The organism is Rhodophyticola sp. CCM32 (genome assembly GCF_004751985.1).
Classification (GTDB): domain Bacteria; phylum Pseudomonadota; class Alphaproteobacteria; order Rhodobacterales; family Rhodobacteraceae; genus Rhodophyticola.
The window spans coordinates 1,084,238-1,141,789 of record NZ_CP038492.1 but is presented as its reverse complement, the minus strand read 5'-3'; the positions used below and the strand labels follow the sequence as shown (position 1 = coordinate 1,141,789).

51 protein-coding genes and 3 pseudogenes (2 of these 54 only partly in view) are annotated in these 57,552 nt (G+C 59.8%); 25 read left to right on the top strand and 29 right to left on the bottom strand.

All coding sequences use genetic code 11. From position 1 onward, the window contains the following. Positions 1-787: the 5' portion of a tRNA dihydrouridine synthase DusB gene (gene dusB, locus E2K80_RS05585; RefSeq protein ID WP_135373530.1), read on the bottom strand. It extends 242 nt beyond the left edge of the window; the window shows 787 of its 1,029 coding nt (coding positions 1-787); its start codon is at positions 785-787; the stop codon falls past the left edge of the window. A gap of 185 nt (positions 788-972) precedes the next feature. On the opposite strand from dusB, the gene E2K80_RS05580 reads away from it, so the two are divergent. Genes E2K80_RS05580 through E2K80_RS05570 form a run of 3 tightly spaced genes read left to right on the top strand, consistent with a single transcriptional unit; the run spans position 973 to position 3,097 of the window. Beyond that, positions 973-2,151 (top strand): bifunctional 2-C-methyl-D-erythritol 4-phosphate cytidylyltransferase/2-C-methyl-D-erythritol 2,4-cyclodiphosphate synthase, encoded by a 1,179-nt coding sequence (locus E2K80_RS05580; RefSeq protein WP_135373528.1) that lies wholly within the window; start codon positions 973-975, stop codon positions 2,149-2,151. Beyond that, positions 2,148-2,636: a phosphatidylglycerophosphatase A family protein gene (locus E2K80_RS05575; protein ID WP_135373526.1), complete on the top strand. Its 489-nt coding sequence runs from the start codon at positions 2,148-2,150 to the stop codon at positions 2,634-2,636. The genes E2K80_RS05580 and E2K80_RS05575 overlap by 4 nt, the downstream gene beginning before the upstream one ends. Then, a complete protein-coding gene (locus E2K80_RS05570) occupies positions 2,633-3,097 on the top strand; it encodes a CinA family protein (protein ID WP_135373524.1) in 465 nt (154 codons plus the stop codon). The genes E2K80_RS05575 and E2K80_RS05570 overlap by 4 nt, the downstream gene beginning before the upstream one ends. Before the next feature lie 44 nt (positions 3,098-3,141). On the opposite strand, the gene E2K80_RS05565 is transcribed toward E2K80_RS05570, so the two are convergent. Continuing rightward, entirely contained in the window at positions 3,142-3,603 is a 462-nt protein-coding gene (locus E2K80_RS05565; RefSeq protein WP_135373522.1) for a type II toxin-antitoxin system RatA family toxin, read from the bottom strand. Between the two features lie 80 nt (positions 3,604-3,683). On the opposite strand from E2K80_RS05565, the gene hpt reads away from it, so the two are divergent. The 3 genes from hpt to E2K80_RS05550 all read left to right on the top strand — a co-directional run bounded on the left by hpt (position 3,684) and on the right by E2K80_RS05550 (position 5,900). Beyond that, a complete protein-coding gene (hpt, locus tag E2K80_RS05560; protein WP_135373520.1) occupies positions 3,684-4,220 on the top strand; it encodes a hypoxanthine phosphoribosyltransferase in 537 nt (178 codons plus the stop codon). Between the two features lie 290 nt (positions 4,221-4,510). Beyond that, positions 4,511-4,948: a c-type cytochrome gene (locus E2K80_RS05555; RefSeq protein WP_135373518.1), complete on the top strand. Its 438-nt coding sequence runs from the start codon at positions 4,511-4,513 to the stop codon at positions 4,946-4,948. Between the two features lie 61 nt (positions 4,949-5,009). After that, the gene (locus E2K80_RS05550) at positions 5,010-5,900 is read left to right on the top strand and encodes a cytochrome c (protein ID WP_135373516.1); all 891 of its coding nucleotides are present in this window, start codon (positions 5,010-5,012) and stop codon (positions 5,898-5,900) included. Between the two features lie 30 nt (positions 5,901-5,930). Here E2K80_RS05550 and lipA read toward each other — a convergent pair whose 3' ends face one another. After that, entirely contained in the window at positions 5,931-6,884 is a 954-nt protein-coding gene (gene lipA / locus E2K80_RS05545; RefSeq protein WP_135373514.1) for a lipoyl synthase, read from the bottom strand. A gap of 261 nt (positions 6,885-7,145) precedes the next feature. Next, entirely contained in the window at positions 7,146-8,279 is a 1,134-nt protein-coding gene (locus tag E2K80_RS05540) for a DUF6456 domain-containing protein (RefSeq protein ID WP_443216548.1), read from the bottom strand. A gap of 210 nt (positions 8,280-8,489) precedes the next feature. Between E2K80_RS05540 and E2K80_RS05535 the strand changes: the two genes are divergently transcribed. Further along, entirely contained in the window at positions 8,490-8,762 is a 273-nt protein-coding gene (locus E2K80_RS05535; protein ID WP_135373510.1) for a DUF6477 family protein, read from the top strand. 314 nt (positions 8,763-9,076) lie between these two features. On the opposite strand, the pseudogene E2K80_RS05530 reads toward E2K80_RS05535, so the two are convergent. Then, positions 9,077-10,614, bottom strand: a pseudogene (locus tag E2K80_RS05530) (trimethylamine methyltransferase family protein). Between the two features lie 174 nt (positions 10,615-10,788). On the opposite strand from E2K80_RS05530, the gene guaA reads away from it, so the two are divergent. Next, positions 10,789-12,363 (top strand): glutamine-hydrolyzing GMP synthase, encoded by a 1,575-nt coding sequence (gene guaA / locus E2K80_RS05525; RefSeq protein WP_135373508.1) that lies wholly within the window; start codon positions 10,789-10,791, stop codon positions 12,361-12,363. A gap of 439 nt (positions 12,364-12,802) precedes the next feature. Here the strand turns inward: guaA and E2K80_RS05520 are convergent, their stop codons facing one another. Together E2K80_RS05520 and E2K80_RS05515 are read right to left on the bottom strand one after the other, a co-directional pair. Then, positions 12,803-14,140, bottom strand: coding sequence for an outer membrane protein assembly factor BamB family protein (locus E2K80_RS05520; RefSeq protein WP_238475667.1), 1,338 nt, complete (start codon positions 14,138-14,140; stop codon positions 12,803-12,805). Positions 14,141-14,190: 50 nt separating this feature from the next. Then, on the bottom strand, positions 14,191-14,952 hold the full coding sequence (locus E2K80_RS05515) for a tetratricopeptide repeat protein (RefSeq protein WP_135373506.1): 762 nt from the start codon (positions 14,950-14,952) through the stop codon (positions 14,191-14,193). A 284-nt stretch (positions 14,953-15,236) separates the two neighbouring features. Here E2K80_RS05515 and E2K80_RS05510 point away from each other — a divergent pair, with 284 nt between their 5' ends. Further along, positions 15,237-16,496, top strand: a complete 1,260-nt coding sequence (locus tag E2K80_RS05510; protein ID WP_135373504.1) for an efflux RND transporter periplasmic adaptor subunit — start codon at positions 15,237-15,239, stop codon at positions 16,494-16,496. After that, the gene (locus E2K80_RS05505; RefSeq protein WP_135373502.1) at positions 16,493-20,356 is read left to right on the top strand and encodes an efflux RND transporter permease subunit; all 3,864 of its coding nucleotides are present in this window, start codon (positions 16,493-16,495) and stop codon (positions 20,354-20,356) included. Before E2K80_RS05510 ends, E2K80_RS05505 begins: the two co-directional genes overlap by 4 nt. A gap of 243 nt (positions 20,357-20,599) precedes the next feature. On the opposite strand, the gene E2K80_RS05500 is transcribed toward E2K80_RS05505, so the two are convergent. Beyond that, complete coding sequence (locus E2K80_RS05500; protein WP_135373500.1) at positions 20,600-22,432, bottom strand: ABCB family ABC transporter ATP-binding protein/permease; 1,833 nt, start codon at positions 22,430-22,432, stop codon at positions 20,600-20,602. Positions 22,433-22,801: 369 nt separating this feature from the next. Next, entirely contained in the window at positions 22,802-24,064 is a 1,263-nt protein-coding gene (locus tag E2K80_RS05495; protein WP_168193110.1) for a LysM peptidoglycan-binding domain-containing protein, read from the bottom strand. Between the two features lie 129 nt (positions 24,065-24,193). Here E2K80_RS05495 and E2K80_RS05490 point away from each other — a divergent pair, with 129 nt between their 5' ends. Beyond that, complete coding sequence (locus E2K80_RS05490) at positions 24,194-24,742, top strand: TIGR00730 family Rossman fold protein (RefSeq protein WP_168193109.1); 549 nt, start codon at positions 24,194-24,196, stop codon at positions 24,740-24,742. Here the strand turns inward: E2K80_RS05490 and rarD are convergent. The 9 genes and pseudogenes from rarD to E2K80_RS05445 all read right to left on the bottom strand — a co-directional run bounded on the left by rarD (position 24,711) and on the right by E2K80_RS05445 (position 33,225). Continuing rightward, entirely contained in the window at positions 24,711-25,592 is an 882-nt protein-coding gene (gene rarD, locus E2K80_RS05485; RefSeq protein WP_135373496.1) for an EamA family transporter RarD, read from the bottom strand. The two genes, E2K80_RS05490 and rarD, sit on opposite strands and share 32 nt — an antisense overlap. Before the next feature lie 27 nt (positions 25,593-25,619). Further along, complete coding sequence (locus tag E2K80_RS05480; protein WP_135373494.1) at positions 25,620-26,090, bottom strand: GNAT family N-acetyltransferase; 471 nt, start codon at positions 26,088-26,090, stop codon at positions 25,620-25,622. A gap of 90 nt (positions 26,091-26,180) precedes the next feature. Continuing rightward, positions 26,181-26,789 (bottom strand): superoxide dismutase, encoded by a 609-nt coding sequence (locus E2K80_RS05475; protein ID WP_135373492.1) that lies wholly within the window; start codon positions 26,787-26,789, stop codon positions 26,181-26,183. A gap of 373 nt (positions 26,790-27,162) precedes the next feature. Beyond that, complete coding sequence (locus E2K80_RS05470; protein ID WP_135373490.1) at positions 27,163-27,729, bottom strand: sarcosine oxidase subunit gamma; 567 nt, start codon at positions 27,727-27,729, stop codon at positions 27,163-27,165. Continuing rightward, positions 27,722-30,666: pseudogene (locus E2K80_RS05465) on the bottom strand (sarcosine oxidase subunit alpha family protein). The gene E2K80_RS05470 and the pseudogene E2K80_RS05465 overlap by 8 nt, the downstream one beginning before the upstream one ends. Further along, entirely contained in the window at positions 30,663-30,983 is a 321-nt protein-coding gene (locus E2K80_RS05460) for a sarcosine oxidase subunit delta (protein WP_135373488.1), read from the bottom strand. Before E2K80_RS05460 ends, E2K80_RS05465 begins: the two are co-directional and overlap by 4 nt. A gap of 112 nt (positions 30,984-31,095) precedes the next feature. After that, positions 31,096-31,437, bottom strand: coding sequence for a TfoX/Sxy family protein (locus tag E2K80_RS05455; protein WP_135373486.1), 342 nt, complete (start codon positions 31,435-31,437; stop codon positions 31,096-31,098). Between the two features lie 107 nt (positions 31,438-31,544). Further along, complete coding sequence (locus E2K80_RS05450) at positions 31,545-31,784, bottom strand: hypothetical protein (protein ID WP_135373484.1); 240 nt, start codon at positions 31,782-31,784, stop codon at positions 31,545-31,547. 196 nt (positions 31,785-31,980) lie between these two features. Next, a complete protein-coding gene (locus tag E2K80_RS05445) occupies positions 31,981-33,225 on the bottom strand; it encodes a sarcosine oxidase subunit beta family protein (protein ID WP_135373482.1) in 1,245 nt (414 codons plus the stop codon). Between the two features lie 196 nt (positions 33,226-33,421). Between E2K80_RS05445 and ccmI the strand changes: the two genes are divergently transcribed. Genes ccmI through E2K80_RS05430 form a run of 4 tightly spaced genes read left to right on the top strand, consistent with a single transcriptional unit; the run spans position 33,422 to position 35,365 of the window. After that, positions 33,422-34,201, top strand: coding sequence for a c-type cytochrome biogenesis protein CcmI (ccmI, locus tag E2K80_RS19755; RefSeq protein WP_274379251.1), 780 nt, complete (start codon positions 33,422-33,424; stop codon positions 34,199-34,201). Beyond that, positions 34,159-34,656 (top strand): hypothetical protein, encoded by a 498-nt coding sequence (locus E2K80_RS19470; RefSeq protein ID WP_238475767.1) that lies wholly within the window; start codon positions 34,159-34,161, stop codon positions 34,654-34,656. Before ccmI ends, E2K80_RS19470 begins: the two co-directional genes overlap by 43 nt. Further along, entirely contained in the window at positions 34,653-35,138 is a 486-nt protein-coding gene (gene ruvX, locus E2K80_RS05435) for a Holliday junction resolvase RuvX (protein WP_135373480.1), read from the top strand. The genes E2K80_RS19470 and ruvX overlap by 4 nt, the downstream gene beginning before the upstream one ends. Beyond that, the gene (locus tag E2K80_RS05430; RefSeq protein ID WP_135373478.1) at positions 35,135-35,365 is read left to right on the top strand and encodes a DUF1289 domain-containing protein; all 231 of its coding nucleotides are present in this window, start codon (positions 35,135-35,137) and stop codon (positions 35,363-35,365) included. Before ruvX ends, E2K80_RS05430 begins: the two co-directional genes overlap by 4 nt. 102 nt (positions 35,366-35,467) lie before the next feature. On the opposite strand, the gene E2K80_RS05425 is transcribed toward E2K80_RS05430, so the two are convergent. From E2K80_RS05425 to E2K80_RS05410, 4 genes are all read right to left on the bottom strand, one after another. Continuing rightward, positions 35,468-36,292, bottom strand: coding sequence for a sulfite exporter TauE/SafE family protein (locus E2K80_RS05425; RefSeq protein WP_135373476.1), 825 nt, complete (start codon positions 36,290-36,292; stop codon positions 35,468-35,470). Positions 36,293-36,369: 77 nt separating this feature from the next. After that, positions 36,370-37,368, bottom strand: coding sequence for a tRNA dihydrouridine(20/20a) synthase DusA (dusA, locus tag E2K80_RS05420; RefSeq protein WP_135373475.1), 999 nt, complete (start codon positions 37,366-37,368; stop codon positions 36,370-36,372). Positions 37,369-37,669: 301 nt separating this feature from the next. Continuing rightward, positions 37,670-38,068 carry a hypothetical protein gene (locus tag E2K80_RS05415; protein WP_135373473.1) on the bottom strand — a complete coding sequence of 133 codons (399 nt, stop codon included), beginning with the start codon at positions 38,066-38,068 and terminating at the stop codon, positions 37,670-37,672. 9 nt (positions 38,069-38,077) lie between these two features. Continuing rightward, a complete protein-coding gene (locus E2K80_RS05410; protein WP_135373471.1) occupies positions 38,078-38,440 on the bottom strand; it encodes a DM13 domain-containing protein in 363 nt (120 codons plus the stop codon). 185 nt (positions 38,441-38,625) lie between these two features. Here E2K80_RS05410 and E2K80_RS05405 point away from each other — a divergent pair. After that, positions 38,626-39,636 (top strand): annotated as a pseudogene (locus tag E2K80_RS05405) (IS5 family transposase). A 325-nt stretch (positions 39,637-39,961) separates the two neighbouring features. Further along, positions 39,962-40,504 carry a hypothetical protein gene (locus E2K80_RS05400; protein ID WP_135373469.1) on the top strand — a complete coding sequence of 181 codons (543 nt, stop codon included), beginning with the start codon at positions 39,962-39,964 and terminating at the stop codon, positions 40,502-40,504. Positions 40,505-40,658: 154 nt separating this feature from the next. Here the strand turns inward: E2K80_RS05400 and E2K80_RS05395 are convergent, their stop codons facing one another. After that, complete coding sequence (locus E2K80_RS05395; RefSeq protein ID WP_135373467.1) at positions 40,659-42,716, bottom strand: bromoperoxidase; 2,058 nt, start codon at positions 42,714-42,716, stop codon at positions 40,659-40,661. A 557-nt stretch (positions 42,717-43,273) separates the two neighbouring features. Between E2K80_RS05395 and E2K80_RS05390 the strand changes: the two genes are divergently transcribed. The 8 genes from E2K80_RS05390 to E2K80_RS05355 all read left to right on the top strand — a co-directional run bounded on the left by E2K80_RS05390 (position 43,274) and on the right by E2K80_RS05355 (position 51,850). After that, on the top strand, positions 43,274-44,833 hold the full coding sequence (locus E2K80_RS05390) for a hypothetical protein (RefSeq protein WP_135373465.1): 1,560 nt from the start codon (positions 43,274-43,276) through the stop codon (positions 44,831-44,833). 25 nt (positions 44,834-44,858) lie between these two features. Continuing rightward, the gene (locus E2K80_RS05385; protein ID WP_135373463.1) at positions 44,859-45,998 is read left to right on the top strand and encodes a phosphatase PAP2 family protein; all 1,140 of its coding nucleotides are present in this window, start codon (positions 44,859-44,861) and stop codon (positions 45,996-45,998) included. Positions 45,999-46,009: 11 nt separating this feature from the next. After that, positions 46,010-47,557, top strand: coding sequence for a S8 family serine peptidase (locus tag E2K80_RS05380; RefSeq protein WP_168193108.1), 1,548 nt, complete (start codon positions 46,010-46,012; stop codon positions 47,555-47,557). A 114-nt stretch (positions 47,558-47,671) separates the two neighbouring features. Then, positions 47,672-48,535 carry a hypothetical protein gene (locus E2K80_RS05375; protein ID WP_135373459.1) on the top strand — a complete coding sequence of 288 codons (864 nt, stop codon included), beginning with the start codon at positions 47,672-47,674 and terminating at the stop codon, positions 48,533-48,535. Beyond that, entirely contained in the window at positions 48,532-48,849 is a 318-nt protein-coding gene (locus E2K80_RS05370; protein WP_135373457.1) for a hypothetical protein, read from the top strand. The genes E2K80_RS05375 and E2K80_RS05370 overlap by 4 nt, the downstream gene beginning before the upstream one ends. A 56-nt stretch (positions 48,850-48,905) precedes the next feature. Next, on the top strand, positions 48,906-49,886 hold the full coding sequence (locus E2K80_RS05365; protein WP_135373455.1) for a hypothetical protein: 981 nt from the start codon (positions 48,906-48,908) through the stop codon (positions 49,884-49,886). Between the two features lie 11 nt (positions 49,887-49,897). After that, positions 49,898-50,659, top strand: a complete 762-nt coding sequence (locus E2K80_RS05360; RefSeq protein ID WP_135373453.1) for a hypothetical protein — start codon at positions 49,898-49,900, stop codon at positions 50,657-50,659. Between the two features lie 651 nt (positions 50,660-51,310). Next, a complete protein-coding gene (locus E2K80_RS05355; protein WP_210405428.1) occupies positions 51,311-51,850 on the top strand; it encodes a hypothetical protein in 540 nt (179 codons plus the stop codon). Here E2K80_RS05355 and E2K80_RS05350 read toward each other — a convergent pair. From E2K80_RS05350 to E2K80_RS05320, 6 genes are all read right to left on the bottom strand, one after another. Beyond that, positions 51,813-52,582 (bottom strand): IS5 family transposase gene (locus tag E2K80_RS05350; protein WP_168193246.1). Its coding sequence is split into 2 segments (ribosomal slippage): positions 51,813-52,261 and positions 52,261-52,582, totalling 771 coding nucleotides; the frame shifts between segments, so codons are not numbered across the junction. The two genes, E2K80_RS05355 and E2K80_RS05350, sit on opposite strands and share 38 nt — an antisense overlap. 92 nt (positions 52,583-52,674) lie before the next feature. Next, on the bottom strand, positions 52,675-53,769 hold the full coding sequence (locus tag E2K80_RS05345; RefSeq protein ID WP_135372316.1) for an IS630 family transposase: 1,095 nt from the start codon (positions 53,767-53,769) through the stop codon (positions 52,675-52,677). Between the two features lie 336 nt (positions 53,770-54,105). Beyond that, positions 54,106-55,128 (bottom strand): IS110 family transposase, encoded by a 1,023-nt coding sequence (locus E2K80_RS05335; protein ID WP_135372313.1) that lies wholly within the window; start codon positions 55,126-55,128, stop codon positions 54,106-54,108. Between the two features lie 37 nt (positions 55,129-55,165). Beyond that, positions 55,166-55,516, bottom strand: coding sequence for an SDR family NAD(P)-dependent oxidoreductase (locus E2K80_RS05330; RefSeq protein ID WP_238475759.1), 351 nt, complete (start codon positions 55,514-55,516; stop codon positions 55,166-55,168). 2 nt (positions 55,517-55,518) lie between these two features. After that, positions 55,519-56,436: a LysR substrate-binding domain-containing protein gene (locus E2K80_RS05325; protein WP_135373450.1), complete on the bottom strand. Its 918-nt coding sequence runs from the start codon at positions 56,434-56,436 to the stop codon at positions 55,519-55,521. A 9-nt stretch (positions 56,437-56,445) separates the two neighbouring features. After that, positions 56,446-57,552, bottom strand: partial view of an NAD(P)/FAD-dependent oxidoreductase gene (locus E2K80_RS05320; RefSeq protein ID WP_135373448.1) — the 3' portion only. It continues 96 nt past the right edge of the window; the window shows 1,107 of its 1,203 coding nt (coding positions 97-1,203); its start codon lies beyond the right edge, outside the window; it ends in the stop codon at positions 56,446-56,448.

Genomic DNA, 57,552 nt, shown 5'->3' with positions numbered 1-57,552 from the left:
CGGCCACCATACGGGCCAGCGCCGCGCCCTGCGGGATCACCGGGGCGGGGGTTCCGAACAGGTCATGCGCGATGCGGGCAAGCTGCCAGGGCCGGCCCTGCGCCCCACGCCCGACCATCACGCCGCTGGCACCCGAGGCCGTCAAAGCCGCCCGCGCGGTGCCTGTGTCGGTAATATCCCCATTGGCGATCACCGGGATCGTCACCGCCGCGCGCACCGCGCGGATTGCGGCCCAATCGGCGCGGCCCTTGTAGAACTGGCACCGGGTGCGCCCATGAATGGTGATCATCCGGATGCCCGCAGCCTCGGCGCGCAGGGCCAGATCGGCGGCATTCAGGCAGGTATCATCCCAGCCAAGCCGGGTTTTCAACGTCACCGGCAGCGAGACCGCGCCCACCACCGCCTCGATCAGGCCAAGCGCGTGATCCAGATCGCGCATCAGGGCCGAGCCGGAGGCACCGTTCACCACCTTCTTGGCGGGACAGCCCATATTGATGTCGATGACCCGCGCGCCCTGCCCTTCGGCGCATTTCGCCGCCTCGGCCATCCAGTATGCCTCACAGCCCGCAATCTGCACGGCGGTGTTTTCCTGATCATATCCCAGTTCGGCCCGCGCCCGGACACTGGGCTTTGCCTGCACCATCTCCTGGCTGGCAACCATTTCCGAGACAACCAGACCCGCCCCGAACCCCGCGACCAGCTGGCGAAAGGGCAGATCGGTGATGCCGGCCAAAGGGGCCAGAAGAACCGGAGGCGTCAGCGCCCGCCCTGCCAGAGAAACTGTCAATTGCTCAAACCTTGTGCAGATGCTGTTTGAGGTAATGCCTGCCACCGGGAAGGGCAAAGGAAACCCTGTGTTATTAACAAGGCCCAAAATCAATTGCACAATAAATAGGCAATGCGGCGCGAAATTGACCAAAACCCTGACCTCTGATTGTGCAGCGCGGGCAGAGGCCCTATCACAGCCGGATGATGACACACCCGAAGATACCGCCGGATGCGACCACCGCCGCCCTCATCGTTGCCGCCGGGCGCGGGATCCGGGCGGGCGGGGGAATTCCAAAGCAATACAGGGCATTGGCGGGCGACGCTGTTCTGGCCCGGACGATCCGCGCCTTTGCCGCACATCCGGCGATCGGCCAGATCCTGGTGGTGCGGCATGCCGATGATTCCACGCTGTTTCAGGCCGCCTGCCCAAAGGATGTGCGCCCGGTGACAGAGGTGATCGGCGGTGACAGCCGCGATGCTTCGGTCCGCGCCGGGCTGGCGGCGGTGACAGGCGGCATGACCCGGGTGCTGATCCATGATGCGGCGCGCCCGCTTGTCTCCCGGGCGGTGATCGACGGCGTGCTGAACGCGCTGGATCACCATGATGGTGCCGCCCCGGCCCTCGCGGTCAGTGATGCGCTCTGGCGGGGCGCACAAACCGTCACCGGCCCTGAAGACCGCGCCGGGCTGTGGCGGGCGCAAACGCCCCAGGGGTTCCGGCTGGAGGCGATCCGCGCGGCCCATGCGGCCCATGCAGCCAATGCAGGCGGCGCCGCCGATGATGTGGAGGTTGCCCGCGCCTTCGGAATAGAGGTTGCGATCACCCAAGGGGATGAGGACAATCTGAAACTCACCCTGCCACAGGATTTCGCCCGCGCCGCGCGCCTGCTGAAGGATACAGAGATGGATATTCGCACCGGCAACGGGTTTGACGTCCACCGCTTCGGGCCGGGCGACCAGGTGATGTTATGCGGGGTGCCGGTGCCCCATATGCGCGGCCTTCAGGGCCATTCCGACGCCGATGTGGGCCTGCATGCGGTGACCGACGCGATTTATGGCGCATTGGCCGCAGGCGATATCGGCACCCATTTCCCCCCGTCCGACCCGCAATGGAAAGGCGCCGAAAGCCATATTTTCCTGAACCATGCGGTGGAACTGGCCGCGGGTCAGGGCTTCCGCATCACCCATGCGGATCTGACCCTGATATGTGAACGCCCAAAGATCGGCCCCCATGCAGCGGCGATGCGGGCCGAACTGGCCCGTCTGTTGCGGATTGATCCGGGGCGGGTCTCGGTCAAGGCCACCACCTCGGAACGGCTTGGCTTCACCGGCCGCAAGGAAGGCATCGCCGCCATGGCCACAGCAACATTGGTGACATCATGACCCACGCGATCACAACCCTGTTCGGCATCGGCCATCTGCGCCCGGCCCCCGGCACATGGGGCAGTCTGGCGGCCCTGCCCCTGGCCTATCTGCTGCATCTGGCCGGTGGCTTCTGGGTCTTCTTCATCGCCACCATCCTTGTTGCCGGTCTTGGCTGGTGGGCGACAGGTGTTGAAACCCGCGACGCGGCCGATCATGACCCGTCGGAAATCGTGATCGACGAGGTTGTCGGCCAGTGGATCGCGCTTTGGCCGGTCTCTTTCGGGGCGATGTTTGCCGATATGGATATGCTGCGGCTCTGGCCCGGGCTGCTGAGCGCCTTCATCGCGTTCCGCGCCTTCGACATCCTGAAACCCGGCCCCGTGGGCTGGGCCGACGGGCTCAAAGGGCCCACCGGGGTGATGCTGGACGATATCATCGCGGGCTGGATGGCCGCCCTGGTGGTGGCGGTGCTGGCCGTGTTCGCCCATCTGGTGCTGGTGTGAGCGCGGAACAGGTGATCGCAGCCCTTGCCGCACGGGGCTGGATGCTGGCCACGGCGGAAAGCTGTACCGGCGGGCTGATCGCAGGCGCAATCACCGATATCGCCGGATCGTCAGTGGCGCTGGACCGGGGGTTTGTGACCTATTCCAACACTGCCAAGATCGAGATGCTGGGGGTGAGGGCCGAAACGCTGGAGGCATTCGGCGCGGTTTCCAACGAAGTTGCGGCAGAGATGGCCAAAGGTGCGCTGGCCCGGTCACACGCGCAGATCGCCCTGTCCGTCACCGGCATCGCCGGGCCGGGGGGATCAGAAAACAAACCCGAGGGGCGGGTCTGCTTTGGTCTTGCCACAGAGGCTGCGGTTACGACGCAGATGAAGGATTTCGGCGTGATCGGACGCAAAGGGGTGCGGGCCGCGACAGTTGCCCATGCTCTGGATTTGATCCTGAATGCAGCGGCGTAGATGGAATTCCCGGGAATTCCACCTGGAAAACGCGCGTTTTCCAGTCACCCCGGCGGGGGGCCATACAGAGCCTCCGCCCGGGTCTCGAAAGCGCGCACGATCCGCTGCATCGCCTCGTGAAAAAACATCCCCGCCGCCCCCTGCAGCAACCGGTTTTTGAACTCGAAATCCACGTCAAAATGCACCAGGCACCCGCCCTCGGCCTCCTCAAACCGCCAGGATGACATCATGTGCTTGAACGGCCCGTCGATATATTCCGTGTCGATCCGGCGGAGCCCCGGCCGCAGAACCACCCGCGACCCGAACCGTTCGCGAAACATTTTGAATCCCACCACCAGATCGGCCAGCATCACCTCGCCCGTGCCATCGGTCAGCGCAGAGACCGAGCGGACCCGCGCCGCATTCGTCCATGGAATGAACTCCGGGTAGCGCGCCACATCCGCCACAAGGGCATAGATCTGATCCGCAGTATAGCTGAGGGCACGGGTTTCGGAATGGCTGGGCATGGGGTGGTTTTGTTCTTTCGGGTATGGGGATCATGTCCTAGAGTTCGGCGGGAAAATCAAGCGGTTCGACCGGGGACAGAATGGCGCAGCCAGCGTATGAAATCGACATGATGATCTCGGCCAAGGCCATCGCGGCCCGGATCGAAAGCCTGGCCCGCGACATCGAGGCGGAATTTGCAGGCACCGACAAGCTGGTGCTGGTCGGGCTCTTGAGGGGCAGTTTTGTTTTCATCGCCGATCTGGTGCGTGAATTGACCCTGCCGGTCGAGATTGATTTTCTGGAAGCCTCCTCTTACGGCGACGGCACCGAAAGCTCCCGCGAGGTGCGGATATTGAAGGATCTGAGAGGCAAGATCGGCGGGCGCGATGTGCTTCTGGTCGAGGATATCGTTGATACCGGTCACACGCTAAGCCATGTGATCCGGCTGTTGAAAACCCGCGCACCCGGCAAGTTGAGAACCATTGCCTTGCTGGATAAACCAAGCCGGCGCGAGGTGGATGTGCGCGCCGACTGGACCGGCTTTGAAATCCCCGATGAATTTGTCGTGGGCTATGGCATTGATTACGCGCAGCGCAATCGCAACCTGCCCTATATCGGCAAGGTCCGGTTTGTCTGAAACGGTTTGTGTCTGATCTGCATCGAAAATCCTTCACTTTGGCGGATATTTGCTGGATGCGCTGACAACCCGGAATCAAGCCGAAGGCGCCGGGCGAGCGCCTGTCCCGGATCAGGCCGCATCAAGTCAAAACCGCGCACGCCCTGTGCACATATGCACATCAGCCCTGTGATCCCGCACAGTGAAGCCTGGCCGGACCAGAGCGCGCCTGTGTTAAGGTTTTGGGATACATATACATCGTCTCAGCCAGGAGAAGTCTTATGACACCAGCGCGACGTTTCACTTTGCCAATGGCTTGTCTGTCTCTCGCCATCGGCGCCACCGCCTTTGCACAACAGGATTTTTCAAGCGTCATCGGCGCCCGCCAGGGCGAGATGCGGGTTTTATCCCTGAACCTCGGGATCCTCGGCAATATGGCACGGGGCAATATCGACTATGACGCCGGTATGGCGCAGATCGCCGCCGATAATCTGGTGGCCATATCCATGCTCCATCAGGAGCCGTTCTGGCCCGCAGGCTCCGATAACGGTGCTGCCGAAAACACCCGGGCCCTGCCCGCGATCTGGGAGGATCAGGCCGGGTTTGCCGAAGACTGGAGTGATCTTGGCACCGCCGCGACCGGTTTGCAGGCCGTGGCCGGGGACGGTCTGGATGCTCTGCGGGGCGCGATGGGGCCCATGGGCGGGGCCTGTGGCGCCTGCCATGATGATTTCCGCCAGCCCCGTTGAGAAACGGACATGCGGGTCCTGAGAAGAATGCCCCCGTATATCCCCGGTCACAGGATGTGATGTGAAACGCCTGATCTCTGTCATATCGGTTCTGGCTGTGACCGGGGCGGCCATCGGCTGGTTTCTGACCCGGCCGGACCGCATTGATCCGGCCCTGCTTGCCGGGATGAGCGGGGATGCCGCCCGGGGCGAGGCGGTGTTCTGGGCGGGTGGCTGCGCCTCCTGCCACGCGGGTCCGGAGGCCGAAGGCGACGCAAGGCTGATCCTGTCGGGGGGGCGCCGGTTTGCCTCTGATTTCGGGACATTCCTGGCCCCCAATATCTCCTCTGACACCGAGGCCGGTATCGGCGGCTGGAGTGATCTGGATTTTCTCAATGCGTTGCAAAACGGTGTCTCGCCCGAAGGGCGGCATTATTATCCGGTCTTCCCGTATACGGCCTATCGCCTGGCCACGGTACAGGACCTGATCGACCTGCGCGCCTTCATGGCCACCCTGCCCGCCTCGCCCGCGCCGTCCCTGCCGCATGAGGTGGGGTTCCCCTTCTCGGTCCGGCGCGGGGTGGGCGTCTGGAAGCTCCTATACATGCCCGATGGGGTGATGCCTTTCGACGCCCTGTCCGAGGCCGCAACCCGCGGGCAGTATCTGGCCGAGGCGATGTCGCATTGCGGCGAATGCCACACCCCGCGCGACGCCCTTGGCGGGCTGGACAGAAGCCGCTGGCTGGCAGGCGCGCCAAACCCCAATGGCGAGGGGCAGATACCCAATATCACCCCGGGCGCGCTTGACTGGTCCGAGGCCGATATCGCCGCCTATCTGCGCGACGGCTTCACCCCCGATTTTGACAGCGCAGGCGGGCATATGGCCGATGTCATCCGCAATCTGGCGATGCTGGAAGACACCGACCGCACCGCGATTGCGGCCTATCTCAAGGCGCTACCGGAGCATCCGTAAGACCGGCTGCGGCCGTATCCAACGGCCCATTCATCCCTGCCCCAGCCTGGCCAGACGCGCCGCGCGCAATTGCGCGAAATCATCGCCCGCGTGATAACTTGAGCGGGTCAGCGGCGTGGCAGACACCATCAGAAAGCCTTTGCCATAGGCGGCTTTCTCATAGGCGGCGAATTCCTCGGGTGTGACGAACCGGTCCACCGCATGGTGTTTGGGGGTTGGTTGCAGGTACTGACCGATGGTCAGAAAATCAATATCGGCGGCGCGCATATCCTCCATCACCGCATGCACCGCCTGCCGGTCTTCGCCAAGGCCGACCATGATCCCGGATTTGGTGAACATGGCGGGGTCGATCTCCTTGACCCGTTGCAGCAGGCGCAGGCTGTGGAAATAGCGCGCGCCGGGGCGCACCTCGGGGTAGAGGCCCGGAACCGTTTCCAGATTATGGTTGAACACATCCGGTCTGGCAGCAACGACAATTTCCAGCACCGACGGATCACAGCGGATGAAATCCGGCGTCAGAATCTCGATCGTGGTGCCCGGGGACTGGCGGCGGATGGCGCGGATGGTCCGGGCGAAATGTTCGGCCCCGCCATCCTTGATATCATCCCGGTCGACCGAGGTGATCACCACATGGTTCAGCCCCAGTTTCTTCACCGCATCGGCCACCCGGCCCGGCTCGAACACATCCAGATCTTCGGGCGGCTTGCCGGTGGCGATGTTGCAGAAGGTGCAGGCGCGGGTGCAGACCTCGCCCATGATCATCATCGTGGCATGGCCCTGAGACCAGCATTCCCCCACATTGGGGCATCCGGCCTCTTCGCAGACCGTGGTCAGCTTATGCTCGCGGATGATCTGATGGGTCTGCTTATAGCCTTCCCCCACAGGGGCCTTGACCCGTATCCAATCCGGCTTTCTGGGCTGGGCATTGTCAGGGCGATGCGCCTTTTCAGGGTGGCGCTGCTCGGGCAGTTTCAGGTCACGCATCGGGGCCTCCCGGTCCTGAAGGGCAAGATTGTTTAACACTATAGCGAAATCGTTTTACTCTGCACCATCGCTTATCGAAATTCGCGTTCGAGATCAGAAGTTTGCTGATCGAGAGGCAGCAAATTTCGATTCAGATGAAACGATTTCTGCTTTAAATAACCTTGTTGGACGACAATGTAACCCGTCAATCCGGCACAGGCGGTCTGCACCGCCTGCAAAGCTTGGACATGCACAGCCCCGGCGGGGTTAACCTATACCCCGTCAATCACAACGCGCCGGGGTAAACCCATGGCACCGCTGATAATACTGAAGCAGCCGCTGAAGCCCGATCTTCAACACGATTTTACCGGATCGCGCCGACCAGCCAAGCCGCTTTTCAGCGGATTCAAGTCCCTCCAGAAAACAGCACACGCGCAGCACCACATCCGCCAGACCGGGCCCCAGATCATCCAGCGCATCACTCACCCGCTGCCGTGCCGCGCGCGGACCTTCGGCCAGACCGCTGTCAGACAGGAACCCGCCCCTGTCACTGCCGGTCAGGAACCGGTCCCAGTTCTGGGCCACACGCGGGCCCATCTGGGCGCGTTCAAAATCTTCCCGCAGCTTTTCACCGGCCTGCACCAGATCCATGGTCAGAAACGGTTTTCCATCCGCCCCCTTGCGGCGCGCCAGACCGGCAAGCGGCGATTCCGACAGATTGACCCGTATGTTCCGGGTATTGCCGCCATCGCGCACCTGCCGGTCGCCCCAGACCTGATGCTGGGCCTGAAACGGGGTTGCGGCCTCGGCCATTTCCAGACCGGCCTGACGGCGGCGCCGATCTTCATCAATCAGGCGTTTCAGGGCGGATTTGCCCATCGCGGTGATCTGATAGGTGCTGATCCGCCCGCGCCGCGCGGTCGCGATCCAGTCTTTCAGGGCGAAGGCCTGGGCGATGGAGCGATCCACCACCGCAGTGCGGGTCTGCGCGCCTTCAGGCCCCGGGCGCAGCACCACCGCCTTTTCCATATCCCGGGCCACGACCAGCACCGCCTCTTTCTCGCACAGCCGTCGCAGGATGCGCCGGGCCTCGCGGTTGATCGTCGGTTCGTCGGACACCACGGAGGGGCGGTAGGCTGCTGTCATTTGAGGACGCTCCTTGGACAAATCAATCATATGTGTATCCGGCAGCCCCAAAGCACTTAACGCGGTCAGCGCTTCATCAATCAGCGGATCGTCCCGGGTCGCCTCCACCTGGCGGACACGCCGCAGGACTGTGGATGGATGCACTTTCGAGGCCCGCGCGATCCCGCGCAGGGACTGGCCCAGAACCACGTGACGCAAATACTGTTCCGGCCCCGGAGGCAACCAGGATGGCAGGCCCGACAGGTCATGGTGATCGTTCCGAGAGGTCACCGGCGCCTCCATGATAAAGCTGTGGATAACACCGCTCCAAGCCTTGGCTGTATTGATTACTGAACGGTTAAAATCTGTGGAAAAGCTGTGAATTGTTTTCAAATTGTAAACAAATCCGGAGCACCGCGCGCAGGTCAAAAAAATCCGCAACAGGCCGGGTCAGCAGGTCAGGCTGATCGCGTCACAAAACGGTTTCAGAAGGGATTTGCGATGACCGATCTTACCGCCACACTTGCCAGCCTGCACCGCCCGAAACTGCTGGTGCGCGCCGCGAGGTTCGGGGCTGCCGCCCTGGCCCGCCGCAGCACCCACAGGCCCGATCAGCCCGCCCGGGCCCTCACCCGCCTGCTGGAGGAGGAGGAAACGCTGAACATCGCCCGGGCCACCGGCCAGGCCGGATATTCCCCGACCCGCCATGTGGAGGTGCTGACCATATTGCTCAGCGCCGCATCGCCCGCTCAGGGTGTTGCGAGGCATGCGTAGGGTCATGGGAGGAAATTCTCTGATAGACCCTACGCCACGTGCTGTCGGGCGGCGCAAATAGGGTTTCTTGCTGAGAACGGTTTTCGATGAGGATCAAACGCAAACCGCTATAAGGCGGAACGCATAGGGTTAAGCCCGATGCCGACAGGCTGAATTATCCGCAAACCCCGAGCGCCGGAATTCTCCAGAATTCCACGTGGAAAACTGGAGTTTCCACCCCTTGCCGCGCATTTGTATCCGCTTCCGCGGCTTTACAGCGCCCCGTAACCTCAGCCATGACATATCGCCAGCATTCCCGACAGCGCCAGATAGGGTCACAAGCCGCTGTCAGACAGGTCTTCCCTGCGCTTTGCGACAAAGTCTTTCAGCGCCGCATCAATATCCGGGTCGAGCATCGGCTGCTGATAGTCCGCCAGCAGCTTCTCGACCCTCTCGGCGGCCAGGGCCAGCGTATCACGCTCCCCTTCATCGACCCAGGTTTCGAACGGTTTGTAATCCAGCAGATCGCTGCGCCAGAACGCCTCTTTGAAATGGGCCTGGGTATGGGCGCAGCCCAGATAATGCCCCCCGGGCCCACTTCGCGGATCGCATCCATCGCCTGCGCCTCCTCCGACACATCCACCCCGGCGGCCAGCCTGTGCAACACGCCCAACTGATCCGCATCCATCACGAATTTCTCCGGGCTGGCGACCAGCCCGCCCTCCAGCCAGCCGCAGGCATGGAGCATGAAATTCACCCCTGACAGCAACCCGGCATTCAGCGAGTTCGCGCTTTCATAGGCCGCCTGCGCATCGGGCAGTTTCGAGCCGTTGAACGCGCCCGCAGACCGGTATGGCAGGCCAAGACGCCGGGCCAGCTGACCCGCGCCATAGGTGATCTGCGCCGCTTCCGGCGTGCCGAAGGTGGGGGCGCCGGAATTCATGTCGATCGAGGTCACGAAAGCGCCGAAAATCGCCGGGGCGCCGGGGCGGACCAACTGGCTATAGGCGACCCCGGCCATCACTTCGGCCAGAACCTGGGTCAGCGTGCCAATGACACTGACCGGCGCCATCGCACCGCCGACAATGAACGGCGAGATGATGCAGGCCTGCCCGGCGGCGGCATAGACCTCAAGCGCGCCCATCATCGTGGCATCGAAGGTGAGCGGGGAATTGATGTTGATCAGCGAGGTCAGCACCGGGGTCCGGTCAACCTGTTCCGTTCCGAACAGAATCCGGCACATCTCCACCGTATCCGCCGCGCGGGAGGGTTCCGTGACGGCCCCCATGAACGGTTTGTCTGACAAAGACATATGGGCATAGAGCATATCCAGATGCCGCGTTGTCACCGGCACATCGGTCGGTTCACAGACCGTGCCGCCGGAATGGTGCAGCCATCTGGACATATAGCCCAGTTTCACGAAGGTCTCGAAATCCGCCATCGTCGCATAGCGCCGGCCGCCGGCATTGTCGCGCACGAAGGGCGGGCCATAGACCGGGGCCAGCACCAGATTGCGGCCGCCGATATCGACATTGCGGTCTGGGTTGCGCGCGGTCTGGGTGAATTGCGCAGGTGCTGTGGCACAAAGCTTGCGGGCCAGACCTTTGGGGATGCGCACCCGTTCACCGGTTACATCCGCCCCAGCCTCGCGCCAGCGCGCCAGGGCTGCGGGGTTTTCCACAAATGCCACGCCGATCTCTTCCAGAACCGTTTCGGCATTGGCCTCGATGATCTCCAGCGCCTCGGTGCCCAGCACCTCGACATCGGGAATGTTGCGGGTGATCGTGCCCGCGGTCTCAATCTTCACGGCGCTGCGTTCCGCCCGCCGGGCCGCGCCGCCGCCACCGCGTGTTCTGCGCCTTGTCTGCCCCATGGTTCTGCCTCGCCACTCAGCCCTGATCAGCCCCAGCATATCCACAGAGCGTTTGCGGATTGGCTGAATTGCGCCTCTTCACAGGCGAATGCGACACCGGCCCTGCGAAAATCACCGGCTCCGGTCCTTCCGATCCCCTTGCGCCAGCGGCCCCTTCATCCTATGCGCAGCGTTATGAATATTGCGCCCCTCCCCCGCCATCATGAACGCCTGCTGATCATCGACTTCGGCAGCCAGGTCACGCAACTGATCGCGCGCCGCCTGCGCGAGTTGCATGTCTATTGCGAGATTCACCCCTATCAGAGCGTCACCGAGGATTTCCTTGCAGAATTCGCCCCGAAAGCGGTGATCTTTTCAGGCGGGCCGTGCAGTGTGATCGACGCAGGCTCCCCCCGGCCGCCGCAGGCCGCATTTGATCTGGGCGTGCCGATCCTTGGCATCTGCTATGGCCAGCAGGTGATGATGGAGATGTTGGGCGGCAAGGTGGAGCGGGGCCATGGCACAGCGGAGTTCGGGCGCGCCTATGTGACGCCCGGGGATGCGCGGATTGATCTGCTGAAAGGCTGGTTCCTTGACGCGAAAGAACAGGTCTGGATGAGCCATGGCGATCATGTCAGCCGCATCGCCCCGGGATTCGAGGTGTATGGCACCTCCCCCAATGCGCCCTATGCGATCACCGCTGATCTGGCGCGGAATTTCTATGCGGTGCAGTTTCACCCCGAGGTGCATCACACGCCCAATGGCAAAGCGCTCTATGAGAATTTCGTGCGGCTGGCCGGGTTTTCGGGCGACTGGACCATGGGCGCCTACCGCGAAGAGGCGATCCGCAAGATCCGGGATCAGGTGGGCGACAGGCAGGTGATCTGCGCGCTGTCCGGCGGGGTGGACAGTTCCGTCGCGGCGGTGCTGATCCATGAGGCGATCGGCGATCAGCTGACCTGCGTCTTTGTCGATCACGGATTGCTGCGCGAAAGCGAAGCCGAAGAGGTCGTGGGCATGTTCCGCGACCATTACAACCTGCCGCTGATCCACGCGGATGAAAGCGATCTGTTCCTGGGCAGGCTGGACGGGGTCAGCGACCCGGAGACCAAACGCAAGATCATCGGCGGGCTGTTCATCGACGTGTTTCAGAAATATGCCGACCGGATCGAGGGGGCGGAGTTTCTGGCCCAGGGCACGCTTTACCCCGATGTGATCGAAAGTGTCAGCTTTTCCGGCGGCCCCTCGGCCACGATCAAATCCCACCATAATGTGGGCGGATTGCCCGAAAAGATGGGTCTGAAACTGGTCGAACCCCTGCGGGAGCTGTTCAAGGATGAGGTGCGGGCGCTTGGCCATGAGCTTGGCCTGCCCGCGTCTTTCATCGGGCGCCATCCATTCCCCGGCCCCGGCCTTGCGATCCGCTGCCCCGGAGAGATCACCCGCGCCAAGCTGGATATCCTGCGCAAGGCCGATGCGGTCTATATCGACCAGATTCGCAAACACGGGCTCTATGATGACATCTGGCAGGCTTTTGTTGCCATCCTGCCGGTGCGCACCGTGGGGGTCATGGGCGACGGGCGGACCTATGATTATGCCTGTGCGCTCAGGGCGGTCACCTCGGTCGACGGGATGACAGCGGATTACTACCCGTTCACCCATGACTTTCTGGGGGAAACCGCCACGCGGATCATCAATGAAGTGCCGGGCATCAACCGGGTGACCTATGACATCACCTCGAAACCGCCGGGCACGATTGAATGGGAATGAGACCCAGGCGACCTACAGCATGCTGCCTTAAACCTGAGACATCGCGCATCACAAATACCCTGGGAACGCGAAGCGTGGCAGGGTATTTGTGAGTCAAGTTTAAGGCAGGGTGCTTTAGAGATATGATGGAGCCTTGGTTTGAGAGCTAGGGCCTGACCCTAAGGGCCCTGACGACAGAGGCCCGGCAGTCATATCCACAACAGTCAAAGACCCTCCGAAAAGGACGAACACCCTTTGCCATAAGCCGACTGGAGGCAAGCAAAGGGTGTTGCACTGGAATAACGGGCTAAAACGCCCGCTGCCATTCTCCTTACAGGAAACAATCCGCCGAAAGGTTAAGGACACCGAAAGAATACAAAAAAAACCGGGTGATCGCGATTCGGGGGTCACCGCACGGGCGTCTGGCGCGCGCCCGGGGGTAACGCCCCGCCCTCTGCCTTTAACGATAGGCGTGCAGGCGTCCATCCTGGCTGACCACGTAAAGCGTACCGCCAGCAACCGCCGGATTGGCAGCCGCGCCGCCCCGGATCGGCAGGGTTGACAGCAGCGCCCCGCTTTCCGGAGAGAAACTGCGCACCACGCCATCCCCCGAGGCGACGACCAGCCGCCCCCCGGCCAGAACCGGGCCGAAATGGGTGAAGACAGCCTTGCGACGCCGCTCACGATCCCGGACATAAAGCGGCAATTCCACGCCCCAGACCCGGTCGCCGGTTGTGACATCCACGCGCACCAGCTCGTTCCGGTCGGAGACGAAAAAGATACTGTCGCCCGCCGGCATCACCGGGGAATAGGCGCCGTCGCTTGCGGTCCATATCCGCTCACCCGAGGCCGCTTCCAGCGCCACCACACGGCCCGCCTGATTGCCCGCATAGATCACATCGCCGTCCACGACCGGATCGCCGGTGATGTCGTTGAGATCATTATAGGCCACCCCGCGCCGGGATCCGGCCACCGTGGTGCCCCAGACCCGGACCCCGGACAGGCGCAGGGAGGCCACAAGTTCCCCGGACCCGAAGGGAAAGATCACCAGCCGATCGGTGATCGCAGGCGCCGCACCGCCGGTCAGCACCGCAGCGGCGGGCGCTGCGGGCAATTGCCAGCGGATGCGGCCGTTTTCGGTGTTGATCGCCCAGGCCTGGCTGTCACGGCTGACCAGATAGACCGTGTTGTTGTCGATGGTCGGCGCGGTCAGGCCCGCCCCAAGCCGCTGCCGCCAGCGCACGGTGCCGTTTGCGACATTCAGCGCCACCAGTTCACCATAGCCGGTGGTGGCATAAAGCGTATCGCCCTCCACGGCGAGCGCCCCGCCGGAGATATTGCCGCCCCGTTCAAACCCCGGGGTCAGATCAACCGACCAGATCACCTCGCCACCGGTCGAGGTGGCCTGCAATCCGGCCACCGCATCCAGCGTGAAAATCCGGCCATCGGCCACCACGGGATCAGCGGTGATCCGGTTGCGGCGGCTGTTGCCATCGCCGATATTCACCGCCCAAAGCTCCACCGGGGTGGCGGACAGCGCCACATGATCCGGGTGGTTGCGGATATTGGCGGCACGCTGTGGCCAGTTCGCATTGGCGGTGGCAGCAGACAGGGCGATATCGCGCGGGCCTTCCTCGGGGGCGGCCTGGGCAACAATTTCACCCTCTTCATTGGGCAGACTGTCAGCCAGGGGCACGCGGGTTCCGAACCGCTGCCCTTCCAGGATCACCTCCCGGTCACATCCGGCCAGAACCAGCATAAGGCCCAGCCCAAGATATCCGATACGGAACATGCTCATATAAATCTCTGCCTTTTTGCCCGTCTTTGCCCGTCCGGCCCCCGCACCGGTCACTCGGTTGCGGTCGTTTCCGCGCCTGTGCCCGGGCTTTCGGGGGCCTCTTCCGCCTCACCCGTCGCATCGTCGCCGACCGTATCGACAGGCGCATCATCAACAGGCGCATCGACCAGTACCGCCCCGGTTTCCAGCGCCACAATCAACTGCATCGCCCGTTGTTGCAAGCCCGGCGTGGCCACAGCCTCATTCTGGACCTGACGCAAAATCTCTATCCCGGCCCCGGTCTCTCCCTGGGCAAGGCGAATATAGGCCTGCTGTTCCATTGCCAAGGCGCGATACGGGGCGCCGGGCCGGGCCAGATGGTCCATCAGCGCCAGCGCCAGTGCAGGGTCTTCAGGGGCCAGCATATGGGCGCGAAGACGTGCCAGATCGCTGTAACGCGGCGGCAGATCGGATTGATCCGCAAGACTGCGCAGACGCGCGGCAGCGGCAGCAGCCTCTTCGCCATCGGCTTCCTCCCCGGCCTGCAAAAGCGCCAGGATCAGCTGTTCCTCCGGGGTGTCCGCCGGGGCCGCGGCCAGGGCGGCCATCCGCGCTGCGGCGTCATCCGTGTCAAACGCCGCCAGCACCGCATCGCCGAAGGCTTCGGCCTGGCGGGTGGCCTGCGCGTTGCGGTATTCGTTCCAGGCCGCGCCCCCCACAAGCAGAAGGACCGCCAGCGCAGCAATCCAGCCCCATCGGCGCAGCAAGGCAAACAGCCGGTCGCGGCGGACTTCCTCGCTCACCTCATCAAGGAAACTGTCGGTATTGGCCATCTCGGTCCCTGCCCCATCTTCTGCCGTCTTTCACCGGCGCTTATTGCCCGTGATCCTCTTACCGCGAAGCGCCCGGCATTGCCAAGACCCGGGCAGACCCCTTGTTTTCCGCGCCAGGCAAGGCGAGAATGTAAGCGAAGATAACATTTCTTGCTGAACCGATCCGTTCAGTGTTGCGCGTTCCGGTTGAAAACACTAATTTGAACAGAACGGTTCAGCGTATGACACGTCACATTGTACAAAATGGATATCTGTCCGATCATAACCGGCAAGTGAGGCTTTAGATGAGAGTGTTCCCGATTGTGACCGCGGTCATTGTATGCGCGGTTCTATATCTTGTGGTTCTCGAACGCGAGACGCTGGTCGGTTTTGCCGGGCAATTCAGTGATTCCGACAGTGCGGAAACTGTGGCGGAGACATCTGCCGAGGCGGATTCCGCGCCCGCAGCGCAGCCCTCGGATACTGATACGCATATGGTTCATGTGGTCGCGCGGCGCAGCGCGGCCTCGATTGCCGGAAACTCGGTGCTTCTGCGGGGCCGGACCGAGGCATTGCGCCAGGTCGATGTACAATCTGAAACCTCCGGCCTGATCATCTCATCCCCGATCCGGGCCGGGGCTTACGTGGAAGAAGGTCAGCTGCTTTGCGAAATTGACGCCGGTACGCGCGGCGCGGCCCTGGCCGAGGCCGAGGCCCGGCTTGACGAAGCCCGCGCCCGCCTGCCCGAATCCGAGGGGCGCCTTGCAGAGGCCCGCGCCCGCCTGACTGCCGCCGAGATTGACGACAATGCCGCCACGCGCCTCAGCGAAAGCGGCTTTGCCTCGGAAACCCGCGCGGCGACAACCGCCGCAACCCTTTCCGCCGCCGAAGCCGCCATTCAATCGGCCGAAGCCGGGGTCGAGGCCGCACGCAGCGGCATCCGCTCGGCCGAGGCCGGGGTGGATCGCGCCCGGGAAGATATCGCCCAATTGCAGATCCATGCTCCGTTTGAAGGGCTGCTGGAAAGCGACACCGCCGAACTGGGCGCCCTGATGCAACCCGGCGCGCTATGCGCCACGGTGATCCAGCTTGACCCGATCAAGCTGGTCGGTTTCGTGCCCGAGGCGCAGGTGGACCGGGTTCTGGTGGGGGCTGCGGCAGGCGCACGGCTGGCCACAGGCGCCGAGGTTCAGGGTGAGGTTATTTTCCTGTCCCGTTCCGCCGATCTGCAGACCCGCACGTTCCGGGTGGAAATTTCGGTCGATAATGACGATCTGGCAATCCGTGACGGCCAGACCGCGGATATTCTGATCTCCACCGCGGGGACGCCGGCACATCTTCTGCCCTCTTCGGCACTGACGCTGAATGATGGTGGCACGCTTGGCGTACGCGTGGTCACAGATGAGAGGCTGGCGCAGTTCATGCCCGTTATCATGCTGCGCGACACGGCCCGGGGGGTGCTGGTGACCGGCCTTCCCGATCAGGTGGATGTGATCACCGTGGGTCAGGAATTCGTCACCGACGGTGTTCCCGTCGAGGTGACCTATGAGGAGTTGACCCAATGACAGGTCTTGTCGACTGGGCGGGCTCCCGCGCACGGATGGTGGTTGCCTTTGTGATCCTGTCGCTGACCGTGGGGACAGCGGCCTATATCGGCCTGCCCAAGGAGGGTGAGCCCGATATCGACATCCCCGGCCTGTTTGTGTCGGTGCCCTTCCCCGGCATTTCGGCGGAAGACAGTGAACGCCTGCTGATCCGCCCGATGGAATCGGAGTTTCAGGATCTCGATGGGCTGGTGTCGATCAACTCCACCGCCGCCGAAAACTATGGCGGTATCTTTCTGGAGTTTGAATTCGGCTGGGACAAATCCGCCACCATCGCCGATGTCCGCGATGCGATGAATGCCGCCGAAGCGAATTTCCCCGAAGGGGCGGAAAGCTTCAGCATATCAGAGATCAATTTCTCGGAATTTCCGATCATCATCGTGGCGCTTTCCGGTGAGGCACCGGAACGCACCCTGCTGCGGCTGGCCAATGAAATGCAGGACCGGCTGGAAGCCCTGTCGCCGATCCTTGAGGCCGGTCTGGCCGGGGATCGTGACGAGATGCTGGAAGTGGTCATCGACCCTCTGGCGCTTGAAGCCTATAACGTCACCGCGCGGGAGCTGATCGACGCCGTGGTCAACAACAACCAGTTGATTGCCGCCGGTGAGGTCGAAACCGCTTCAGGGGCGATCTCGGTCAAGATCCCCTCCAGTTTCGACAGCCCCGAGGATGTGTATAATCTTGCCATCTCGGTCAATGGGGACCGGGTGGTGACACTTGGCGATCTGGCCGATATCCGTCTGACATTCGAGGACCGCACCGGCACCGCCCGGTTCAACGGCGAAAACACCGTCGCGCTGCAGGTGGTCAAACGCCAGGGTTTCAACGTGATCGACACCGCCGAACTGGTCCGTGCCGAGGTTGAGGCGGTGCGCGCCTCCTGGCCGATCGAATTGCAGGATTCGGTGCGCGTGGACACCACGCTGGATCAGTCGGTGACCGTGGACGGAATGGTGCGCCAGCTGGAAGGGTCGGTTCTGACCGCCATCGCGCTGGTGATGATTGTGGTGCTGGCAGCCCTTGGCACACGCTCGGCCCTGCTGGTGGGCTTTGCAATCCCGACCTCCTTCCTGCTCTGTTTCATCCTGTTGGGGATCATGGGCATCTCGATCTCGAATATCGTGATGTTCGGGCTGATCCTGGCGGTCGGCATGCTGGTCGACGGGGCGATCGTGGTGGTGGAATATGCCGATAAACGCCTGCGGGCGGGGGCTCGCCCGATGCAGGCCTATACGGATGCGGCGAAACGGATGTTCTGGCCGATCATCAGTTCGACCGCGACAACGCTTTGCGCCTTCCTGCCGATGCTGTTCTGGCCCGGTGTGCCGGGCGAATTCATGGGCATGCTGCCGGTCACTCTGATCTTCGTGCTGTCCGCCTCGCTGATCGTGGCGCTGATCTATCTGCCGGTTCTGGGCGGGGTTGCCGCGCGCTTCACCCGGGTCGTGGAACGCGGCACCGATATGGTCAAACGCCTGATCCCGATTTACTGGCTGCGCCTGATCCTGACCCTGGCCGTGGGCTATGGCATGTTCATGGCCGCGATGATCACCATTAATCCCGGCATCCTGATCCCGCAGGGGCCGGATGCCTCACCAATCCTGGCCATGCTGCCCGGCGCGATTATGTTCATCCTGGCATCGGCACTGATGTCGGTCCTGTTGGGCTCGGTCCAGATGCAAAAGGCGCCGCGCAAATTGCAGGCCGGGTATCGCCGCACCCCCTTTGGCTGGTTCATTCATGCGATTGTCGGCAACCCGGTGATGCCGCTGGTTGTGATCGGTTTTGTCGGGGCCTTCGTGGTCAGCGTGTTCATGTATTTCGGACAGAACAGCAATGGCGTGGAATTCTTTGTTGAGACCGAACCGGAAAACGCCGTGGTCTATGTCCGCGCCCGCGGCAACCTGTCGGTCACCGAAATGGATGCTCTGGTGGCCCAGGTCGAAGAGATCGTGCTGGCCGCCGACGGGGTGCGCGATGTGTTCGCCTTTGCCGGGGATGGCGGGCTGAACAACAATACCGGTGGCGCCGCCACCCCAAGTGACACGATCGGCCAGGTGCAGATGGATCTGGAACCCTGGGGGCAGCGCGACGATGGCAATCTGATCCTCAACCGGCTTCAGGCCGAACTGGATGCGATCCCGGGGATCGAAACCGAGATCTTCGAACAGGCCCAGGGCCCGGCAGAGGGCAAACCTGTCAACCTGCGCCTGTCCGGCGACAATTGGGATGAGTTGAGGGAAGCCACACATATCGCCCGGACCCATTTCGAGGGCCTGCCCGGGCTGACACTGGTCGAAGACACCCTGCCCCTGCCCGGCATCGACTGGCAGATCAATGTGGATGTGGAGGCCGCGGGACGCTATGGCGCATCGGTGTCCACCGTGGGCGCCATGGTGCAACTGGTCACCCGTGGCATTCTGCTGGATACAATGCGGGTGCCGACCTCGGATGAAGAAATCGACATCCGCGTCCGCTTCCCCGATGAGGCCCGGGTGCTGTCGACACTGGACACGCTGAAAGTGCGCACCGCCGGCGGGCTGGTGCCATTGTCGAACTTCGTGACCTATGAACCGACACCGCAATTGGCGACGATCCAGCGGGTGGATCAAAGCCGGGTGTTCGACGTGAAGGCCGATGTGCTCCCCGATCTTGTTCGGGTGACCAGCGCGGAGGGCGCCGATCTGGGCTTTCTGCAAATGCGTCCCGAGGGTCAAAGCGGCGCAATCACCGGCCCCGATGGCATCGGCTATACGGTCTTTCAGCTGGAAGAGGCTGCGGATTCGGATCAGATCGCCGACGGGGTGGAAGACGGCACGCTGTCCCTGATCCCGGTCAATGCCAATGAACGTATCGGCGTCATCACCAGCTGGATCGAAAGCGAAAATCCGTTCCCCGCCTCGGTCGGTTGGGAATGGGGCGGCGATCAGGAAGACCAGCAGGAAAGCCAGGCCTTCCTGGGTCAGGCCTTTCTGGGCGCGCTTGGGCTGATGTTCATCATCCTGCTGGCGCAGTTCAATTCGGTCTATAACTCGGTTCTGGTGCTGCTGGCGGTGGTTCTGTCAACCACCGGCGTGCTGATCGGGATGCTGGTGATGGATCAGACCTTCTCGATCATCATGACCGGCACCGGGATCGTGGCGCTGGCCGGGATTGTGGTGAACAACAACATTGTTCTGATCGACACCTATCAGGAATACAGCCGCTATATGCCGCGGATCGAGGCGATCACCCGCACGGCAGAGGCCCGGATCCGGCCCGTGCTGCTGACCACGATCACCACCATGGCCGGTCTGGCACCGATGATGTACGGGATCAGCCTCGATTTCGGGTCGGGTGGCTATACCATCGACAGCCCCACAGCGCTCTGGTGGAAACAACTGGCCACCGCCGTGGTTTTCGGCCTCGGCCTTGCCACGGTCCTGACCCTGGTGATGACGCCGTCCCTGCTGGCGTTGCGCATATGGTCGGGCACGATTGTGACATGGATCGCGCGGGGCCTTGGCCGGCTTGGCGCCCGGGCGATGAGCCGTCGGGCCCGCGACTGGTCATTGGCGCGCGCCGCCAACCGCACCCGCAACCCGGTGATCCTCTGGGAAGAGGACCTGCCCCCGCAGCCGGTTGAAGACAGCCCCGCCGCAGAACCAGTGGCAGAACCGGTGACAGAGCCCGTCGAAGACCCGGTTACGGAAGACCCCGCCCCGGAGGCGCCCGCTGAGACCGCCCCGGCGGAAACCGCGACAGAGCCCCCCAGTCCGACCGACCCGGATGACGACCCCGAAAGAAAAACCCCGCGCCCGCCCCTGCGCGCCGCTGAATAAAGCGGTTTGCGTTTTCATTGACACAGCCTGTACCGGACTTCGCGCGGTCAGGTCCCGTATAGGGTCCTTCCCCTTCTTCTTGTCCCAAATACGCCCGCCGGAGGCGTCCCGGGCCTGCCACAGCAAAAAACCCGCATTACCACCCCATTCCGTGCCACAAACTCGCGGCAGCGCGGGGTAAGGAGGGCTCCCGGCACGGGGGCCTGACGCGGCCCGCCGCCCCTCTCACAGGCCGTCACAGGCTCAGACCGCATCCTCTTCGGCCATCTGCCGGTGCCACATGGCCGCATACCGCCCGCCAAGCGTCACCAGCACCTCATGGGTGCCCTGCTCCACAATCTCACCTTGTTCCAGCACGATGATCTGATCGGCCTCAACCACGGTCGATAACCGATGGGCGATGGTGATGACAGAACGCCCCTGCCCCATCATTTTCAACTCTTCCTGAATATCCCGCTCAGTCTCGGTATCAAGCGCCGAGGTCGCTTCATCCAGCAGCAGGATCGGCGGGTTCTTCAGCAGGGTCCGGGCGATCCCCACCCGTTGCTTTTCCCCGCCTGAAAGCTTCAGGCCCCGTTCCCCCACAGCGGTTTCATACCCATCCGGCAGGGCCTCGATAAAACCATGGATTTTCGCCGCCCGCGCCGCTGCTTCAATCTCGGCAAAACCGGCCTCGGGCCGTCCATAGGCGATGTTGTAGCGGATTGTGTCGTTGAACAACACGGTATCCTGAGGCACCACGCCGATCAGGGCATGCAGGCTGCTCTGGGTGACCTCGCGCAGATCCTGCCCGTCGATGCGGATCGCCCCGGCCTCCACATCATAAAACCGGAACAAAAGCCGCCCGATCGTGGATTTGCCTGAACCCGACGGGCCGACCAGAGCGATCGTTTCCCCCGGCCCCACGCGAAAGGACACGCCTTTCAAAATCGGGCGCGCCGCGTCATAGCCAAAGATCACATCCTCGAACACCACCTCGCCCTCGGTGCAGACCAGATCCGGCGCCCCGGGCCGGTCCTTGACCTCGGCGGGCTGTTCCAGAAGGTCGAACATCTCGCCCATATCGACCAGGCTCTGACGGATCTCGCGATAGACCGTGCCCAGAAAATTCAGCGGCATGGTGATCTGGATCATATAGGCGTTGACCATGACGAAATCGCCCACGGTCAGGCTGCCATTCTGTACCCCAAATGCGGCCATCACCATCACAATCACCAGCCCGGTGGTGATGATCAGGGATTGGCCGAAATTCAGCGCCGCCAGCGAATAGGAGGTCTTGAGCGCGGCGGTCTCATAGCCTTCCATCGCACCATCATACCGCACCGCCTCACGGTCCTCGGCCCCGAAATATTTCACGGTCTCGAAATTCAGCAGACTGTCGATGGCCTTCTGGTTGGCATCCGTATCCTGATCATTCATCTGCTTGCGGATCTTCACCCGCCATTCGGTGACCTTGAAGGTGAACCAGATATAGATGGCGATGGTGACGGCCAGCACCAGCAGATAGGCGATGTCGAACACCACCGCCAGAATGATCCCGGTCAGCAACAGCTCAAGGATCAGCGGGCCCACCGAAAACAGCAGGAACCGCAGCAGGAAATCGACGCCTTTCACACCGCGCTCAATGATCCGGCTGAGGCCCCCGGTCTTGCGGGTGATGTGATAGCGCAGGCTGAGCGCATGGATATGTTCAAAGGTCTCCAGCGCCAGTTGCCGCAACGCCCGCTGGCCCACTTTCGCAAAGGCCACGTCGCGCAATTGCTGAAACCCCACATTCGCCGCCCGCGCCATGCCATAGGCGATGGTCACACCCACCGCACCGAACATCAGCAGCCAGGCGGCAGAGCCATCGCTGTCGCCCGCCAGCCCGTCAACGGCGGCCTTGTAGAGAAAAGGCGTGAACACCGCGATCAGCTTGGCCACCACCAGCATGGCCAACGCCAGCACCACGCGCCGTTTCACCCAGGTTTGCCCCTCCGGCCAGAGATAGGGGGAAACCTTGCGGATCGTGCGCCACCCGCTCCGCCGTTCGCGGGTTTCGGCAGTGTCACCTGGTATCGGAAACTCGGTCGGCATCGGCTGGCGCATATCCTGCTGGCGGCTCTGAACGATGACCCTAAAACGTTTCGGGTAAAAGCTGAATCGAAAAAAGCCGCCTCTTTAGAAAAGCTGCCTCTCGCACATCGTCCAGTTAATCTGAAACGCAGATGGATTACGCTGAGGGCCGCGTCTGAGCCGAGGGGTGGGCGAGAAGCGCCCGCCCCGTGGGGTCGGGTCAGGCGCTGCCCGGCGGTGCCGCCGGGCGGAAGCATGGTACGGGGGTGGTGCGGAATTTCAGGGCGACGCTCTCACCTTTGGCTCGAACGCGTTTTCAACACCTTCTGCTTCAGCTTAAACCTGAAAAGCTATCGGCGGGCAGGCCGCAGATGACCAGATGCGACAGGATTATTCCGAGACGCTTTCAGGGATTGCAAAGACCTGACCGGGATAAATCAGATCGGGATTGCGGATCAGTTCCTGATTGGCCTCGTAAACCTGCACATAGAGCGTGCCCTCCCCCAACAGATCCCGGGCGATGCCCCAAAGGGTGAAGCCGGGCTGCACGGTCACCACCGAAATCGTCTCATCCGGTTCGGGGATCGCGGCCAGAACTGCGGGTTCCTCACGCAGGAACGGGGTTTCGACCCGGCTGATCACCTGCCCCTCAGCACCCAGCTGATCCACCCGCAGGGTATAGGTGCCGGGGTCAACCTGCGGCAGTTCCGCCTGCCATTCGCCCACCGCGTTGATCTCGGCCAGATGGATCGGCAGATTGTCCAGATAGACCCTGAGATCGGTTTCCGCCTGCCCGCGCCCGGCCAGCACAACCGCGCCCTCGGGGTTATAGGTGATGGTATCCAGCGCAATCTGATCCTGCACGACAGGGCCGTCATCCGCCGGTTGCACCACCCTGACGCCGCTGTCATCGGCAATCAGAACGGCGGGCGCCTGCGGCTCGGGCTCAGCAGGGGCCGGGTCTGCATCTGCCGTATTATCAGCAGCAGGCGCGCTAGTCTCCTGCGCCACCCCGGGGGCCACGCCCTCCTCGGTATCGGGTGCAACACCATCGGCCCGGGCGATCAATGCCTCTGCCGGTCTTTGTGTCGGGGCAATGATAACGCTTTCCCGGGAGGGTATGGTTTCACCTTCATCCAAAGCCATGGACAGGCTGAGCATCCGGGGCGCATCCGAGCTCGGCAGGGTCAGCATCGCAACAAATGCGCCGGTTTCATCCACACGGGTCGCTTCAATCCCGGCCCCGTCAAGGATCAGCGTCACCTCGGCACCCGGCTCTGCCCGGCCCGCAACGATCGTGGCACCACTGGTTTCCACCCGCACCAGGTCGATCTGCGGCGGCCGCGGCTCTGCCGCTGGCTCCGGCTCCGGCTCGGGGGCCGGGGCGACCGCAGCGGTTTCAGAGGCGGTTTCGGCCGTCGCACTCTCCGGTTCCGGGTCATCCGGGCTCACCTCGGTTTCAACCGCCACGGGCATCTCGGGCGAAGACGTATCCCCCTGTTCCGCAGAAGCGGGCATCGGGGCGGTCTCATCCTCCGGGGCGGAAAGAACCACCCAGCCAACCACGCCCAGCACCGCGACGGACGCCACCGCGCCGACGCTGATTGCCAGCGTCGCACCGCTCAGCCCGATGCCTGAAAATCCTGCGGCCATATCACCCATCCAAATCTACTCACCGGCCTGATCTGCGCATATCCTGAGATGCACACAGACCGGCTTGAGTGACTGTATCAACAGGTCTATCAGGGGGCAAAACACCACTTTGTGCAAGGGTTGCGGGATTTGTCATTCTCTGTCTGTGTCTATTGCGGCTCTCGCCCCGGGGCTGATCCGGAATATATGGCCGATGCCACCGCCCTGGGCGATGGCCTTGCCCGGGCGGGCATGCGGCTGGTTTACGGGGCGGGCGATGTGGGGCTTATGGGCGCCGTGGCCCGCGCCGCACAGGCCCAGAGCGGGGACACATTCGGGGTTATCCCCACCCATCTTCTGGCCCGCGAAATGGGCAAACGCGACCTCAACCGCCTTGTCATCACCGAGAATATGCATGAGCGCAAGAAAGTGATGTTCATGAATTCCGATGCCATCGTGGTTCTGCCCGGCGGCGCGGGATCACTGGACGAATTCTTTGAAGTGCTTACCTGGCGGCAATTGGGCCTGCATGACAAACCGATCTTTCTGATGAACACTGCGGGTTACTGGGACCCGCTGATCGCGATGATGGCCCATCTGGTGACCCAGGGCTTTGCCGAGGACAGCCTGCTGGACCTGTACCGCCCCGTCGACACCGTGCCCGCCCTTATGTCGGCGCTGGAGCTTGCGGCCGCCTGAGACTGGCCCAGGAATAGATCATCAGCGCAACCCAGATGATCGGGAAGGCGATGGCGTGCCACAGCGTCACCCTCTCCCCCAGGATCAGCACGGCCGAGCCGAATTGCAGCGTCGGGTTCAGATATTGCACCAGCCCGATGGTGGACATGGCCGCACGTTTGGCCGCGTAGGAAAACAGGATCAGCGGCAGCGCCGTCAGCGGGCCGGACAGGACCAGAAACAGGCTGGCCCACAGATCATTGCCAAAAGCCCCCTGCCCGGGCCCAAGCCAAAGCAGATAACCAAGCGCCAGCGGGCTGATCAGCAGCACCTCGCTTGTCACCGACACCACAGGCCCCGCCGCAACCCATCGTTTCAACAACCCGTACATGCCGAAGGTCACCCCCAGGGTCAGCGAAATCCAGGGGGCAACCCCCAGACCCAGGGTCAGGATTGTCACTGCCAGCGCCGCCAGCCCCACAGCGGCCAGTTGCGCCTTGCCCAGTTTCTCTTTCAGAACCACGGCCCCGATCAGCACGGCAACCAGCGGAAAGATGTAATATCCAAGTGCGGATTCCACCGTCCGGCCCACCTGTATCGAAAAGATGAACAGAAACCAGTTGGCCGAAATCATCATCGCGGCCACAAAGACCAGCAGCAGAACCCGCCTACCTGAGAGCGCCGGGCGCAGGTCCCGCAGCCGCCCCTGCCCGGCCAGAGCCAGCCCGAACACGATCACCGACCACAGCGTGCGATGGGCCAGAACCTCCAGCGGCGGCACATCCGACAAAAGCTTGTAGAAAATCGGCGACAGACCCCAGATCGTGCAGGCTCCGATCATCGCCAGAACGCCTTTCACAGGCTCAGTCATCTTGCTCCCCTGCCTCTCTGCCCCGGCCTATCGGACCGGGTGGCGGTCTGCAATCCTGCGCTTCTGAAAGCCGATCTTGGACCCGGAATAGCCTGCACTCCGGTAAAGGGCATGGGCCGTGCTGTTGTGATCGCCGCTGACAATCATGATCCGGTAGCAGCCTGCATCCCAGGCCCGCCGTTCAGCCTCTGACAGAAGCCGGGTGCCATGGCCCTGCCCCCGGAAATCCGCATGGGTCACGACATTTTCGATAAACGCATATGGGGCGCCGCCACGGGTCATGTTGGGCACGATGATCAGCGTCACAGTGGCAATCAGATCGCCCGCCAGATCAGCAACCAGAACCGCGCTGCCGGGATAGGCAGCCAGGGCGGTCAGACGATCCTCGGCCACGTCCGGTGATGCAGGCCTCTCTCCCGGGATCAGATGTTGATAGAGTATCTGAAGCGCGGGCAGATCAGCGGCTTTTGCCGGGCGAAGTTCGGGCATGTCGGTCATGGGATGCAGCGAAGCGCACTTGCCCGGATGAGGCAATGCAAAAGGCCCGCCCCATACGCCGGGCGAGCCCTGAAAGATCCGGCCCTGCGTTCAGGCCGCAGCCAGCCGTTCCGCCACGTTTTCCCAGTTCACCAGATTGTCGAGGAAGTTGGTCAGGTACGCGGGCCGTTTGTTGCGGAAGTCGATATAGTAGGAATGTTCCCACACATCGCAGCCCAGAAGCGCTGTCTGCCCGAAGCAAAGCGGGTTCACGCCATTTTCGGTCTTGGTAACCTTCAGGCTGCCATCGGTATCGACCACCAGCCAGGCCCAGCCAGAGCCGAACTGCCCCGCCCCTGCGGCGGAAAACTGCGATTTGAATTCATCGACCGATCCGAACGCATCGGTGATCCGCGTCTCAAGCTCTTCGGGCATGGTCGAAGCGCCGGGGCCCATCATCTCCCAGAACTGATTATGGTTCCACAACTGGCTGATATTGTTGAAGATACCATTCTGTGCCACCGCGCCCGCATCATAGGTGCCGGTGATGATCTCTTCCATCGGTTTGTCGGCCCATTCGGTGCCTGCGATCAGCTTGTTGCCATTGTCCACATAGGCCTTGTGGTGCAGGTCATGGTGATATTCCAGGGTTTCCTGCGACATGCCGTTCGCGGCCAGTGCATCATGGGCGTAGGGAAGGTCGGGAAGTTCGAATGTCATTGGTCAGACCCCTCTTGGTTCTTCTGCATGCGATTGACTGACAGATGGAGGCTCCCCGGCCCAAAGGTCAACCCCGGGGCTGTGCAGAGTGATCGGAAAACACGTGTTTTCCGCACGAAAATCCCGGGAATTCCGGTCTTTCGTCATAGCACCCTGCCTTGAACCTGCATCACCTATACCCTGCCACGCTTCGCGTTCTTTGAGCGTCGGACCAGAATTCTGCAACGCATATGCATTACGCGGAGGGCAGCGCCTGAGCCGAGGGGAGGGCGAGAAGCGCCCGCGCGCCCCGTGGGGTCGGCTCAGGCGCTGCCCGGCGGTGCCGCCGGGCGAAATGGTGGTGAGGGCTGGCTCAGATTTTCAGGACGGCGCTTTAGAAATACCCGACCCTGCCGCCGTCTTTGGCGCTCAAGGCAAGCAGATCGAACACATAGCGCGCCACCGAGCGGAAGCAGATGACGCGGAAACTGTGCTCCTCCGGCATCCAGAAGGCGGCGGCGGCCTGCGCCAGCCGGGTGCGCCGCATCTCTCCGGGCCGGAAACTGTCGGGGTGCAGATCGACCGGGGCCAGTTTCGCCAGAACCTCCCGCGCGCCGGGGCCGTCCAGCGCAAAAACCGCGCGGGCGTCCGAGACATTGACCGCCAGATGAGGCTGATCCTTCAGCGCCTCGCCCAGATCGGTCACCAGCGCATCGGCCGTGTCATGGGCACAGAGGATCAGAAGCTCATCGGGGGCCATCCAGGCGACAGACTGCATGTCAGAGCTGACAATCCCGCGTGGCTCCGGCAGCGCCAGACCTGTTGCCGCCCTGACCGCGCGGGCCACCGCAGAGGCATCCATATCCGCCTTGAGCGTCACCATCCCCTGCAGCCCGATTTCCCGCAGATGTGCGGCGCGGCTGATTGCCTCTGCCCCCGGCAGGGCGCTGTGGTCAGACATTCTGCTTCTCCCCCTCCGGGTCATAGAAGACCGGGCTGACGATGCGGGCCTCGACCATGTCACCGGTGACAGTGATGAACTCCAGCACCTCCCCCATCCGGTCCGGCCCGTTCAGAACCAGCCCCATGGCGATGCCCCGGTTCAGGGTCGGGGAATGGTAGGTGGAGGTCACGCGGCCCTGCGTGTTCCGCTGCCCGTTTGCGGTGTTGCCCGGCGCCACCGCATAGCTGCCATCGGCCAGAACCGTGCCGTTCAGCGTTTGCAGCCCCACCAGTTTCCACCTTGCGCCATCGGTCATATGGGGCCGCGCCTGCGCCCGTTTGCCCAGATAATCCGCTTTCTTCGTTGAGATCGCCCAGTCCAGCCCCAGATCCTGGGGGATCACCGTGCCATCGGTTTCATCGCCGATCATGATGAACCCCTTTTCGGCGCGCATCACATGCAACGCCTCGGTGCCATAGGCGGTGGCGTCAAATTCGGCGCCTGCCTCATGCAGCGTCTCCCAGAAATCCAGACCCTGTGAGGCGGGCACCGCCAGCTCGAAACTCAATTCACCGGAGAAGGAGATGCGGAAGACGCGGGCGTCGAAATCTCCGATCCGGCCCTCGGCCCAGCCCATGAACGGCAGGACCCCGGCGCCAAGATCCATTGTGCCGCCCAGTTTTTCCAGAACCGCGCGCGCTTTCGGGCCGACAACGGCAATCTGAGCCCAGTGTTCGGTGACATTGACGGTATAGACCTGCCAGTCCCACCATTCGCATTGCAGCCAATCCTCCATATGCCCATGGATATGATCCGCCCCGCCGGTGGTGGTGTGGACCAGAAATGTGCTGTCATCCAGACGCGCCACCACCCCGTCATCCATCAAAAACCCGTTTTCATTGCACATCAGGCCATAGCGGCAGCGCCCGGGTTTCAGGTTGCTCATCATATTGGTGTACAGCATATCCATGAACCGCCCCGCATCCGGGCCTTTCACCAGAATCTTGCCAAGTGTGGAGGCATCCAGCAGGCCCAGGCTGCTGCGGGTCGCGGTGATCTCGCGCGCCACGGCCCCGGCCCGGGTTTCCGCACCCCGGGGGAAGCAATAGGGCCGATGCCACTGGCCCACCGGTTCGAACACCGCCCCATGGGCCGCGTGCCAGTCATGAAGCACTGTGCGCCGCAGGGGCTGAAACAGATCGGCGCGCGCCTCACCTGCGATCGCACCCATGGAGATCGGTGTGTAGGGCGGGCGGAAGGTGGTGGTGCCCACCTGCGGGATCGGCGCGTTCAGCGCATCAGAAAGCACCGCCAGACCGTTGATATTGCTGAGCTTCCCCTGATCCGTCGCCATCCCCAATGTGGTGTAGCGTTTGGTGTGTTCCACGCTTTCATAGCCTTCGCGCGCGGCAAGCTGCACGTCGGAGACCTTCACATCATTCTGGAAATCCAGCCACATCTTCGCGCGTTTCCCGATATCCCCCCCTGCGGCATCATCCAGACGGGCATCAGCGGGTTTTCGGTCTCCACCTCGGCTCCGGGCACGATCTGCGACAGGTGGAAATCCCCATTCGCGGCCCCGGTGGCCGAGACAAACCCCGCCCCTTCATCGCCGGTAGGGGGGCGGTCAGGATCAGGGCGGAAACAGGCCAGCCCCTCATCCCAGATCAGCTTGCCGCCGCAATGGGACCACAGATGCACCACCGGGGACCAGCCGCCGGACATGGCCACCGCGTCGCAGGCGATCTCTTCGGTCGCTGCCCCCTCGCCCGCCTGCTGGCAGAGGGCAACACCGGTCACATATTTTCCGCCTTTGACCTGCGCGATGCCGGTGCCGGTCAGAACCCGGATCCCCAAAGCGCGGGCCCGATCCGGCAGATCGCCCTCCGCCCCGGGGCGGGCATCGACGATGCACGGCACCGAAAGGCCCGCCTGATGCAGGGCCAGCGCCGTGCGATAGGCATCGTCATTATTGGTGACAACCACCGTGCGATCGCCGGCGGAAACCGCGTGATTGACCAGATAATCCCGCATCGCCGAGGCCAGCATGACGCCGGGAATATCATTGCCCGCAAAGCTGAGCGGGCGTTCAATGGCGCCTGTGGCGGTGATCACATGGCCTGCCCGGATGCGCCAGAGCCGGTGGCGGGGGGCACCTGTTTCCGGGGTGTGATCGGCCACACGCTCATAGGCCAGAACATAGCCATGATCATACACGCCCGCCCCCATCATCCGGGTGCGAACCGTGATATTTGGCATAGTTTCAATGGATTGTAATGCGTCTCTCACCCAATCTTCCGGCGTCTTCCCTTCGATCATGCCGCCATCGACAGGGGCGCGGCCGCCCCAATCGGCAGTTTGCTCGATCAGCAGCACGCGTTTGCCTTCCGCCCCGGCGCTGCGCGCGGCTTGCAGCCCCGCAACCCCGCCACCGATGATCAGCAGATCCACAAACCCATAGAAATGTTCATAGCGATCCGCATCGCGATCTTTCGGGGCCGCACCCAGACCGGCGGACTGGCGGATGATCGGCTCGAACAGGTGTTTCCAGAACGGGCGCGGATGGATGAAGGTCTTGTAATAGAACCCCGCAGGCAGCAGGCGGGCGGCAAGCTGATTAAGCGCGCCGATATCGAAATCGAGGCTGGGCCAGTGGTTCTGGCTTTGCGCCTGCAACCCGTCAAACAGCTCGGTCGTTGTCGCCCGCTGATTGGGCTCGAACCGTCCGCCCTGCCCCAGATTGACCAGGGCATTCGGTTCCTCGGGGCCGGAGGCAAGAATGCCGCGCGGGCGGTGGTATTTGAAGCTGCGCCCCACAAGGCTTTGGCCATTGGCCAGAAGCGCGGAGGCCAGCGTATCGCCGGAAAAGCCGTGTAACCGTTTGCGGTTGAATGAGAATTCAATCTGCACCGACCGGTCGATGAGGCGGCCGCCACGGGCAAGGCGGGTGCTCATGACGGGGTCCATCCCGGCTGTCTGGCCTTGATCCTGTCAAGGATCTCAGCGGGCGGTTCCGTGCTTTGGGCGGGATAGGTGCCGAACACCTCCAATGTGGCCGTGTCGCGGGCGGCGAGGAACCATTTGCCGCAGCCATAGGCATGGCGCCAGCGTTCGAAATGCACGCTTTTGAGATTGGCGCGGTGGAACAGATAGGCCTCGAAATCCGCGTCGTCCGACCCGGGACCGACGCGTTTCAGATGCGCCTCCCCGCCCGGGGCAAGCTCTGTCTCATCGGCGCGGAGGCCGCAATAGGGGCAGGTCAGGATCAGCATGCGCGCGTCCCGGAATTGAGCCGGAACCCGGGATTGGTGGCAGGCGGAACACGGGGGCGCTGCCCCCCGGCTTGCAGCCGTCCCCCGAAATATTTGAAAGATGAAGAAGCGATCATGATCTGGGCGCCTTCGGCGGCAGGGTTGTGACAAAATCAAGCGCCATCCGGGTGAGGGCCAGACGGGTGGTCTCATCGGCGAAGGCGTCGTTTGACAGGCGGGCAAAACCGCCCATTTTGCGGCCCCCCATTTCCATCTGGGTGGTGCCGGGCAAGGTAAGCGCCCTGGCCAGCGCGCCCTTGCCCGTGCGGTAGAGCGCGCCTTTCGGCCCGACCCCGCCGATCATATTGCCATGATGCAGGTAGCACAGGCCACCGAACATCTTTTGCTCGGTCAGGCCTTCGAGATCGCCGAGATCCTGGCGCATCTGTTTGGCCATATCAGGGTTATGGGGCATGTCGAACCTCCTGATTCAAAGGGGGGATTGTCGCGGCGAGGCAGAACAGGAAAAGGGCAGACGCCGGGTGGCGCCTGCCCTTTGAGGGAGGGGTTTCGTGGGCTGTGTTATTCCACGATTGCGGGTGCCGCCGGGGCGCCTGGTGTGACATCGGGCGCGGGTGCGATTGCGGGCGCCGTGCCCGGGTCAGCCGGGGCTGTGCTGTTTCCGTCACCGCCCAAGAAGAACATGGCGACGAGAATAACACCGACAATCCCCAGAACGAACAGGAGCGCACCAAGGGTGCTGCCCGAACTGTCCTGCGGCGCGTAGTCGAACGTATTGTTTCTGTGATCAAAGTCAGACATGAGGGCTCCTCCATTGCTGCGGGGTTCAGCATGGCGAAGGTCGGGGCAGGCTCAATCGGTGCGGTGGAAAACGGGCAATCTCGGCCAAAAAGGGCCGGTTCGGTCCTAATGCACCGGCCAGAACGTGCCGGACCCCCCTGCGTCCGCATGGCGCGCGCCTGAACCGGCACAAAAGCGCGCAAATCGCAGGGGCCGGTCAATGCGCCACCCCCGCTGCCACGCTTTCATCTATGAACCGTCCTTCGCGGAACCGGTCCAGCCCGAAGGCCGCGGTCAGGGGGGACTGGCCCCTGGCGATCAGTTCGGCAAAGCCCCAGCCCGATCCGGGGATAGCCTTGAACCCGCCCGTGCCCCAGCCACAATTGATGAAACAGCCGCCCAGAGGCGTGGGGGAGATGATCGGTGAGCGATCGCCGGTGATATCCACGATCCCGCCCCATTGGCGCAGCATTTTCAGGCGCGAGAGCATCGGGAAGGTTTCAATCAGGGCGCGCACGGTTTCCTCGATATGATGGAACGAGCCGCGCTGCGTGTAATTGTTGAACCCGTCCGTGCCGCCGCCGATCACCATCTCACCCTTGTCGGACTGGCTGAGATAGCCATGCACGGTGTTGGCCATCACCACCACATCCATGCAGGGTTTGACGGGTTCGGACACCAGCGCCTGAAGGGCGACGGATTCAATCGGCAGGCGAAAGCCCGCCATCCCGGCAAGGGTGCTGGAATGGCCTGCGACCACAATGCCAAGCCTGCCGCAGGCGATGGCGCCCTTGCTGGTTTCAACGCCCGTCACCTGCCCGGCTTTCGAACGGATGCCGGTCACCTCGCATTGCTGGATGATATCCATGCCCATGTCGGAACAGGCCCGGGCATAGCCCCAGGCCACCGCATCATGGCGCGCGGTGCCGCCCCGGGGCTGCCAGAGCGCCCCCAGAACCGGATAGCGCGGGCCGTCGATGGCGATGATCGGGCATAATTCCTTCACCCGGGCCGGGCCGATGAATTCCGTGGCCACCCCCTGCAGCGCATTGGCATGGGCGGTGCGCTGATAGCCGCGGATTTCAGGTTCGGTCTGGGCCAGCATCATCACCCCGCGCGGGCTGAACATGACATTGTAGTTCAGCTCCTGGGACAGGGTTTCATAAAGCGCGCGGGATTTCTCGAAAATCGCGGCAGACGGGTCCTGCAGGTAGTTCGAGCGGATGATGGTGGTGTTGCGGCCCGTATTGCCACCGCCAAGCCAGCCTTTCTCGATCACCGCCACATTGGTGATGCCGTGGTTTTTGCCAAGGTAATAGGCCGTGGCCAGCCCGTGCCCCCCTGCCCCGATGATCACCACATCATAGCGCTGTTTCGGCGCGGGCGCGCGCCAGGCACGGTCCCAGCCCAGATGGTGGCGCGCGGCCTCTCGGGCGATGGCAAAGGCGGAATAGCGGCGCATGGTTCAACTTCCCTCAGGGCTGGCTTTGGTGTGCGGGAACCGGCGGGATCAGAGGATACCCGGCGCGGCATTTCAAGGGCGGATTGCGACAGGCTGGCAGGTTTGGCGGCCATGGCTGCGGCGGAATGTGTCTTTTGTGTCGGCCCGGCCCGGCATAGATGGGGGGGAACGGCATGACAGACGGGCGAAAGATCAGATGGGATTTTGGATTGTCGCAGGCGCGGGTTCGGTGCTGGTGGCCCTGGCGATCTGGGCGGGGTTTTTCCGACCGCGCGGCGGGGACAGACCGGCAGCGGCCTATGACCTTCAGGTCTATCGCGACCAGCTGAAAGAGCTGGAGCGCGATGTCGCGCGCGGTGTGCTGTCGGAAGCGGATGCGACCCGGGCAAAGGCCGAGGTGGCGCGCCGGGTTCTGGAGGCTGATCGCGCGCTTCAGGCCGCCGGGGGCGCGGGGTCGGCCGGGCGGCGCAGCGATGCGGGGCTTCTTGGCGCGGGTCTGGTGGCGATGGTGGCCGGTGCGATAGCGCTTTATTGGCAGATCGGCGCGCCGGGCTATCCCGATCTGCCGCTGGAGACACGGGTAACCCTGGTGGAGGAGGCCCGCGCGGACCGGCCCGGTCAGGCGGAGGTGGAGCGCAGCCTGCCGCCCCGCCCGCCGATTGCCACAGACCCGGAGCGCGCGGCACTGGTGGCCGAATTGCGCCAGACGATGGAGACGCGGCCCGAGGATATTCAGGGGCTGACGCTTCTGGCCCGGAACGAGGCGGCATTGGGCAATTTCCGCGCCGCAAGGCTGGCCCAGGGACGGCTGGTCACCCTGCTGGGGGATCAGGCCCGCCCGGAGCAGCTTGTGGATCTGGCCGAGATGATGGTGCTGGCGGCGGGCGGCTATGTCTCCCCGAGGCGGAGGCGACCCTGCTCAGCGCGCTTGAGATGGACCCGGGCAACGGGCCTGCCCGCTATTACGCAGGGCTGATGTATGCGCAGCAGGGGCGGCCCGATCTGGCCTATCCGATCTGGCGCAACCTGCTGGCCGACAGCGCGCCGGGCGCGCCCTGGCTGGAGGCGATCCGGTTGCAGATTGAAGAGGTGGCCTATCTTGCGGGCGATCCCGTGACCCTGGAGGATTTGCCGCAACCCCGGACCCTGCGCGGACCGACACCCGAGCAGATGTTGCAGGCCGGGGAGATGGCGCCCGAGGATCGGCAGGCGATGATCGCCGATATGGTCAACGGGTTGAGCGCACGGCTGGCAGATCAGGGCGGGGCACCAGAGGAATGGGCGCAACTGATCGCCGCCCTGATCGTGCTGGACCGCAGCGGCGAAGCGCTTGCCATTTATGACAATGCGGCCCAGGTCTTTGGGGATGATACCGCCGCACGCGCGCTGATGGATGCGGCGATCGCACCAATTCAGGAGCAGGCGGAATGATCTGCGAGGATATTCAGAGTTTTGCCACTGCCCTGTCGCCGGGCCGCGCGCTGATCGGGCTGGATTTCGGCACCAAGACCATTGGCGTGGCGGTCAGTGACCGGTTGCTGAGCGTGGCCACCCCGCTGGAAACCGTGAAACGGGTGAAATTCACCGCAGATGCGGCGCGGCTGTTCGACCTGATCACCGCGCGTGAGATCGGCGGGCTGGTTCTGGGCCTGCCGCGCAACATGGATGGCTCGGAAGGGCCGCGCGCGCAATCGACCCGGGCTTTCGCCCGCAATCTGGAGCGGATAGAGGGGTTCAGGGGCCTGCCCCTGACCTTCTGGGATGAACGTCTGAGCACGGTTGCGGCGGAACGCGCCCTGTTGGAGGCCGACACAACCCGAAAACGTCGCGCGGAGATCATTGATCATGTGGCCGCAGGGTATATCTTGCAGGGGGCGCTGGACCGCCTGCGCCATATTCGGGACCAATCATGAGTGACGAGATCTGGAAACGCGACGAGATCGAAAGCCCGTGTGTGAATATCTGCGTCATCCACCCGGAGACGCGGCTTTGCACCGGCTGCAACCGATCCATCGACGAGATCGCCCAGTGGTCGAAGATGAGCGATGAGGCCCGCGCGGGGATCATGGCAGAATTGCCCACACGCGCGCCGATCCTGAAAAAGCGCCGGGGCGGACGCGCGGCCCGGCTGACGAAGTAAGCGGCAGCCGTGCCGGTCAATGGGGCTCTGCCCCGCTGCCTGCGGCAGCCCCCCGAAGTATTTTTGAGATAGAGAAAGGCGGCGCGGTTCAGCGGGCGCGGTTCAATAGCCCAGGGCTTTCCGCAGCATGTTCAGGGCCATCACCATGATGAACACCGCAAAGACCCGTTTCAGCGGTTTCGGGTCCATCGCATGGGCCAGTTTCACCCCCCAGGGCGCGGTGATCAGTGTCATCGCCACAACCACGGCAAAAGCCACCAGATTGACCGAACCGATGCTGAAAGGCGGCGCGCCGGCGGGATTTCCGCCGATGAAGAGAAAGCCCAGAACCGATGGCGCGGCGATGATCACCCCGAACCCCGCAGCGGTGGCCACGGCGCGGTGGATCGGGGTGCCGTAAAGGCTCATCAGCGGCACACCGAAACTGCCGCCGCCGATGCCCATCAGCACCGACAGAAAGCCAAGCACGGGCGCGGTTGCGGCCCGGGCCATGCCTTTCGGCATCCCGTCACCCAGGCGCCATTCGGGGCGGCCAAACCCGAAATAAAGCCCGACAATCACACCCAGCACCCCGAAAATCCCCATCAGGACCTCGCTGCGCAGCCCGGTGGCCGCGATCACGCCCAAGGCAGCGCCGATGGCGATCCCCGGCCCCCATGAGCGCAGGATATCCCAATCGACCGCGCCTTTTTTGTGATGTGACAGAAGTGACCGCACCGAGGTCACGATGATCGTCGCCAGCGAGGTTGCCAGGCAGATCTGCATCAGATCCGGTGTGTCATACCCCAGATAGGAAAACGCAAAGAAGAAGGCCGGCACCAGAATGATGCCGCCGCCCACCCCCAGAAGCCCCGCCACGACACCGGCAAAGGCGCCGATCGCCAGGATCAGCGCCAGCATCGCCATCAGATCGCTTATCTCGGGCATACCTGTGTCTTCCCTTGCCTGACCCTGCCCGGATACAAGGGCGCGCACGGCTTGCCAAGCATCATATCCGGCGGGTCTCAGGCTGCGTGGGCCATGACCTCGGACAAGGCGGCCTCAACCACCTCCGGCCCCGCCCCGGGCCTGTGTGCAGCCTCGGAAATCACCTGCCTCCAGCCCCGTGCGCCGGGGCGGCCGGCAAACAGCCCCAGCATGTGCCGCGTCACCTGACCCAGCTTGCCGCCGCTGGCCAGATGCCGCTCGATATAGGGCAGCATCAGATGCACCACCTGTTCCGCGCAGCGCCCGGAGGGAGGCTCACCGAAAATCACCTGATCCGCCGCCAGCAGGATCGCAGCCGGATCATGATAGGCCGCCCTTCCCACCATCACCCCATCCATGCCCGCGGCCAGATGGTTCTGCACCTCGTCCAGCGAGGTCACGCCACCATTGAGCGACAGATGCAGATGCGCGAAGACCTGTTTCATCTCATGGACCAGCGGATAATCCAGCGGCGGCACATCCCGGTTCTGTTTCGGGCTCAACCCCTGCAGCCAGGCCTTGCGCGCGTGGATCGCAAAGCGGTCGATACCGGCCCCGGACACGGTTTCAAGGAACCGGGGCAAAACCTCCCGCGGCTCCTGCTCATCCACCCCGATCCGGCATTTCACGGTCACCTCCACCGGGCTGGCCGCGATCATCGCGGCGGCACAGTCGGCAACCAGATCGGGCTGCTCCATCAGCACCGCGCCGAAACAGCCCGACTGCACCCGGTCCGACGGGCAGCCGATATTGAGATTGATCTCATCATAGCCGTAATCCGCCGCGATCCGGGTCGCCCGGGCCAGCTCATGGGGATCGGACCCGCCCAGTTGCAACGCCACCGGATGTTCCGCCGGATCGAACGCCAATAACCGGTCCCGGTCCCCATGCAGGATGGCCGGAGCCGTCACCATTTCGGTGTAGAGCAATACCCGCCGCGACATCAGCCGGTGCAGATAACGGCAATGGCGGTCTGTCCAATCCATCATGGGCGCAGAAGCCATGCGCGCGGCCGCTGTGGCTGCGTTCAGGATCATATATCTTTCTCCTCGAAACCGATCTCAATGGGAACCGGTTCATTTTGCATACGATACGCGCATGACAGCGACCGCACCACCCCGGCCCGCGCAAAGACAGGCCTGCGGCGGTGATTGCGCGAGGTCCGCGCCTAGCCATGTTCTTCGATTGGATCTAAACGGCTTGAGAAGCTGGGTAATGTTCATCTCTAGCAGTTCTGAAGTTCGGAGACTTATGCAAGACGCAACGAACAGTTGGCACACGCTTGTCCCTCCTATCTGCTACAAAGCGCATAAATGGTGGCAATACTGCGCAAACCGGTTATGATTTATTGGGTAAACCCGTATCATCCATATGACGCTCAATGATCCACCGGCCAGCGCGTTCTACTCCTTCCGCAAGTTGAGGGTCATTGATCATTCCGTGGACCGATCCCGCCCCTATCAGAATTATCTCCTCATCACCGAAGCGCGAGGTGTAGAAGGCCACCCTCGGTGTATATTTAGCTCCGTCGGCTTCAATTCCTGATTGCTCCTCGAATTCTATCGCTCCCTTGAAGCAGATCTCAAATAGAAGGTCGGAACTCGCGGCATCCGTGCTTGTTACGTCAAAGTCCACATCGCTGGACTGATGCAAACAAGTGGCGATTGATTGAATGAACCGGATGGCCAACTCATTGGCTGCAATGATAAATGTGTCGGTGTCGTGCTTGAGTTGCATTTGATTTCCTTAGAGTCGTTCGATTGGACCAACACCCAAGATGAAGGGAAATCGGAAACACCAGAGGAACAGGGTGTCATAGTCGTTGATGTCGATGGAGTTCGGGATTAAACCAGATTGCTGTCCTGACACTGGCTCAACTTTATCGGCTAAACGCTGAAAGTCGGTCTGAACGGCAGTTTGTACAACGTCTGGATCGTTGGCGTCTTCTGGGACTCCCAGCGACAAGGCCCAACCTGGAGCTGGTGAACCATCAAAAAAGAAATCTGTACTTGTGACCATAAGAATCCCTTTGGACTGCTGCGTTAACGTAAAGGTCCCGCGCATTTCATGACCAACTCCTGGCGAAAAAGTTCCGCGCCCGATAAGCATATGATATCCCTTTCATTCTCTAGTTGTTTGGTATCGGTGTTTTGTCGCCGAGCAGCGACCGCATGATCTGGTGGATTCCATCAGAACCTCCAGCCAGGATTAGAGACGTTAGCAGCGCGTCGGCTTTGTTGCACAAATCGGCTGATGGGATTCACTGCATGGATCCAGCGTGATAGCTCAAGGGCATGAGCAACTGGGCCCCCACGAGATACAAGACCAAGAACTGGTCGTCTTACAATGACAGTTTGAAACGACGCGGTTCGTTATCGATCTGGTTTGACCCTGAGATGATTTGGACGCCACCGCCAAGCGGCAAGCGAGGTCGGCAGCAGCAATTCAGTGACGCCGCCATTCAGACTTGCCTCACGCTGAAGGTCCTGTTTGGCATGCCGCTCCGTCAAACAACTGGGTTCGTCCAGAGCCTATTGCGGTTGGTCGGATTGGACTGGGCAGTGCCGGACTTCAGCACCTTATGCCGTCGCCAGCGAACACTGAACGTGAGCTTGCCGTATCGCGGTTCCAAAGGCCCCCTGAACCTCCTCATCGATAGCACAGGGATCAAAGCAGAAGGTGAAGGCGAGTGGAATGCCCGCAAGCATGGCGGCCCCAAACGCCGCATCCACTGACCGGCAGGGCATTGCGCAGCAATGTCCCGAGAGGTAGGCGTAAGATACACATAGGCATCGACGAGAAAACGCTGGAAGTTCGTGCGGTCGAAGTCACCAGCAGCAACATCGGCGATGCTCCCATGCTACCCGAACTTCTGGACCAAATCCCTCCCGATCAAGACATCGGTAGCGTCACCGCTGATGGAGCGTATGACACCCGTAAATGCCACGAAGCGATTGCGGCGCGAGATGCCCATGCGGTGATCCCGCCGCGTAAAAATGCAAAGCCCTGGAATCCCCCTCTCGTGCATGCTGGCATGCACTGCCGGGCAGTGGACGAGTGACGGAGCGATTGCCCGAAACGAGGCGGTCAGTGCACAACGATATTTGGGCCGGACCCTTTGGCGACGCGGGAGTGGATATCACCGCCGAAGTCGCGTCGAAACCAAAATGCACTGTATGAAACTACTCGGTCAATCGTTGATGGCGAGAGACTTCGATAGGCAGGTCGCAGAGATCCAGGTCCGTATCGCCGTCCTCAACCGCTACACTGCTCTTGGCATACACGTCACTGAGCCAGTAGGCTAAATCCGTCTGGGGGAAGGGGAAGAACGTACAGCACACGATTTGTGCAACAAAGCCCAGCGCGTCGACCACCGTGAAGTAATCCGCTGATGCGATGTCACTCGACGTAGCAACTTCCAAGATCATCTCCACGAGGCGCAATCCCGCGAGAGAAATCACGATGGCGAAAACCAGACAGACAAACGCCGATACCATTCGCCGTCCAGACACGATTGCGTCGCTGGTTGATGCGCCTTTGGGGGGAACAATCCCCGAGGCTGTCATCAAGTCCATGGCTACCTCGCAAGCTCGTTCAATCAAGAGAGCTAGAACGAAGTAGACTAGGATTATGTTTGCAGCCCCAGCAATTATCGTCTCATCTGAAACAAGCGTAAGAAGTTCAGTGTTTTGCGCCTGCCACACACCGATCAAGACGACCGCACCAAGCATGGAAGCTACGATTTTTGAACTGGTTTGCATCCGTGTCTCCTTAAGTCGGGATTTGAGTGTGGACTGCGCCTACGGTGGCCGCCCGCTAAGATTGCAGAGCGACTTCGATCGTTTCGTCGCCAAAGTGGATCAAAGTGTTCAGAATGTAATCACGGAAGGCTTCTCCATCGAAAGCTCGGACGGGCACCTGGACCCTCAAGCCAATATCGGGATCAAAGGAGCTTCGCGCATTTGGCAAATCAACGTCACTGAAGCCAACAGACTCAGTGATTGTTGCCAAGCGACAAATGAAACCGAATTCAGAGCGTTTTCTGACTTGAATGAGTATTCTGGAGGCGCCTGCGGCGGGTTCACCAAAGCTGTTCAAATGAACGAAGCGCGCGTCTCCGTTCCCAAACGTTCGGGTGTTCTCACTCACGGGGAATACCAAGAATTCCGCTGAGGCTTCGGGATTGTCGCAGTTGGTTAAAATAGCAGAAAGTGACATCAGTTGGGCTCCAAGTCGTCCATCAGATGATGGGCTTCACCGCGGGAAATTGATTTTGCCTTGGGAGCCGTCGAGCCAGAAGGGAGGGTCTGGCTCGACGGCGACTGCATCAGGCCGCCGAAAGGCTGCCGTCGCTGTTGATTTTCACAGCGCTCACGATGTCTGCTTCAGTAAGCAGCGTTTGTCCGCTGAGAAGAGAAGCGGGAAGCGTCCGGGGAACAATCAATGGCACAGTCATCTCAACCTGCTCATCAGGATGGTAAGCAAGCATCTGTTCGCGAAGGATCCCGATGGTGATTGCTTCACCGAGTAGCGCGCTTTCGATATAGTCGGTGTAGTAGTGCACACCCGCGACATTGCGTCCGTTTGAGATGTTCCACATCAACTTGTTCAGCTCACCTTCCAACGTCAGCCCATTGTCAATCTGAACTGCAAGAAGATCGATAGTCGGGTCCTCGGGCTTTGTCCCACAATCGGGGACAAGCGCCGCCTCTCCTAGCTCAACAACATAGACGGGCGTTCCATCCTTCTTTTTCATCGCAAAGAATGCTTTGAGTAGCGTCACACAGGCACCAGCGACAGTGGCATGCCCTGCCCCATAGGCAGGATGCATCGGAGAGCCTTCAGGAAACGCCATCGGGAGCAACCAAGAGTTCTTGAGTGCCGACCCGTTCTGCTCTTCATTGTGCTTGCGGATATCGGTCAGAATATCTTCTAAGACCGGCTCCGAACCCTGCACTGTAGCATCTTGAGGGAACGTGTAGGCGGCTACCGTTTGAGCCAACATCTCACGGGCGCGCTCCTCATCCATGTCGCCATTAGCACCATAAGGCTGACTGTTCGGATCGTCCCAATGAGGCTCGTAGCCTGAGTAAACTGTATGGAACAAAGCGCCGGCAGCTTCCGGACGTAGACGTCGATGGACCGAGAACTTTTGAAGTCGAACGGCTTTGAGCGCCCGGCTGGACACCTCAGTCACAAGCGTCAGCAGATGCGGCGGCCCGAATAAGGCGAAAGGCGTTCGGTTGTTATCGCCAGGCATTGCTCCTGGGAAAGGGAACTTCCTTTTGGCATTACCATGATACGGAATGCCCAGATCTAGGTCGAAGCGCTCGTCAAGCATGATCAAGGCCGCGTTTAGATATGCTTGATACAATGCGTCGTCGTGAACGTAGGTGGCTAGATCCCTAAGACGTGCCATCGGACGATAGGCATCATCGACAAATTCTGCATCATCACCTGCGCCGGGAAGAGTGGCCCTGGCATTAAGGCCATTTTGAACATTCAGCCAATCCTGCCATCCTGTCATGTAGTCTTTGCCCGGTTTGGCGACACGAACCTCTTGCGGGATCCTCTGCGCACCATATTGGATCTTGCCTTTGAGGCGACGTTCCAAGTCTCTGGATGCACCACCGGAACCCATAACCATGAACTGCGACAAGAACGGAGTTGACCAGCTATCCTCCCCTGCTCCGCGGAAGATGTTGTCGGCGGATTGTGGCTTGCCATGCCTACGTCGTTGTTTGTGCAATGTTGATTGGTTGTCGTCTGCGGTTCCCATGAACCAACGCATTTCGCTTAGCCTTTTGGCAGCATCAGCGACTTTCTCATTGTCTTTTGAAATTCGTTTTCTGCAGGCGTCGGAAACATCATTTCCTTGAGAATCTTTGAGGCCCTGGATCAAACTTTCATCCATGAACGACGCGACCGCCCAGTCCCGGCTCAGAGCCATTTGATAGACTTCCGCCATTTCGGCGCCAAACTCTGCCGAACCCACTTCAGGAGCCGGTGGCATAGTCACTGCATACGGGTCCGGGCCTTCCATTACGTATGCGTGGCCAGCCGTTGGACTTTCCCACCGTCGGAAGTGATCCTGTTTGACAGGAAGTGAGGAGAGATCAGCGCCGGGGAAGTCACCGCGATAGGGAACCGTATCGGCGAAGGCAGTCGGTTCATGCGTTTGGGTTCCGGCTGTGAATTGCTCGAATTCTTGAGGTGAACTCAACAGGCCGTTCAAGCCGTGACCAAGGCCCTTGGTGAAGCTGAAGAGGTAAGGTTTTTGCTCATCATCATTCGATAGATGATCGCCTAGCGGAGCTTCGGTAGACAGTTCAGTTGCTGCATTGCGGACACTGCGCGGATCGCGGTTTGGATCATTGAATTTCATGGGTTTCCTCGCAAAATAGACGAACTTTGAAGTTGCTCGAGAACGGCCGAATGCCGCCAAAATGTACGCCGGCAAGAAGTGGCGCATCTCGAAACCTTGCTAAAAACTCCCAGTTCGAATCCGCAGCACAGGACGAAGTTGAGCAAACTGACTGTTGCAAAGTGCCGGATCGATACGAGTACCAATTTTTGGAATGCTCCATGCAAGGTGTAGGATCATTCCTCTCAATCGCTGCGTTAGTTCTGCGTTAGCTAAAATTAACTGCTTGTTATTTATTGAAAAAGTCTAATTCCTGGCGCTGATCTTATCTTAAATTTCATTGGAGCAATCGAAATCAGGGCCCTGTCCGAGTGATGAATAACCGCTCGACAGAGGAAACGAATTGCAGAGGAACCTGTAGAATCAATCCCAAAAATTGCTTGAAGAACACCTTTATGCCAACCTGACTATGACAGCATTTAAGGGGGATGGGTTAGTTTGTGGGGGGAAAGGCTCCAGTACGGTTACTAGTCCGGCTGACCGGTCCTCTTCGCGTGTCTTTGATGTCAGGCGAAGATGTGACCCCGGACAGCATGTTAAGATGCGCTCTGCTAGCTGTGTTGGCGGCTGCGGATGGGATGACTGTTTCCCGTGCACGGTTGCAAGAGCTTTTCTGGGGACTCGCGGACCAAAGGAGAGCTGCCGGAAGTTTGAGATCAGCAGTCTTTCAGCTTCGCCGGGATTTTCAAACCATTGGTGAAGAAGTCATCGTATCTAGCAAGAACTATATTTCCCTGGCGGAAGGCAGTTGGACGGTCGATCGAACTGGCGATGCAGAGACCTTCCTGGAAGGCATGGATCTTTCATTAGGTGGGGCTGAATCCTTCGAAGAATGGCTTCGGGAGCAGAGATCGGGTCCGCATGCCAAAGGACTTAGTAGTAAAACCGACGCACAAAACCAACGTAGCAAACGACCGGTTGTCGATCGTCTGCATCAGACATCGCTTGGCGTTTTGCCAGTCGAGTTTAGAACGAATGACTCAAGAGGAGAAATTTACTCAGCAGCCGCCCTCGAAGCGCTATTAGGCCATTTGGCCAGTATGGCACCAATGTCAATTTTTGACCTGCGAGGTCTTACCGTCAAAGTCGGCGATTTGGACCTGCCTGAAAGCAGCGCTCGAACTCTAGTCTTAAAGCCGATTGTAGCTAAACAGAATAGAGAGCTCGTTCTGCGACTAGAGCTGAAAGCTCCGCGAAGTGGTAGGGTTGTTGCAGCCTTTCCTCCAGTTGTCATGCAGGAAGAGACAACAGCGATGAGTCTGTTGAGCATCGCTGAAAAGATTTTGGATGAGTTCCTATTTCTGTCGAATGCCGATTGCGACGCCAATCTTTTGCCATGGGCAGTTCTATCGTCGCTGTTCTCACTTGATTCGGCGGCTGTCACAGCCACCGAACATGAGGTCGACCGATTGCTAGCACACAGCGATAGCCCGGCTTTGGAAAGTGCAAAGGTCTTTGTTCAAATATTTAAAGAGCATGAGGGCTTCGACCCGGCATCTACCTACGAAGCTTCCGACCTTGTCCGAATACTATCCAAGGTTCCTCTAAATTATTCGTTGCGTCCTTTGTGCGAGAGCTTGATCGGTTATGCCGCTCATATGCTTTGTTCAGACAACAATCTAAGCACGAATATTCTCGAAAGAGCGCGGAAGCATGCTCCGAACCTCGCAATAAATCTGGATCATCTTGCAGTGCTCCACCTTTCTCAAGGCAACTTGTCCGCTGCACGTGACGCCCACAGTAGATGCGTCGATCTTAGTGCCAATAGTTCTTGGCGGTATAGCTACGATATTACAGGTTCGATGATCGCCCTGGCTGGTGGGGACTATAGACAGTCACTTCGCTTGTCGAATGCGTCTTTAGTCAAGAAGCCTAGATTCGTTGGTGCGTTGCGCTATGCGATGATTGGTTTTGCCATGACCAACAGCGCGGACAATGCCAGGCTAATGAAGAGGAGCATCCTAAAGCTCAGGCCAGACTTTGACCTGGATGCCTGGGTCGAGGGGCTGTTGAAGCGAAGCGATCCTGTTTTTGCAAATAACGTATCGATAACGCTGCAACGGCATAGCCTAATATGAAGTTCAGACTGGAGGGTGAAGTAAGGTGGGTGAAAACAGTGTTTCTAGAGAGTTACGAAAGGCTCGGCTGGTCGTTCGAAACGACCTGATATCTTCAGAACCCAACGAGCAAAACGATCCGCTTGGTTTTCTGAGATTCAGAAGTGATGAAAAAGCGGTAATGTCTGAAGAGGTTATCAGCCGCACCTTATCGGAGTTTCAGAGTCTCAATACTAAACCTGGTGGTCAGCCAAGAGACTTTCGAGACGTCGTATCAGGCATCGAACCCCCACAGCTCTGGGATACCTTCACTAGAGCTCTCACTTCCACGGCTTCAAGTTATGATTTCGGGGGTAGATCAGCTTCGATTTCGCTAGGAGGTCGGCTGCACAAAGGCGTTTCCCTCCACAAAGGCCTTCACAAAGGTCTGCATAAAGGATTGCATAAAAGTCTCCACAAGGGATTGCACAAGAATGCCGGAGTGTCTTCAAACTCAACATCTGCATTTGGAAGCGCACTATTGGAGTGGCCCCAAATTTTGCCCCCCTGGGTGGAACTTGGTCGCTTGTATGATCTTCGCGAAGAATTTCGCTGGGACAAATTCGACGTAGACGGCTTTCTTGAAAAACCCCGTTCTCCCGAAGACCAGTTCCTTGAAACGCTGGATGTCTTGAAGAAGCAAGAAGTGCTGAGGCGCGGTGAAAGCGCTTGGCGTCGTTCACGCATAGAAGTTGAAGCGACCAACGACATCAGCGCTTACATGACGCCACTTGGAACAGATGTTTCGGCTCCAAACTCCGAGACAGCTGTTCTGTTTCAGATGATACTGTGGCTTGGAAACGTGATTGGGCTCTATTACAAGGAACGCTTCGAAGCCCAAAGGCCTCACGTCATCAATCCGAATATTGAGCCTTATCTGCCAGTGCCGGCTTTCTATAGTTATCCCTCTAACCACGCATTTCAGTCATATCTAATCGCGGAGGTGTTTGCTCGTGCTGTGCCTGAGCATTCAGGTCTTCTGGCCCTTTATCGAGCCGCCGGTCAAGTCGGATTGAACCGAGAGTATGCCGGCCTACACATTCGCTCTGACACGAAAGCGGGTCAGCGACTAGCGCGGCTGTGCGCCCCAGTTATGGAAAAAATCTTGGAAGAACAAATTCTTCGCGTTCGCCGCGAGTGGTATTAAAGGAGGCCATGATGTCTGACCAGAACAACGCAGCTGCAAGAGCTGCCGCAGTGGCTGAGGGAACAGAAGGCCGGAATCAGCGACCTGAATTTGATGCTCGCTGGTTTCTCAAAGACTTAAAAGTGGTCTCAAGTCTAGAGACCTTCGCCTCTGAGGCCTGGGACACGGCAGAGGCTAAAGTCCAAAACGATGTACGTCGGCCAGTCGTAGTCGTTATGGATACACCTCTGGACGCCACTCACCCGAACCTATTGAACAGCATCGACAAAGCGCGGATGAGGGACTTCTCTGTGCTCAATGAGGGTGTTTTTCCAGTTCCAGCCTATTTGTTGAGCGATTCTGACTTTAACGAACGTGTGAAGTTGATCAAAGAACCAACTGATCAGACGACGGGGAAGTTGACAGAAGCCCAGATCAAAGGGCTGGACCGAACGAGTTGGGCTAAAGTCAATACCAAGGCCTCGGCTAGTATTCTTAGTGATCTTCTTGATCCAACGCCCGACACTGCTTCCCTCTCCAGGACCGAGCCTACCGATGCGGCTAAGAGGAGAAATTTCGCAAAGTACGTTCCAGGCGCACACGGTACGGCTGTTGCGGGATTGATTGCCGCGACGCCTTCTGATGCGACGGTCGAAAAACCCGCCTCTTTAGGTGCTAGCGTTCAAGGCCCAGTAGAAAACACCGTTCACCTTGCGTATGCAGGCATTAACCCGTTCGCAAAAATCGTGCCTGTGAGTCTGACAGCCGCTCCCTACCCAGACATGGTGTTGGGTGCATTGAGGTACGTTGAAGCTCTCAAACCAGATGTGGTGGTGATTGCCGCAGCTTGGGCTGACGCGGTGGACTTGGGACCGCTGACTTCGCCCAACGACGGTACTTGGCCATTGGAGCAGAACGAAAATGACATTTCATTTTCAGAGGCAGATCTTACTCCTGAAGTGCACACCGATCACGACTGTTGGAAAGAAGTCACTGGATTACTGTCTGAGATCAGTAGGACGTCAGTTGTTCTTTGTGCTGCTGGAAATGTTGACTCGAGAACGTTGGTATACCCGGCTATTCTTTGCGAGCGGAATGATAATGAGATTTGGGCTGTAACGGCTTGTGATGAAACAAGCGAGTCCTTGAGTTATGCACCTCCCATAGTTGAGGGGCGACGCATGATTAAGACGTTGAGCACGCAATTACCGCGCAGTGACCGCGAGAAGACAGTTCACGACAACTTTGCGTATTTGCTACCGGAATTGCGGAAAGAAAGTTCCGACTATAAGCCAATCAACCCCAGAGACGTCATCACTTTGGACCCTCTTGGGCGCCAAGGCTATAATCCAACGGAAACGCCGAGTTTGTCTGGCGATGATAGCGATAACTTGCTCGAGATCGGTTCGCTTTTTGCGAGGTTTTCTGGAACATCAGCCGCAACAGCAGTCGCGGGCGGCCTCGTCAGTTTGGCAATGATGACTGAAGAGCTCGCGTTGACAGGCAAGGAACTGGATCCTGATGTTTTGTTCGACCTCGACCAGGCTCGGCTCTTCTCTCATGGCAAAGGGCTAAGCTAGTCCAAAAATTAGATCACGTCAGTTAGTGGGTGTTGGTGCAGCCATGATCGTGGACTTCGCCAATCGGTTCGGTCGGTCCTCTAACATACTCTTAGCTACTCGGAGGGCTTTTATATGAGATTTCTCAAATCGAACTTCATTTTAGCGAGCTTGATTGCACTGGGTGCATGCACACAGCCGTTGAGCGACCAAGTTTCCAAAGAATTTGACGGTCTTGCGTCTGCAGCGGCTTCGGTGGCCGGTACACCGGATCGCCTCCAACGTGAATTGTACCGCGAAACAAACGAAAATCGTAACTTGTGCAATTACCTGCGAGGAACTGATTATAGTCTCGGAGTACAGGCGAACAGAGCGCCTGTGACAACTCTTGCTTCACAGCAAGCAGCCGCAGGGCGCGCTCTAACCTCTTACGTAAAGGCGTTGGTTGACGCTTCTCGGGGGCAAAGCCTGGCGGAGCTGGAGGAGGCTCGAGCTGGTTTTGGAACAGCACTTGGTGATTTTGCAACAGCGGCCGGGGCCGATGCGCGTATTGGCGATGCTACTGGGCAAGCGTTTGCTCTTCTTGGGCGTATTGGCGAGTCATCACGCCAAAAGCGCATTCGCGAAATTATGCGCGAAGCGATTGATCCACTGTTCCTCATGGAAGACTTGCTGACCCGAGACGTGGCTCAAGTCAGCGAAGAAACTGAAGAGTTTGCTCAGCGTTGGAATTCCTCGGCCCGATGCGTATTGACGGCGTCACGCAGGTTGCCCGACGCCGATGAGCGTTTGACGGAACTGTCTGGGCGACGCACTCAGATTGACGCTGACCTTAAGCTGATCCGATCTGGTCCAGCAGCGGTGCGAAATCTTCGAATTGCGCATGTACTTACAGTCACCGCGGACAAGCCTCTAGAGGAGGCCTTTGCCGAGTTCGTGGCCATCTTGCAGGAAGTTGAAGCTCTGGTCGAAACCATTGAAGGGAAGGATACCCAATGAGCGTTTCTAACAAGAAAGCCAAAGACCGCATCATAAACGCATTGGGCGACCTCTATCGTGTCGAACGCCATTCGACAGGTATGAGCTCGGCGCAGGAAAGTGCTGTGAAAGACGCCATTTCTGCATTGGAGGCAGAGTACATGGCAATCCTTACCGCAAGCGGTCCAGCGTCGTATCTCAAGGTTACCGATGAGTTCAAAAATGCAAAGTCTGAGCTTGACACGATCGTTGCGGAAAGAACTGCAATTGCAAACTCTTTTGTAACTGCAGCGAAAATTCTAGGATCGATTACTCAGGTTCTCAAGCTGTTTTGAGTTTCGACGCCGGCTTGGAGTTTCATCGCACTGCGAGTTTATCAGGAGTTAAAGTCATGCAATACAAAGCTATTCTTCCTATCACATGTTCAATCATGATAGGTGGCATTTCACCAGCATTTTCAGACGGAATCGTGATCTTTACGCCTGAATGGATGACAATTCCCGACTCTACGCTAACAGCGTTGGCTGCGGATTTCGGTGAAGTCAGAACGGTGCCTTCCCTTCGTTGGCAGAATGATCAGGCCCAGTTTAACGACGCTATGCAAGACGCGCTTTCAAATGACCCGGACCTTCTTGTGGTCTTGGGCTTAGATCAGGGCGGTCTCTCCGATCGACAGGCACAGATAACTGAAACGCTCGACAGCGACTGGAATGATTGGCTGACAGGTGAGACGCTGACCGTTCCTGGGAGCCCGTCTGCAGTCCGAACAACAGACATGATCCCACTTGGGTTTGGTTTCGCGAATCCGGTCAACGAGCCAGAAGCGACCACGGTCTATGTTCCGATGGGCTGGAACCTCAACATTCCCGTTGTCTCCGCAGGTGTCTACGCAGCTGGGGGCTCGGATCCCAACGAGTTTGTAACTTGGCTCCACGAAACTGAAGAAGGTGATCGGCTGCGACGAAGCCTGTCAATAATCCCCTTTGAGGGCGGCCTCAATGATCCAGAAATAACGATTAGGCCTTGGATAGATCACTTTGAATCACGTTATCTGTCTGCAGACGGCGATGACGGTTGTGGATGTGATGATGAGGCGGCAACGTGCGATCCTGACACTTTCTCAGTTCCGGAGATGTCCTTGTCAGGCAACTTTGAGTTGATGAATGATCGCGGTGTAGGAGTGCTCACGGTACCTCAGAATGGCGACAGAAACAGCTTGGATGACGGGTGCGGATGCGAGGCACGGGTTGTTTGGGGAGACGACCTTGCACGGCTTAGGGCGGACGCTGCCGCAATAGGTGAAGTCGTTCCTTTCTCAGATGATTTGCAGCGCGGACGCCAGTTCATTCTTTTCACTTGCGATCCAGACTGATGGAGGGTTCCGTGGAAACCGCAGGGCCAACAAAGGCTGAAGATGCCGCTGCCAATGCGCCTCGGAGTTCTTCAAAGTCCCTTTTCGCCAGGATGAAGATCTCAGATTGGTTCGCTTTCATTGCCTTGCTGCTTTCGCTTTTCGCCGTCGGAACAGAAGTTTGGCGAAATCAGATAGGCCCCGAAGTGGAAATGATTGCTCCGAGTAACAGGGTGGTGGAACTCAGATGTGAGGCAAGGGTCAGCACTTGCTTGGGCAGTGAAGACGGCAACTCAGAGCCTCGTGGCCGCTTGTCTGTCATATTGCCCTTCTATTTCATCAATACCGGCGCGATTGGCCAAAATGAAGTGGTTAGCAGGCTCTGGATTGATGTCGATGTCTCTGGACCAAACATTCCGGAAGACCTTTCCGAATTGTTTCCGGTCACCCTTTACGTCATCGCAGACTACAAACGAACGCAAAGTGGATCGTCTGGGCCCTCGACGCCTTTTTCACCAATACTGATCCAAGGCCGCAACGCCGCCGGCGCCGAGTATCGTGCAATTGATTTTGATCGCGCAAATCGTGTTCTTTGGCATCGTATTGCTACGGAGATTAGCGAAGGCAATATCAGCGGTCTGTCTATAACGATGAATGCGCGCACAGAGCTCGAAGGTGGTGAAATTAAGGATGTCTGTAACTTCACCTTTTCAGACAGCCAGCGTGAGATACTTTCGCGACGCCTGGATGAACGTGGAAGCCAGTATATTTCAACGGTTTGCGATGGCGCCTAAGGCTTCTGTCGCAGGAATTTTGGCTGAAGCGCGGCACTCGGTTTTCAGGACTCCTCTCGTAGCTCTGCCCTCGCCTTGGAGGCGGCCGTCCTGAAAGTGTGCAATTAGTTACCTGAAATAGATCATTGGTCGGACCGAATGACAGAGAGTCCCGGACACGACAAAGGACCTCGCGGTGCTCGACCGTCGACCTTTCCTTGCCGAAGTGCGGTCGACAGACTACCGTCTCGAAGTTCGCTCCGCTCGTTCCCTAGGGGTTGAATGCTACTTCACAGCGAAAGGCGAGACCTCGTCCAGCAGCACCCGAAAATCCGCGAAGCAGCGCGAAATCACGCGATCGGAACATGAACATGAGCTGCACACGACGCTATGCAACCCATTGAAATAGAGCATGAATCTCTACCATCCATCATCGGGGCGATGGATAATCTGCTACTTTCGTCAATCTGAAATTTTACGGCCTTTTCCAATACTTAGCTCCGAGTGCTCAAGTTCGTCTATGTTCGATATCTTGCCATTTAGGCCCATGATCTGCTACATTTACAACTCGTGTTGTAAAATGAAAGGCCATGTTGTAAATCATGGGAACCATCATAAAGCGTCGTCGCAAGAATGGCACCATAGCTTGCTTGGCTCGCACAAATCTCAGTGATGCGGCAAGGTAAAGTCTTACTTCGCGAAAGTCAGACATTCGAGCGCAGATCAACCGCTGCGGCGTGGATTGAAAACCGCGAAGAAAGTCTGGCGCGACCCGGTGCCCTTGATGCGCTCAAAACTCAACCGAAAAGCAAGAAGACACCGACCTTGGCCGATGCCATCGACAGGTATGTCCAAGAAAGCAACAAACAGATCGGTCGGACCAAGACCCAGGTTCTGAAGAGCATCAAGACTTTTGATATCGCGGACAAACACTGTGACGCGATAACCAGCGCCGACATCGTCGAATTTGCGCAAGAGAAGCTGAACAGCGGCGTCCAGCCTCAAACCGTCGCCAACTACCTTTCGCATCTCGGCGCGGTGTTCTCCATCGCCAGACCCGCCTGGGGCTTTCCACTAAACGCGCAGGCTATGGAGGACGCCCGGAAAGTGGCGGACAAACTGGGTATCACGGGCAAGAGCAGTGAACGGGATCGGCGTCCCACGCTCGAAGAAATTAGGCAGCGGACTCATAAAACTGGCACCATAGCCTGACGGATGCGAGTTTGATCATCGCCAAGAAGTTGGCAGATGTCTTTTCGTATCGGGTGGCTATACGGCGGAAGGAAGCTTTGAGGCGGCCAAAGAACCGCTCGATCTTGTTGCGCTCGCGATAGATATCGACGTCGAACTCGGCGGGCAGTTTGCGGTTGGATTTGGACGGGATGACGTCGATGGCGCCCTGTTCCCAGATCATCTTGCGGATCCAATCCGCGTCATATGCCTTGTCAGCCAGAACGTATTGGCCAGGTTGCAGCCCGTCCAAAAGCTGTTCGCATGGGGGTGCATCGTGGGCTTGGCCCGGCGTCAGTTCATAGCGGATCGGCAACCCGTCCTGATTGGTAAGTGCATGTATTTTCGTGGTTAACCCACCCCGCGACCGGCCCATGCAACGACGCGGGTCGTTTTTTTGAGCGTCGCTGCAGAATGGTGAACCCGAACCGATGTGCCATCCACCATCACGGTGTCGATATTGTGCGCATCGGCGACCGCCTCCATTACCCGATCCCAAATGCCCGCATAAGTCCATCGGTTGAAACGGTTGTAGATCGTTGTGTAGGGGCCGTATTGATCGGGCAAATCGCGCCACGGGATGCCTGTGCGCAAGACATAGAAGATGCCATTGATCACACGCCGATCATCGACACGCTTAACCCCTCGGCTGTTATTTGGGAGCACTGCTTTGATGAACTCCCACTCCAAATCGCTCAAATCTGACCGCGCCATTCCACTGCTCCGCATATTGTCTTGCGGGAAATGAATCATAACAGGCTGGAAACGTGAAGCTCTTTGTAAGTACGCTGCCTAGTCACCTGTATCTAAAGTTCGCGGCATAAGGTTTGCTGAGTTTGCTGGCAGAACCGTTTGACGGATGCGAGGATTTCGTCTGCGGATTTGACCCACTTGTACGGCGTTGGGTTCTCGTTGTGGGCCTCGATGAATGCCACAATGTCGGCCTCCAACTCTACGGTTGATCGGTGCACGCCCCGCTGTAGCTGCTTGCGGGTCAATTCGGCGAACCAGCGGTCCACCTGGTTGATCCATGACGCTGACGTAGGCGTGAAGTGGACGTGCCAATGCGGGCGGCGCGCCAGCCAAGCCTTGACCCTCGGCGTCTTGTGGGTGGCATAATTGTCCATGACGATATGCACGTCGGGGCCTGCGGGCACGTGCCGGTCGATCTTTTTGAGAAAGTCCGGAAACTCTGTTGCACGATGCCGTTTGTAGCACTTTCCGATCACGGCACCGGTGGCAATATCCAGAGCGGCAAAGAGCGAGGTCGTACCGTGGCGGATGTAAGTGTGAGTTCTCCGCTCAGCCACGCCGGGCGCCATGGGCAGGACCGGCTGTTCCCGATCCAGCGCTTGAATCTGGGATTTCTCGTCTACGCACAACACGATAGCCCGGTTCGGCGGCGACAGGTACAACCCGACAATATCCTGCACCTTGTCCACGAACAGCGGATCGGTTGAGAGTTTGAAAGTCTCGCTGCGGTGTGGCTGTAGCCCGAATGCGTTCCAAATCCGCCGAATTGTTGTGTGAGACAGCCCCGTCGCGGCAGCCATTGAGCGGATCGACCAGTGGGTTGCGTCCTTTGGCATGGTGTTCAGCGTGCGCTCGATCACCTCGGCCACCTGTTCATCCGACACCGTGCGCGGGCGACCGGGGCGGTATTCGTCGGTGAGGCCTTCGATCCGATCCTGTGCAAAACGCCTGCGCCATTTGCCCACCGTGTGCTCGTGCACGCCAAGCTGTGCAGCCACTTCCTTGCTGGGCAGCCCCTCGGCGCACAACAGGATCATCCGACAGCGATCCGACAAAGACCGGGGCGTCTTGTGCTGCCGAACCTGACCTTCGAGAAAGCGGCGCTCTTCATCGCTCAGCACCACCGCATCCGCAACCCGTCCAACCATCGCATCACCTCCTGAAGCTCAGTTCAAACAATGATACGAATTACAGTTCCAGGTGACTAGAACCGGACGTTCGAGCGCAACGCAGCGAATGTCCTGTGTGGATGGCTCCTGCATAGCAAGTCCTTTTTGATCTGATTTGTGCATTTGTCAGAAGCAGTCATGTGTCCGGCCTGTTTGCGCGGTTGTGACCGCTGGCCCTGATGGGTTCCGCAAACCAAGTCCCTTACAGCTTAGCGGGCTATGACGCCCGGGACATTCGGCGGGGTGTCCTGGTTTTGGCGGCTGACTTATGCACCATCATCTCGCGGGTCTTGCTAACTCGATGTTCCTTTCTTCTCAGGCTGCCGCACGGGGGCTGTAGGGTTCATCGCGGGTCAGGACAGCCCAGACGATCCGGGCGGTCTTGTTGGCCATGGCGACGGTTGCAACACGCGCAGGTTTGCGTTCGAGCAGTGACGTCAGCCACTTGCTGGCGCGTTCGGGGTGGGACCGTGTTTGTCGGACCAGTGATGTCATGCCGACGACAAGCAACGATCGCAAATATTGATCGCCCATCTTGGTGATCCGCCCCAGCTTTTCCTTTCCTCCGCTGGATTTATTCGCAGGCGTCAAGCCCAGCCAGGCGGCGAACTCCCGGCCATTACGGAACTGATGCCCGTCGCCGATGCTGGCGATGATCGCAGAGGCCGTCACCACGCCGACGCCGGGTATCGTGCGCAGCAAACGGACACGCGCATCTTCTTTGGCCACTTGCTTGAGGCGCTCTTCATACCATCGGACCCGCTTATGCAGAGCCATGAGCTGATCTGACAGGTTGCGGATCACCTCGTTGGCGATGTCCGGCAAGTCGAGCACTTCACCAAGGGTGATGTTTTCGGCGAAGCCAATCACCCGAGCCAGCCCTCTCGGAATGTAAACGCCAAACTCGGCAACAAGGCCACGTAGGCCGTTGATCAGTTGCGTCCTTTGACGGACCAAAAGGTCGCGAGCCCGATGAAGCGATAGCAAGGCTTGTTGCTCAACCGTTTTGATCGCAACAAAGCGCATCGTGGGTCGTGTCACTGCTTCACAGATTGCCTCAGCGTCGATCGCGTCTGACTTCCCGCGCTTGACGTAGGGCTTCACATACATCGGCGGGATCAAACGCACCTCGTGGCCCAAGGCCGTCAACTCGCGGGCCCAATGATGGGCGCTGCTGCAAGACTCCATGCCGATCAGGCAGGGTTCTAATTTAGCAAAGAACGGCAGAAACTGCGCCCGTCTCAGGGGCTTGTTGAACAACACATCGTCGTTCTCTGCGATACCATGGACTTGGAAAACGTTCTTGGCCAGGTCAACGCCGATTGTGGTAACTTGCATGGGGTGGCTCCTCTCAAAGCAGATTTAGACACCTGCATTATGGCGCATTGCGACGCCGGTTGGAGCAGGAGCCATCCACCCCATCAGCTGTAATGTCATCCAGCGATTTCAAAATCGGGAAACCTGCATTGGCAACCAAATGATCCAGTGCGCCAAACCGGGACTGATGCGTCATAGCGATCTCTGATGAAGTGCCAGCATTGGCGAGATCCCCGAGGATGGTTTCAACCTCAGCGCCTGCGCGGCGGGCTTCGGAAGCGACGGCCTCCAACCGTTCTTTCGAGTGGCGAGTGTGCAATGTAAGGCGCGCACCAGAACCGGCCAAGCGCTTGGTCAGCGCGGCACCGATACCGGAAGCGGCCCCTGTGATGATCGTGGCTGATCCCACCGTCAATTTGGCACCTCCGCCCAATTTTCAGATGTGATCCACTCACACAGCTTGGCCACGATGTTCACGCGCCGATGTCCTTTGGGCAAAACAAGATAGAAACCGGGCACACAACGCGGCGGCAAGTCTTTGAGTGCGTCCAGCCCAAGGGGGGCAACCAGATCGCCCGCGCGCACGTCATTGATGGCATCCAGTTCCGAGACGAGGCCGATTCCCATCCCCGACAACGTCGCCCGGCGCATGGTGGCGGCGTCATGAAAGGCGACTTCGCTGGCAGGTGGTTGGTCGCCTACATCCAAAAATGCCAAAAGATCCGACCATAGAGAGTTGTGAAGAACAGGGTGCAAAAGTGTATGGTTCAGAAGATCAGAAGGCGCTTGGATTTGGGCGGCAATATCCGGAGTGCAGGTGATGATTTTATGATCCTGCAGCAAGAGTGTGGTATCGTATGTTTTCCAGTCCCCATAGCCCCATTGCACAGCCACATCGATATCGTCGCGGGCAAAATCGGGGGTGTCAACCATGGTCGTCATGCGCAAATCCGTATCAGGCATGCCTTCCCTGAAATGGTTGATTCGGGGCAGTAGATACCGGGTCGCGAAATACGGTGATACGTTAATGGTGATACGGTTGTGGTACTTCTGGTTCGTGACCCGGCGCACGCCTTCGGCAAGCTCTTCAAACCCTGCGTCCACGAAACGTGCGAGAATGATGGCGGCTTCGGTTTTCTCGATGCTCCGCCCTTTTCGGTTGAACAGTGTCACCTGTAACGTGTCTTCCAACAGTTTGATTTGCTGACTGACCGCCTGAGGCGTCACCAGGAGTTCATCCGCCGCGGCGCGAATAGAGTCGTGACGAACCGCCGCGTGAAACGACTTCAATGCATTCAAAGGAGGAAGGCGCAGACGGCTATGTGTCATTGGGGTCCATCAAATCACTGCCTTTTCAAGGAACGGCTCGCCTTTGACTATTCTCTCAAAGCCCAATGCAGACAAGTCCAACGTGCGAAATCCGCCGTAAATTATACATTCCGACACCCCACGCCCAACGGCGGGCGACTGTTGCAGTCCGTGGCCTGAAAAGCCGTTCGCAAAGATGAAATTGCGCACCTCAGTATGAGGTCCGACGATGACATTGTGGTCAAGCGAGTTGAACGCATAATGCCCCGCCCAGAAATTCTTGAGCTTGATCGCCTCAAAATTGGGCGAACGCGTCGCAAGATCGATCCAGACCCGTTCGAATTCTTCGTGGCGTGGTTCAAAATCATCCCACTCGGCGGTTGGGTCCTCTTCGGGCACTGTGCCGGACAAGAACATGGTCCCTTCCGGCCTGCAGAAAGACCCGGAGGGGTCGATCATCAAGGGCAATTTGCCGCCATTGACTGTTGCACTGCCTTCGGGTGTCTGCGCGCAATCAAAAACGAACAGCGTCCGCTTGCGGGGTTCAACCGGAATGTTGAGCCCGGCCATCTGCGCTGTGAGTGCCGCGCGTGGGCCACTGGCATTCACGATTGTGCCGCATTTGATGCCGCGACCGCTTGCCAATGTAACGCCGGTCACCCGATCGCCATCGCGCGCGATCGCCGTGACATCGTCGATCAGATAGTCGGCCCCGAGCGCGCGCGCCTTTTTGCGGTAGCCATTCATCATGCCGGTGTTTGAAAACCAGCCCTCACCCGATTGCCCGTAACTGCCCAGTTGCAGATCATCGACATTCAGATGCGGAAATGCTGCCTTGATCTGATCTGGACCCCATAAGACCACATCCGCGCCCAAACCTTTCTGAACGGCGTGGTTTTCGCGCAAAGTTTGGGTCTGTTCGTCAGTCGAGGCGAGGAACAGATATCCGCCTTCATGGAAATTCAAGTCTGGTTTTTCACCATCAACTTCCATCGTTTCGGCAAAATCACGGATAAATTGCGTGCCGAACTGCCCGATCTGGACGTTTACCGGATTTGAAAACTGATTGCGGATGGCGCTGGAACTTAGTGATGTCGATGCGGTCGCAAAGCTCGGGTCACGTTCGATGATAAGCAC

What these genes read in the sequence shown, in the direction of transcription:
- E2K80_RS05445 (WP_135373482.1), bottom strand. Translation starts at nt 33,225, where the DNA reads ATGCGCCGCTATTCCGCCTTTGCCATCGCCCGAGAGGCCGCGCGCCAC.
- E2K80_RS05565 (WP_135373522.1), bottom strand. Translation starts at nt 3,603, where the DNA reads ATGCCCAGCCATTCCGAAACCCGTGCCCTCAGCTATACTGCGGATCAG.
- E2K80_RS05555 (WP_135373518.1), top strand. Translation starts at nt 4,511, where the DNA reads ATGGCTTGTCTGTCTCTCGCCATCGGCGCCACCGCCTTTGCACAACAG.
- E2K80_RS05355 (WP_210405428.1), top strand. Translation starts at nt 51,311, where the DNA reads ATGCGGCAAGGTAAAGTCTTACTTCGCGAAAGTCAGACATTCGAGCGC.
- E2K80_RS05460 (WP_135373488.1), bottom strand. Translation starts at nt 30,983, where the DNA reads ATGCTGATCCTGACCTGCCCCTATTGCGGCCTCCGCGCCGATGAGACA.
- dusA (WP_135373475.1), bottom strand. Translation starts at nt 37,368, where the DNA reads ATGATCCTGAACGCAGCCACAGCGGCCGCGCGCATGGCTTCTGCGCCC.
- E2K80_RS05375 (WP_135373459.1), top strand. Translation starts at nt 47,672, where the DNA reads ATGAGATTTCTCAAATCGAACTTCATTTTAGCGAGCTTGATTGCACTG.
- E2K80_RS05505 (WP_135373502.1), top strand. Translation starts at nt 16,493, where the DNA reads ATGACAGGTCTTGTCGACTGGGCGGGCTCCCGCGCACGGATGGTGGTT.
- E2K80_RS05415 (WP_135373473.1), bottom strand. Translation starts at nt 38,068, where the DNA reads ATGCAACTCAAGCACGACACCGACACATTTATCATTGCAGCCAATGAG.
- E2K80_RS05345 (WP_135372316.1), bottom strand. Translation starts at nt 53,769, where the DNA reads ATGGTTGGACGGGTTGCGGATGCGGTGGTGCTGAGCGATGAAGAGCGC.
- E2K80_RS19470 (WP_238475767.1), top strand. Translation starts at nt 34,159, where the DNA reads ATGGACCCGGGCAACGGGCCTGCCCGCTATTACGCAGGGCTGATGTAT.
- E2K80_RS05515 (WP_135373506.1), bottom strand. Translation starts at nt 14,952, where the DNA reads ATGGCCAATACCGACAGTTTCCTTGATGAGGTGAGCGAGGAAGTCCGC.
- rarD (WP_135373496.1), bottom strand. Translation starts at nt 25,592, where the DNA reads ATGACTGAGCCTGTGAAAGGCGTTCTGGCGATGATCGGAGCCTGCACG.
- guaA (WP_135373508.1), top strand. Translation starts at nt 10,789, where the DNA reads ATGAATATTGCGCCCCTCCCCCGCCATCATGAACGCCTGCTGATCATC.
- E2K80_RS05425 (WP_135373476.1), bottom strand. Translation starts at nt 36,292, where the DNA reads ATGCCCGAGATAAGCGATCTGATGGCGATGCTGGCGCTGATCCTGGCG.
- E2K80_RS05380 (WP_168193108.1), top strand. Translation starts at nt 46,010, where the DNA reads ATGTCTGACCAGAACAACGCAGCTGCAAGAGCTGCCGCAGTGGCTGAG.
- E2K80_RS05470 (WP_135373490.1), bottom strand. Translation starts at nt 27,729, where the DNA reads ATGTCTGACCACAGCGCCCTGCCGGGGGCAGAGGCAATCAGCCGCGCC.
- E2K80_RS05395 (WP_135373467.1), bottom strand. Translation starts at nt 42,716, where the DNA reads ATGAAATTCAATGATCCAAACCGCGATCCGCGCAGTGTCCGCAATGCA.
- E2K80_RS05325 (WP_135373450.1), bottom strand. Translation starts at nt 56,436, where the DNA reads ATGACACATAGCCGTCTGCGCCTTCCTCCTTTGAATGCATTGAAGTCG.
- E2K80_RS05510 (WP_135373504.1), top strand. Translation starts at nt 15,237, where the DNA reads ATGAGAGTGTTCCCGATTGTGACCGCGGTCATTGTATGCGCGGTTCTA.
- ruvX (WP_135373480.1), top strand. Translation starts at nt 34,653, where the DNA reads ATGATCTGCGAGGATATTCAGAGTTTTGCCACTGCCCTGTCGCCGGGC.
- hpt (WP_135373520.1), top strand. Translation starts at nt 3,684, where the DNA reads ATGGCGCAGCCAGCGTATGAAATCGACATGATGATCTCGGCCAAGGCC.
- ccmI (WP_274379251.1), top strand. Translation starts at nt 33,422, where the DNA reads ATGGGATTTTGGATTGTCGCAGGCGCGGGTTCGGTGCTGGTGGCCCTG.
- E2K80_RS05580 (WP_135373528.1), top strand. Translation starts at nt 973, where the DNA reads ATGACACACCCGAAGATACCGCCGGATGCGACCACCGCCGCCCTCATC.
- E2K80_RS05335 (WP_135372313.1), bottom strand. Translation starts at nt 55,128, where the DNA reads ATGCAAGTTACCACAATCGGCGTTGACCTGGCCAAGAACGTTTTCCAA.
- E2K80_RS05495 (WP_168193110.1), bottom strand. Translation starts at nt 24,064, where the DNA reads ATGGCCGCAGGATTTTCAGGCATCGGGCTGAGCGGTGCGACGCTGGCA.
- E2K80_RS05450 (WP_135373484.1), bottom strand. Translation starts at nt 31,784, where the DNA reads ATGTCTGACTTTGATCACAGAAACAATACGTTCGACTACGCGCCGCAG.
- E2K80_RS05410 (WP_135373471.1), bottom strand. Translation starts at nt 38,440, where the DNA reads ATGCTTATCGGGCGCGGAACTTTTTCGCCAGGAGTTGGTCATGAAATG.
- lipA (WP_135373514.1), bottom strand. Translation starts at nt 6,884, where the DNA reads ATGCGTGACCTGAAACTGCCCGAGCAGCGCCACCCTGAAAAGGCGCAT.
- E2K80_RS05365 (WP_135373455.1), top strand. Translation starts at nt 48,906, where the DNA reads ATGCAATACAAAGCTATTCTTCCTATCACATGTTCAATCATGATAGGT.
- E2K80_RS05370 (WP_135373457.1), top strand. Translation starts at nt 48,532, where the DNA reads ATGAGCGTTTCTAACAAGAAAGCCAAAGACCGCATCATAAACGCATTG.
- E2K80_RS05575 (WP_135373526.1), top strand. Translation starts at nt 2,148, where the DNA reads ATGACCCACGCGATCACAACCCTGTTCGGCATCGGCCATCTGCGCCCG.
- E2K80_RS05520 (WP_238475667.1), bottom strand. Translation starts at nt 14,140, where the DNA reads ATGAGCATGTTCCGTATCGGATATCTTGGGCTGGGCCTTATGCTGGTT.
- E2K80_RS05455 (WP_135373486.1), bottom strand. Translation starts at nt 31,437, where the DNA reads ATGCCCCATAACCCTGATATGGCCAAACAGATGCGCCAGGATCTCGGC.
- E2K80_RS05400 (WP_135373469.1), top strand. Translation starts at nt 39,962, where the DNA reads ATGTTTGCAGCCCCAGCAATTATCGTCTCATCTGAAACAAGCGTAAGA.
- E2K80_RS05535 (WP_135373510.1), top strand. Translation starts at nt 8,490, where the DNA reads ATGACCGATCTTACCGCCACACTTGCCAGCCTGCACCGCCCGAAACTG.
- E2K80_RS05475 (WP_135373492.1), bottom strand. Translation starts at nt 26,789, where the DNA reads ATGACATTCGAACTTCCCGACCTTCCCTACGCCCATGATGCACTGGCC.
- E2K80_RS05430 (WP_135373478.1), top strand. Translation starts at nt 35,135, where the DNA reads ATGAGTGACGAGATCTGGAAACGCGACGAGATCGAAAGCCCGTGTGTG.
- E2K80_RS05480 (WP_135373494.1), bottom strand. Translation starts at nt 26,090, where the DNA reads ATGACCGACATGCCCGAACTTCGCCCGGCAAAAGCCGCTGATCTGCCC.
- E2K80_RS05500 (WP_135373500.1), bottom strand. Translation starts at nt 22,432, where the DNA reads ATGCCGACCGAGTTTCCGATACCAGGTGACACTGCCGAAACCCGCGAA.